A 57,671-nucleotide genomic window follows, 5' to 3' on the forward strand; every position below is an offset into this window, starting at 1 on the left:
TTGAATAAATACTTTAGTAAATCAATATTCCGAAACGGCTGAACATTAATAATATATGGGCATGCTCAACATTTCTTTTAGATTAGTTTATTTTACGAAAGCCCCTTCAACATCTATCTCTTCTTTATCTTGAATTTAAATACTGTGCAACTACTCTACTCATATACTTCATAGAATTTTTAGCTTCTTGAAGAGTATTAGTATCAGCTCCTACTTCCATTAAAATTGCATTATCACTTAAATCTTGGCTGTAGTAGCTAATTCCACTAGGATAGGTAAATATGCTTCTTTCCCTGATTAAACCTGGATAAGTGTCATTTCCTATGGATATAATGGAATTTAAAGCATTCATATGAGCATTATACCTTGGGTCTTGCTCTGTAGTTACAAACATGACCTTGGCTATAGAATCATTTTCCACAGTATCGGTTACATATTCCTTTTTAGGTCCTCCATCTCTATGAAGGTCTATTATAAGATCAAAATCTCCGTAAGTATTTAAATGATTGGTTAGAGTTACCCTAGACTTTTCATAGGATCTATTGTAGTCGGCATCATGAATAGTCTTATCATGAATAACTGTAAAACCTAAAGATTCTAGATTAGCAGTAAGCTCATCTCCAACAGCTGCTACTGTGGTCGATAATCCACTGTTTCCCTCTGCATAAGCTTCATTAGTATGTGTATGATATATTAATATTTTCTTCTTTGAATTATCCTCTGGATTTCCAATTACTTCAACGGATCGCTCCACCTTATTTACGTCCGTATCTGTTAATTCAAATGGATTTATTGCAATCTGCTTTACTACCTTAGCATGTTCCTTTACATTTTCTAGGGCAGTTTTATCCTTTAGGTTCTCTTCATCTAAAAAGCTTATTTCTTTTCTAACTATCTCTAAAGGATTCCATGTGAATTTACCTATAAACTTAGTATCATCCTTGTTTACTGCAGGCTTGAAAATACTTACACTTTCTCCAATAAGCTTCATAAAAAAATTAGTTTTATTAATACTTTCTAAGTTATTATCATCCAATGCTTGTGTAGACCTTGATAGAACTATAGATATTATCATAACTACTGCTATTATAATTAGCATAGCTCTAGAGTAATACTTTCCAGCATTTGTCGTCCTTTTGTTATTCACCTTATCCCCCCCTGTTTGCGTTATACATAGGTATAATTAGTTATTCTAATAATGTATATGAGATAAAAATAAATTTTATTACTTTTATAGGTTATACCCCTCAGGGTTAAATGAAATGAAATCAAATTTAATGTAGGTTGATAAATAATCTATTGAAAAGTAATCTTCTGCTATAAATAAAATGTTGAACTATCATTTTAATAATGTAAATGACGGTTCAACATTTATCTAATATATATTAACTTCTAAATCTTAGCTTATTTAATTTAAATATGTGTTTATATCATCCAAAGTTAGAGCTGGCTGAAGCGATATATTGATGCCATTGGCAATTATTTTAGATACACTATCTATGACCTTATCAATATCTTTAGGAGTTACTACCATGCCACCTAAATCTGGGTCTAAAACCTCTCTAATTAAGGCTTGCCTTTCATCTCTATCTACTTCTTTAAGCATATTGTAAAAAGCACTTCCCTTAGTGGAAGATTTAATTAAACTATCTAAAACTAAGTCTATAGTATCATTAGCTATAGTTCCTGCATCAACCACTGTAGGTACACCTATGGCTATCACAGGAACTCCCAGAGTTTCCTTACTAAGCTCTAATCTACTATTACCTACTCCTGCTCCTGGAGCTATGCCCGTATTACCTATCTGAATAGTTTTATTTACTCTCTTAGTTTTTCTAGAAGCAAGAGCATCTATACAGATTATAATACTTGGCTTCACCTTATCTACTATACCTTTTATAATCTCACTAGTTTCCATACCTGTAAGTCCTAAAACTCCTGGAGATATAGCACATACTGGTACTACACCTTCATCTATACTATCTGGCACATATTCCTTTAGATGCCTACTTACCATTATCTTTGATACTACCTTTGGTCCTACTGCATCAGCAGTGATATTCCAGTTTCCTAAGCCAACTACTAAGGCTATCATATCATCTTTTAAATCTATTAATTTTGATAATTCCTTGGCCATAACTTCACTTACATCGATTATTCTCTGACCATCATAATATACAAACTCTGGGAATTCTAAAGTTATGTATTTACCTATAGGTTTTCCTATGGTTTTAGCTCCATTTTCGTCTAATATTTTAACAGAAGTAACCCTAACATTATTATCTATGTATTCATCTGACTCTACTCCTGATAATTTTCCAGGGTTATTTTCACTATAAATTTCCTTAGCTTCTAAGGCTAAGTCTGTCCTAACACTATAAACTACTTCTTCTTTATCTTTTGTTTTTTTCTCTTTTACCATTATTGTTACACCTCACTTGTAGGATTTCCATATTGTTTATCTATATACTATTCTATATATTTAGTTTTTCCCAAAGTTTCTTTCATATACTAATAAGGTTAAAGGTAAATTCTACTTGAAGTACTTATAATTTAATGTTATAATAGCTTTTGTTATATGAAACTCGTAAGCAGACTTCCCCAAAGCTGCCGCTGAGAGATGATAAAACTACAAGGGGGTGAATTAATAATGGCAAACATTAAGTCAGCTAAAAAAAGAATCAAAGTTACTCAAGCTAAAACTATGAGAAACACTATGATAAAGTCTTCTTTAAAGACAACTATAAAGAAATTTGAAGCTGTTGTAGCTAGCAACGACGTTGCTGCTGCTCAAGAAAACTTTAAAAATGTAGTTAAAGCCCTTGACATGGCTGCTTCTAAAGGCATAATACATAAGAATAAAGCAGCTAAGAAAAAATCTAGATTAGCAGCTAAATTAAATGGATTATCTGCTTAATAAATAAACCGGTGTTTCCACCGGTTATTTGTTTTTTTGATATATAAGTTTTATTGAAGTTTCTACATTAAATTTTCTTATAATCCTGGATTGCACTAAGGAATATTAATAAATTTTATTTATTGGAATCTATCTATTATTCGACTTGTTTCTTATCTATTCATCATAGTTTTCACCATCAGCATTTCAATGGCATTTTTTTGATCTACAGATTTACTCTTAATTTCACTTTCTGTATTAATACATATTTCTATATTCTTCTTTAAAGCTTCCTCTGAGAACTTCTTGCTTTGAATTATCATCTTATCAGCAATATACGGATTTAAGCTATATTCCTTTACTATTTCCTCTTTTCTAGCTCCTTTTCCAACCTTTATCCTTAAAGCAAATAAAAGCTTAAACTGACGCTCTATCATAGATAAAATTTTAGGTGGTTTTTCGCCTCTATATATTAACTGATTTAAAGTATCTATAGCTGCCTTTATATTTCTTTCTGAAAGGTAGGATACTAGGTTAAATATATCATTCTCCTTTTCATAGGGCGACATCTTTATTATATCTTCTCTAGTAACGTCTCTTCCCTCAGTATATAAAATGAGCTTCTCTATTTCATTATTCACTATGCTCATATTATTTTCAATGATGGAACAAAAATATCCAAGCTCACTTTTTCCTATGGATTTTCCCTTTTCTTCAAATATGGATTTTACTTTACTTTGAAATCCCATACCTTTTAGCTTATCAATTTTTACAATCTCACATACATTTTGGAGCTTTTTCACCTTATTACTAAGCTTTTCTCTATCATCTTCAAATACATAATACATAATTAAAAAGGTGTAGGGAGGTATATCTTTTAGGTAGTTTCTAAGGTTCTCTATATCATTTGCCCTATCTTCACCCTTTCCATCTCTTAAAAAGTTAGCCCTAAAGATTTCCACCATTCTATAATCACTCATAAAGGGTATAGTTTCACAATTATTTATTAAATTATCTATATCAATCTTATCTCCAGAAATCTTATTATAGTTAAAATCAGCAAAATTTTTATCTATCTTTAAATTTCTTATTTTATTTATACTGATCTTTATAAGCTCTTCATCTGAACCACAAAATATATAGCAATTCTTTAGTTTATTTTCTTTTAAGTCTTTTTCAAACTGTTCCAAGGTTATCAAAGAAAATTCCTCCACTCTATAAATTCACTGTAATATCTATTCTAGTGAACATAATTATGATATATTTTCCCACCAATAAGTTTGTAACTTTCATAATAATGTCCTAGATTAATTTCTTCTCTTTTTCTATTAATCCTTATTATATCATAATTCGAGTTTCTTGATGAAGAGTTACTTTCATAACAGCACTGAACAGCCTCCTTTTCACAGTCCTTATCTATAATTATATTACTAATTTTCCCTTTATAACTTATATCTAAAGTCATTTTATTATCCTTATCCCCTATTTTTATACTACAATTCTTTGAAAGCTTTAAATTTATATCCTCTTCAAATTCATCATAAATTCTATCTAATTCCCCATGATTTTCATAGACATACTTTAGCTTTACCTTTTTGGGGCTAACCATTACTCTTTTAGTTCCATAATCTATTTCTACAATATCAGTATTTTTACCAGCTATAAAATTTATTTCAGGGTAAATTATGTATTGTTCCTTTATAGTCAAAAGAAACAATAGTATAGGTAAATACTTTAATGACTTTACCCCTTTTCTTATGAGGATATAACTAAGGTATAGTGCAAGCACCATGATACCCTCTATGTAAGTAAATTCTAGCGGTAGTGGTAAAATATTTGCTAATAACTCCTCCATAGTATTAATTATAAGTAGTACTGAATTCGTTATTAAGGATAAAAGGTTAAATATTATTGGAATTCTACTAAACACAAAAAGAAGATTCCCTAATACTAACAAAAACGTATAAAATGGAATCAATAATAGATTAGAAATGAAACCACCTAAGCTCACGCTATTAAATCTTAATATTATATAGGGAGTAGTAAATACCATGGAACTAAGAGTTAAGCTAAAAGATGATGATATGAAATCTGGTAACCTGTAAAGCTTTCTTTTAATCTTATTATTTAAAGTAAAAATCCCTAATACTGCTAAAAAACTAAGAACATAACCTATGTCTAGTATGTAGTAAGGCTTTATTAAAAGTAATATAAATGCTGCAAAAGCTAGAGCTGATACACCTTCGTAGGTCTTTTTTATCTTGGGACTTAACACTAATAAAAGTATCATTATAAAGGCTCTAAAAGTAGAGCTTTTTCCTCCAGTAAAAATCACATAAAATAAAAGTATTGCTAGAGCTAGCTTATATCCAACTATACCTTGAAGTACTTGATAAATCAAAGACACATGTAGTCCAGATACACTTATTATGTGGGATATACCCAAAACACCAAATTCTTCTCTTTTATCATAATCGATATAACTATCATCACCACCACTTACTGCTAGTAAAATTGCAGCTCCCTCTGGATCTATAGTAGTCAGTAGCTTATTATAAAGCTGACTTTTTATCATATATCCCTTATATATTAGATCTTCCCTTAAAGGCTTAGAATCAATTAAATTATAATCTCCTATAATTCCTCTACTATAGTCTACCTTTCTCTGAAATTCTCCTTTTAATATGTACTGTCTTCCTAGTTGAAGACTTCCCTCATTAGAAAAAATTCTAATTCTTCTATTTTGTAAACTACCAATATAATAATTTGTTCCTTTATCTACTATCCTACACTTAACATTTTCATCTATATTTATTCCATAAAAATATATAATGCAGTTTATGAAAAATAGAATAGAAAATCCCATGACTATAAAAGCTAATGTTTTCTTAAAACCCTTCTTTAATAAAATCATATAAATTATTATAAAACCTATAGTCGGGAAGATTCCCATATATCTATATAGAAAATATATAGTGCATCCGAAAACTGCTCCTATACATATCTGAACCATTGATTTATCCATAATATCACCCTGTAATATCATTGCCACCCTTAGATATTGTAATTCAAATTAATGGAATATTATTTAAAATATATAAACCTCAATAAATAAAATTCATTAATATTTATTAATGTAATATAGATTATAAGCAAATTTTATGTAGAAACTTTAATAAAACTTATATATTTTAAATTATTCTACTAAATTTATATATGAGATGTTTAAAACTTATATTACTTGTCTATAATTTAGGTAATCCTAAAATTTATAAGTTTTGTAAATGTGATTCTTAACTTTATATGGAGTTTTTCTCCATATAAAGATTAGAATTCGTTATCCAATACCTACTTGTCCTTATTCACTAAGTGCATTATAGCAAGTAGGCATGGGACAAATCTATGTGCTTATACGAAAGAAAGAGGAAGTGGCAAAGTGTCACTTCCTCTTTCTTTAATATTTATATCTCCAAATTAAAGTGATTGCACTTTTACTTTAATAGTTTAAGCTATATAATTTATTCCTATTTAATCCACAAGTTCATAACTATTCCACCTACTCTACGCATATATTATACTTAGTATATTAGGAGGAGTAAAATCATGAAAAAACTCATATTACTTTTAATTACTATCGCACTTTCTATTGGATTAATGGCTTGAAATTCATCTACTCAAGACTCTTTAGAAGATAGTAAGTCAGTAGTTGAAAATCACTTTATATATCAAAACGAGAAAAATAAAGATAAACTATTAACCACCTTAACAAATCATTATAAACAAGGTAATACTGACTGGGAATTGGATAACTTAGGCAGCATCAAAATTGTGAACATAAATGAAGAATTGAATGAGGGCATTAGAAATAATTATCTTAGAAATGGAAGAGGAAGCATTAATAACATAGCTTCTGAAAATCTTAAGGTTTATAAGGTAGACTATGAAGTAAAATATAACCGTGATGGTATAGGACCTCAGGATAGTGGAACATATGAATGGTGGTATTTTCTTATTAGAGAAAATGAAAACTCTCCTTGGCTAATAGATGATTTTGGTGTTTAAATAATTACTTATTCTTAGAAGTAGTTATAAATATATAACTATACAAAAAGTTAAATATTTATATATGGAGCATTTTAACATTTTAACTAGTTAAAATGTTAAAATGCTGGTTAATTCATATAGAGTTAAGTGAATGCCATTTATGATCTCAACTATGTTACTGGCAGGTACTTTGGAAGAAATTCGGGCAAATAATTTTACCAAAGCTTTTCCTTTTATTTTGCAAAATGTTGACTGTTTATGTACAAGCTTATAATTCTCATCTATCATATTAAAAAATTTACATTTATGAATAAGTGTATTAAGAACTACTGTTGCCAAAGCATCATGTCCAATGGCCAGTCCATTTCATTTTTCAATAAAACTAAAATACTACATATCCATTTCTGGATAATACGGTAATTTTAATAAAGTATTGATTATTATTAAGTCTTTATTTAAGAAGATTTCAAATTAACTGACTTTTTTTCTTAATATAGAATCATAATCACAAATTCAATTTTCCCACTCTTTGATATTCTTCCAAAAGAATTAACCTTTTTAAATCCTATTCGTTTATGTACTTTTATTGCATGTTGATTAAAAGTTACTACAGTCAAAGGAAACCCTTTTAATAATAACTATATATAGCTCTAATTTACCCAATAATAAGTCTTAAGCCCATATACAATTAATACTGTTATAAGTACCGATATAAGTCCATATATTGTTATATAGTAAAACCATGTTGAGAAAGCTTTTAAGAGTAGTATTAAGTTATTCATTGTTAACCTCCTACTTTAATTTTATAGTACATTTTTAATATCGGATACTTTACTTAAATTATTTAGTATATTTTAAAAAATTCTATTTATAAATATAGGAGATGTCTATAATTGTAAAATTTAGTCTATTAGAATTATTAGATTAAAAAGCCTAAGAAGATATAAGTTATCTCAAGAAACAAAAATTAACGACAATGCTTTAAAGAGATATGTAACAATGAAACTTCATATTTTCCCCTCCATTTATCATTACTTATGTCTTTGTTATATCTACATTCTAACATTCATATTACTACATTAAAACCTTCTAAACGATTCATAACAGAACTTAAGCCTACCTAATAACCTAATATATTTAGTGTTATTAGAAAAAGTTAAAGAGTGAATCTAATCACCAAAATAACTTTTGATAGTTAGATTCACTCTTCTTTATAAATGTTTTAGTTTCTCTTTATTTATTATTTCTCTTATCCTTTTAGCGGAAAGATAATACATTGTTGTTAAATCAGTAATAGAAGCACCCTCAATATATTTGTAAAAGATTTCTTCATTTCTTTTCTCAAAAATACTTCTTGTCCCATTCTTTTCTCCCCAAGATTTTTGATTTTCATTTTTTCTTGGAACATATATGCATTCACCATCTACATATTGTTGAATTAGCTTTATTATCTTCTCTGGCAAAATGCTTTCTGCACTAATATACCCCATATCTTTGCCCTCCTTACTAAAATGACTCTTTGAGCAAAGACTACTTATAAAGTAATTTAGTATGTTGACAACTTGGCTTCTTCATAGCAGCCTTTGCTATGAATTTAAGAACACTTTTAAAGAAGGATATTTCATAAAATCACTCCATTCGTATTGCTGTTATGCTTTTATAATTCAAAATTATGTAACCAACTCAATTTTATGGTATCAGCATTTTCATAAACGGTCAACTTTATTTTGCTATAGCTATCAATTGGAATACAGTCTACATATCAGTTTAACATTTCAAAAAATAAAAAAATGGCTTAAACAATTATCTTGAATAATTGCTTAAACCAAGTAAGTTCAATGTTGGCGGGAATATGTGAGAATCGAACTCACCCGTCGTGGTCTTAGCACGGCAACTCGGTTTTGAAGACCGGCAGGCACACCAGCACCTATCTACTCCCATATTATTTCCTACACTTGGTATTATAAGATGTAATAGATAAAAAATCAAGTATTAAAATGGCTAATACTTGATCTTTTTCTCTATTAATGCATTACTCTATCATTTTCTACACGTTTAGTGAATTTTATACTATCTAGATGCTCTAGAATAGCAATGGCATATTTTCTGTTACTTTCAAGGAGCTCTCTAGCTGTAGCTGCTGATATAGAGCTATTTTCAAGGATATAATTCCTTATCTTATCTTTAGCTTCTTTATAATCTTCATTTAAAAGAGTACAATCTTCATTTAATTTAATTAAAATTTCTTCATCTAATAGAAGTTCATATACCATCTTAAATCCAGTCTTATCTTTTTCTTCTTGTACTATATCTGCATACTTAGGTGGAGTGAATTTTAATTTTTTATATTCATTTATTATAAAGTTTTTCATTCTCTCCTGCTCTTTATTTAAAGTTACATTGAAATCATACAAAGCTATAAACTTCTCACTAACTTTTACTGTTTTCTGATCTATTAACATATTTAATAGATCATCATAATTCTTTTGTTTTAGCTTTTTAGTAAATACTTTGTTTTTAGCTTCTTCCTTAGACATTCCAAACTTCAATGGATTCTTTTTATGGAAATTCTCTAATAGAACTTTTAGTTCCTTAGTTTTATCCTTTAAGAAATCTTGGTGAATGAATATACTATTATCCTTTCCACCTAGTCTTATTAGCTTACCTCCAGTCTCTAAAGCTTCTAACTCATATTCTATATTATCCATATTTTTTCCTAGATTCTTTAATATAGCTAAAGTATCTGGATAAATATCACTTAAGTTTTTCACTGTATTTTCTAAAATATTAGTGGATTTACCACTTTCTTTTAATTTTAATTCTTCTAAGTACTCAGCTGTGATTTTCTTAGATTTTTTAGCATTAGGCTCTATTATTATTCCTCCCGCTATAGTATTCATAGGAGAATAAGTCCTAATAATGTACCTATCATTTCTTTGAGCTGTAATTGGTTTTTCTAATCTAAGTTGTACATAAGCCCACTCACCTGGCTTAATTTCCTCTTTATCTAAAGGTACAATTCTACAAATTATTTCTTCAGTCCCATGATATAATCTTACTCTTTGTCTGTTTACTATAGACTTTTCAGCATTTTTTATATGATACAATTTGCAATCAATAATCAAAGATGGTTCCATAATATCTTCTTTAGCTACTACATTACCTCTTTGTACATCTGATACCTTAATATTTGCAAGATTTATAGCACAACGCTGCCCTGCTTCTCCAATTTCTGAAGGTACATCATGGACTCTTATCCCTCGAACCTTTGCTTTAACCTTACCTGGATATATCTCAACTGTATCACCTAAGGATACCTTTCCACTTATTATAGTTCCAGTTACTACTGTACCAAATCCACTTATGCTAAAGGATCTATCTACTGGTAATCTAAAGTGCCCTTCTGTATCCTTTGCTTCTACTTCTTCAGTAATATCATCTATATCTTTAATTAATTCTTCAAATCCCATCTTAGTCTTAGATGATACTGCATGAATAGGTGCATCTTCTAAGAAAGTATCTTTACACTCTTCCTTTATGTCTTCTTTTATCATCTCTAACCAATCAGCTTCAACTAGATCTGCCTTTGTTAATACTACTATACCTTTTTTTATGTTCAAAAGTTTTAATATTTCAAAGTGCTCCCTAGTTTGTGGCATTATTCCTTCATCAGCAGCTATTACAAGTAACACCACATCTATACTACTTATCCCTGCTAACATATTTTTAATAAACTTTTCATGACCTGGTACATCAATTATTCCTGCTCTTCTTCCTGAAGGTAAGTCAAAGTAGGTAAATCCTAAGTTTATGGATATACCTCTATTTTTCTCTTCTTGTAAAGTATCTGTTTCCCTTCCTGTAAGAGCCTTAATTAATGTAGTTTTACCATGGTCTATATGCCCAGCAGTACCTATAATTATATGCTTCATCTATTTTACTTCATCCTTTCAAAGCGACTTTTATCCATACAAGGTTTATTTCAGCCTACTCAAAAGCCCTAAAACATTGCACTATTTCATCAAAATCTTCCTTAAATAAAGTTCTTCCATCTAAAACTAGTTCATTGCTATAAACCCTAGCTATTAATGGAGTAGCTCCTAATCTAAGCTTTCTTTCCATATCCTCAGGTGAGAATTTATCGCTGGTAACCTTAATTACATAGGTTTCAATTTTTTCCGTAGGCATTGACCCTCCACCTACCATAGATTCTCCTCTATCTATATAGAAATTAAAGGACTTGGTTTTATTCTGAAGTTTTCTCTTAAGAAGTATACATTTTTTCTTTACTTCTTCCTTAGGCATTAAAATCATATTTAAAGATGGAATATTATCCACTGCTTCTTTTTCATCTATATAATATTTTAAGGTACCTTCTAAGGCAGCTAAAGTCATTTTATCTACCCTTAGAGCCCTAGTTAATTGATTTTTCTTCATCATATCTATGTATTTCTTTTTACCAGCAATGATACCAGCCTGTGGACCACCTAACATTTTATCACCACTAAAGGTTATTACATCAATACCCTTTTTTATCCTTTCTTGAACTGTTGGTTCATAAGTAAATCCATACTTAGTAAAGTCTATTAGAACTCCACTACCTATGTCCTCTACTACTGGGATTTGGTGCTTCTCTCCTAGTTCTACAAGTTCCTCTAAGGATACTCCTTCTGTAAATCCAAGAACTTTAAAATTAGATGTATGTACCTTTAAAAATACTCCGGTATTTTCTGTTATATTATTTTCATAATCATATAGATGAGTTCTATTAGTAGTTCCTATTTCTACCAATCCAGCTCCACTAAATTTCATAACTTCTGGTATTCTAAAGGAACCTCCTATTTCTACTAATTCGCCTCTAGAAACTATAGCCTCTTTTCCTTTCGCTAATGTATCTAATACTAACATTATAGCCGCAGCATTATTATTTACTACCATAGCTGCTTCTGCTCCTGTAACTTTTTTTATAATTTCTTCTATATGAGAATACCTAGAACCTCTTTTTCCACTTTCTATGTCATATTCTAAATTATTATAGCTACCTGCTACTGTTAGAACATTTTCTATTGCCTTTCTACCTAAAAGAGAACGACCTAAATTAGTATGTATAACAGTTCCTGTGGCATTAATAACTCTTTCTAGATGCATTTTATTTTTGTTTTCTAGAGTATGAACTGCAAAATCTAGTACTTGCTCTGTATTTAGACTATCTACATTTCCTTTTAATATACCATTTCTATAAAATTCTATGGCTTCCCTTAAGGATTCCAATACTATAGTCCTTGAATTCTCTTCTATTAACATATTTACTGATTGAAATTTTAAAAGTTCATCTATCTTAGGTAGTTTTCTTAATAATTCCTTATTCATATAACTTCTCCTATACACTACTTTAATAAGATATAAGTAATTTTACTCTACAATTAGAGGTACTTCATCCTTGTCAATTACTTCTCCAATGATGGCAGATTTTATCTCTAGATCCATTAATCTTTCCATCATAGATTCAACTTGATCCTTAGGGGTAGATATTAATAAGCCACCTGAGGTTTGTGGATCAAATAAAATATCTTCTAACCATTCTGGAATATCTACTAATTTATATTTATTCTCTAAATATCCTTTATTGTTATAGGTTCCTGCAGGGACTAATCCCATCTCAGCATATTCTCTAGCACCTTTAATAACAGGAATCTTATCCTTAAATAGTTTTATTGTTATATCAGAGGCTGATGCCATCTCATATCCATGACCCATTATTCCAAAACCAGTAATATCTGTACATGCATTTATATTATAGTCTACAATAATTTCACCTGCGTATTTATTTAGGGTAGTCATAACCTTTACAGCTTCATTATAAACTTCCTTGGATGCAATTTCTGCTTTTATAGCTGTATTAATAATTCCTGTACCTATAGGCTTTGTTAATATAAGCACATCTCCCACCTTACATCCGTGATTTTTAAGGATTTTATCAGGATGTACTATTCCCATAACAGATAGTCCATACTTGGGTTCATCATCTTCAACAGTATGTCCACCGATCACTACAGCATCTGCTTCTATTACTTTATCAGCACCACCTTTTAAAATCTCTCCTAACATATCTATATCAAGGCAATTTGGAAAGCAAACTATATTCATAGCTACTGTAGGCTTCCCTCCCATGGCATAAACATCACTTAGTGAATTTGCAGCTGCTATTGCCCCAAATGTATAAGGATCATCTACCACTGGAGTAAAAAAGTCTAAGGTTTGAATAGCTGCTATGTCCTCGGTTAGCTTGTAAACCGCTGCATCATCAGAGGTTTCTATTCCTACCAATAGGTTTTTATCTGACATTTTAGGTAATTTATCTAATATTTTTGAAAGGGTCTCCGGCCCTATTTTCGCTGCTCATCCAGAGGTCTTTGAAAGTTCTGTTAACCTTTTTGACATGGTTTTACCTCCTTAATTTATAATTAAAATTAAACTTTATTTCTTGTTAAAACTAAACTTTATTTAGAATTAAAATTATACTAATTCTTTAATAATTCTATACTAATACTCATTTTATGTCTACCTTATCTCTCAATTTCTCTAGGGTTTTTGCTCCTATACCTGTTATATTCGTGAGCTCATCTACAGATTTAAACTTTCCATTTTCATTTCTATAATCTATTATACTTTGCGCCTTTACCTTACCTATTCCTGGTACGGTCATCAGCTCTTCAACCGTTGCTTTATTTATATTTATTTTACCTTTTAAATCCACAGTTTTTAAACCATTCTCCTGCTGCCCTTGAACTTCCATTTCTAATTCCTCCGCGTCTTCTCCAATTTTATATATTTTAATACATTGCTCATCCTCTAAAACTTTAGAAAAATATATTCTTTCTTTATCAGATTCTTCTGTAAGTCCACCTGCCATGTCAATTAAATCTCTTACTCTAGAGCCTTCTTTCAATTCATATTCTCTAGGGTTTTTAACTTCTCCCTTTATATCTACAACTATCTTGTCACCATCTTTATTCCCTTGGCTTTCACTATCATTATTCTCACTATTGTTGTTTTTTCCATCTTCACTGGAATTTAGTTTCTTTAAAGATTCTTCTTCGTTAATAAATACTTCCTCATAGGCTTCCTCTTTATTACGATTCATCATGTAACCTGCTACTAAAAATATAATGCTAAGTATTAATATGGATAATGTCCCTATTATTTTTTCTTTCATCTTCATCTTTATACACCTCTCCATTAAAATTTTATCCATTTTTTTCATAAATTATTATGGAACTTCCAATTATTTTTTGATATAATTATATATAAATATATATATATGTTGAATTGGACTGTGAATAAAATTAAATATGTGTATAGTAAGGAGATTTCTATGAAAAAACTATTATTTGTAATGTTATCATTTTTTACTATAACATCATTAAGTTGTAGTAATGCATATGCATACTCAACGGAACCACCTTCAGTTACTGGTGAAAGCGTTGTTGTTATGGATGCTAATACAGGAGCAATAGTTTATGGAAAAAATGAAAATACACCTTATCCGCCAGCGTCTACAACTAAACTTATGACTGTACTTTTAACTCTAGAAAATGCCAACTTAGATGAAGTTGTAACTGTAGGCGAAATTCCTCCTACTATTGAAGGTTCCAAAATCTATATAGATGTAGGAGAAAAAATGACTGTAGAGGAAATGTTATATTCAGTAATAATGGTTTCAGCTAATGATTGTGCTGCTGCCCTAGCAGAACATATTTCTGGTTCTATTGAAGAGTTTGCTAAACTAATGAATCAACGAGCAAATGAGCTTGGTTGTAAAAATACTAATTTTGTAAATCCTCATGGGCTTTACGATGATAAGCATAGAACTACAGCTTATGATTTAGCTCTTATAGAAAAGGAATTATTAAAACATGAAAAATATATTGAAGTATCTAGAACTAAATGTACTGATTTAGAACCTACAAATATATTTAAAGAAAAAAGACCTCTTTGGAATGATAATAAATTGCTTCATGATTCTTATGACTGCTATTATCCTGATGTAATTGCTGGTAAAACAGGTTATACCGATGAATCTCTCCATTCTTTTGTAGCTTCTTCTGGTAGAGGTGATGCTAAATTTATAATAGCCATACTATATGATAAAACTAAGGCTTATTATAGTGAAACTCCAAAGCTTTTTGATTGGGCCTTTGAAAACTTTTCTACTACAAAAGCTTTTTCTAAGGGTGAAGAAATAGGTACCTACAAGACTACTAATGGTTCAATTATTCCTCTAGTAGCCGATAAAGACATCTTCTATACTAAAGATAACACTTCTGAAGAAAATCCAGCTATAACAATTAATACGGATTCCCTTAATAATAAATTTTTTAATAAAGGCGACACAGTTACTACAGCTTCTGTTAATTACAACGGCCAAAGCTATAGTTCTGAAGTTTCAAGTGGTAGTAATTACTCACAAGAAGTACTTCCGGTGTTTGGTAACTTAGTAACTACACAAAATAACACCATAAACTATACTAGGCTGTTTATAATTATTGGCGCATCTATTTTAGGAATTGTCCTTATAATATTTATTATTATATATATAATTAAAAGAATAAAATTAGCTAAAAAGAGAAAAGCTCTTTTTTCTTCTTCAAGTTCGCACAAACCCAAATATTAGTATGATATATTATGGGGCTTTCGCAAAATATATTACTAATCTTATATAAAATATTGAAGATGCACTTTAATATTTTATATAAGATTAGCTTATTTTGCGAAAGCCCCATTCTGAAATATAATAGTTTTAAGTATTACTGCTTCTTTGGCTAAATTTATGCTTTTATTATTACAACTCGCTGAGTTTATTTATAAGTTTTTGCATATCTTCTGGAAGGTCACTCTTAAAATTTAAGATTTTTCCCGTGCGAGGATGTGGCAAAGATAGTACATAGGCATGAAGAGCTTGACGGGATATTAGTTCTTCATCATTAAAATCACTATATAGTTGTTCTCCATATATTGGGCATCCTACATGACTTAAATGTACCCTTATTTGATGGGTTCTTCCTGTTTCTAAAAGCAATTCTACTAAAGCTCCTTCTTTATAGCTTTCTATTACTTTATAATGCGTAATACTTCTTTGGCCATCTTCTAAAACTGCTCTTTTTATGGTCTCATTAGTAGGCCTTCCTATAGGTAGATCTATAGTTCCTTCATGATTTTCAAGTTCACCATGAATTATAGCTAGATAAGATTTTTTAATTAAACTTTTCTCCATGGATTTGGCTAAATTCATATGAGAAAATTGATTTTTAGCTATCATTATAAGTCCTGATGTATCTCTATCTAATCTACTAACTAATCTTACTATAGAGTTATCATTATTACTTCTAAAATGATGAATAACTCCATTAGCTAGAGTTCCAGTTTGATGGCTTTTAGTTGGGTGAACTACCATAAAAGGAGGCTTATCAACTATTAACAAGTCATCATCTTCATAGATAACCTTTATATTTAAATCTTCACCTTCTATATCTTGGCTTTCTTCTGCATTTACAGTAACTTCAATTACATCACCTTCATGAAGCCTATAGCTAAGCTTTACCTCTTTACTATTTACCCTTAACCTTTTATTCATAGCAGAGCCACGTATAAATCTACCTGACAAATTTAAATTGTCCTTCATATAATCTCTTATTTTTATCTCATTGCCATCTTCTCCTACTTTATATGTAATAACACTCATTTGGTCACCTCTATTTATAAATTATTTAAGCCTCCTTATACTTAGGAGGCTTAATTACATGCTTAATTATTCTGCTATTGCTATTACTTCTATTTCTATTAAAGCATCTTTTGGTAATTTACCTGGCTGAACACAAGATCTTGCAGGTGGATTTGCAGTAAAATATTTTGCATATACTTCATTCATAGCTGCAAAATCATTCATATCCTTTATGAATACTAAAGTTTTTACAACTTTATCTAAAGATGTTCCTGCTTCTTCAAGAATTGCTTTAACATTTTCTAAGCACACAGCTGTAGCCTTTTGTATATCATCATTTACAAGTTCTCCAGCTTCATTAATCGATAGTTGTCCTGAAGTGTATAGTAAGTTTCCTACCTTAACCGCCTGTGAATATGGTCCTAAAGCTGCAGGCGCTTTTTCGGTGTTGATTATAATCTTCTCCATTTTTTTGCCTCCCAAAATTAAATTATTATATATTATCTAGATAATTAGTTTCTAGTAATATTAGTTTCTTTTGTTAACTAATAAATAATTTCTAGCTTTAATGGTATCTATATGTATTATTGAGCCTCTAGATAATATATACATTATGGTATCTTCAAAGGATTTTAAAAGAGCTCTATCTAAATCTTCATAAGCTAAAACCCTTAGTTCCTCTACTCCTTTAAAGTTTCTTGAAGGCTCTATGCAGTCAGCAATATACACTATTTTTTCTAATATGGACATATTTTCTCGTCCTGTAGTATGATGCTTTATTGCATTTAAAATATCTTCATCTTCTACATGAAACATTTCCTTTGAAATATATGCTCCAATTAATCCATGTAAAAGTTGAGGAGACTTATAGTATATATCAGAAATAATCACTCCATTACTCCTGGCTTTATTAATTAAATCATTGGCAGAAAAATTTTTAGCACAATCATGACAAAGCCCAGCTATTCTTCCTTTATTAGGATTTATTCCATAATGCTTTGCAAGCTCTTCACTAGTTTTCATTACACCTAGACTATGGTTATATCTCTCCTTAGTAAGATGAATTTTTATATAATCTTTTATCCTATTTTCCTGCCACATATATTACACCTTATTTCTATATAAATTGTATTTGTTAATTACCTTATCCACGCCTTGAGGAAGAAGATAATTAACTATTTTATCTTCTGAAATCTTCTTCTTTATTTCTGTAGATGATATATCTAGAAGAGACATTTCTAATAAAACTATTTTCTTACCATACTCTTGCTCTAAATCCATTTTCATCTTTAATACATCATCCATAGTATATCCTGTTCTAGAAAATACAGCTAAAGTGCAGTTATCTAATATAATATTAATATTTTTCCATTGTCTTAATGTCATTAGACTATCTACTCCAACTAAAAAATACCACTGTGTATCTGGCTCTATGTGATTAAAATTCATTAGAGTATTATAGGTATAACTTAAACTGTCACTTTTTATCTCAAAATCACTTATGGAGAACTTTTCTTCCCCTTCTATAGCCTGAGAAACCATTTCATATCTAATCTTCTCTTCTGTTACTATCCTAGCTCTTTTATGAGGTGGACGCCCATTTGGCATAAATATAACTTCATCTAGATTTAGATTATACAGTGCTTCATATGCTATATGAATATGCCCTATGTGTATAGGATCAAATGTTCCTCCAAAAATTGCTTTTTTCATGCTATTACCTCTTTAAATCATAATACCATATATGAAGTATTTTACCAACTGAAAAAATGAATCACCTTTAAAAGTTACATATATTTAAAATTATTAAAAGTATATTAAATATATGTAATTTTTACTTAGGAAGCTCTATTTTAGGATTTTTCTTAGATTTACGATATATGACTAGTTTGTTTCCTATAGCTTGAATCCCTTCACATCCTAATTCCTCACATAGAATCTCTGAAGCTTCTCTTGCTGTAATTCCACTATTATTTAAAGTTTTTATCTTAATTATCTCTCTAGATTCTAAGGCTTGATCTATTTGCTTAATAAAATTTTCTTCTATGCCACCTTTTCCAACTTGGAATATAGGTACTAATTGATTTCCAAGAGATCTTAGATAGCTTCTTTGTTTTGTTGTTATCATTTTATATATTTCCCCCTACTTTTATAATAAGAATTCAAATTCAAAGTCATTTAATCTTACTAATTCACCATCTTGTATTCCCATTTCTTTTAACTCATCTATAATTCCTTTATTTCTTAGAACCTTATGGAAATATCTTAGTGAATCTGGGTCATTTATATTTACACTAGTTAATAGTCTATCTACGAAGGAACCTGTAATTTCAAATATCCCCTCTTCAATTTCATTTATTTCATAAGTAAATCTCTTCTCTTCAGGAATAAATCTATCTTTTTCTGAAATTTCTAGTTCTTTAACTGGAATTGTGCTAAGCATTTCAGCAGCAGCCTTTATAAGCTCATCTACACCTTCATTAGTAGCTGCAGATATCTTATATACTTTGTCATAACCCATAGCCTTCAATTCATTTTTGAAGTTTTCATAAATTTCTTCGTCATATAGCATATCAGATTTATTTGCTGCAATTATTTGAGGTCTATCCCATAGCTTTATACTATATTTCTTAAGCTCTTCATTAATTCTCTTAAAGTCTTCTATAGGATTTCTTCCTTCTACTCCTGAGATATCAACTACATGAATAAGCATTCTAGTTCTTTCTATATGTCTTAAGAACTCTAAACCTAAGCCTACACCTTCTGCAGCTCCTTCTATAATACCTGGAATATCTGCAATAACGAAAGGCTCTATTCCTTTTAACGCAACTACTCCAAGGTTTGGTTTTATAGTAGTGAAATGATAGTTAGCAATCTTTGGTCTAGCCTTAGATACCATAGATAAAAGAGTAGATTTTCCAACGTTAGGGAACCCTAAAAGTCCTACATCTGCTAGAAGCTTAAGCTCTAACTTTATCCATCTCTCTTCTCCTGGCATTCCTGGCTCTGCAAAGCTTGGTGCCTGTCTTGTTGGAGTGCAAAATTTTGCATTTCCTTTTCCGCCTTTTCCACCTTTACATACTACGAACTTATCGCCAGCATGAGCTAAGTCACACATAACTTTATCTGTTTCGAAATCTTTGACTATAGTTCCCATTGGAACTTTAATTATAGTATCTTCTCCTGCTTTTCCATAACATTTAGAACCTTCACCTTTGCCCCCATTAGGAGCTACGAATTTACGGTGATAGGAGAAATCTAATAGTGTAGTCATATTGCTATCTACAACTAGTATAACGCTTCCGCCATCTCCACCATCTCCACCATCTGGTCCACCTAATGGAGCAAATTTCTCTCTTCTAAAATGAATGGAACCATTACCACCATCTCCGGACTGTACAAAAATTTTGGCTGTATCTATAAACATTGTTATTTCACCTTCCTAACAAAATATCCTTTGATATTTTTATGAATTAAATCTAAGTATCCTAGTATTATTATTTACCAAAATAATAATTTTACCTATGTTTTATTTTAAAACTATATAACACCTAGGGATGTTTTTTTATAACATAGGAATCAAAATAAATATTTATCCCTATGCCATAAAAAAGCACCCTTACGGGTGCTTTATAAACTATTCGGCTATTGCAACTTCTACATCGATTGGATAAACACTAGCTTTTTTCTTGTCTTTACCCATTCTTTCAAATCTTACAACTCCATCAACCTTAGCGAAAAGAGTGTCGTCTCCACCGATACCAACGTTTGTACCTGGGTGAATTTTTGTTCCTCTTTGTCTTACAAGGATGTTTCCTGCAAGTACAAATTGTCCGTCTGCACGTTTAACCCCTAATCTCTTAGATTCACTGTCTCTACCGTTCTTAGAGCTACCTACTCCTTTTTTGTGAGCACATAACTGAAGGTTTATTAGTAACATATCACTGCACCTCCTCTACTACAACTTTGATATATTTTCCATAACTAATTTCTAAATTCTTTAAGCCTAATAACATCGTTTCTAGTAGGACTTGTGTACTTTCTATTTCCACATGAGATAACTTAGATATATCTAAAGCTATGTTTCCTTCCTCCGCGATATATGTAGGTTTTAGCTTTAACACTTCTAACACTCCTAAGATAGTTACCTGTGCTAAATTACTTACAGAACCACAAACAACATCATCATAAACTGTTGTATTTTCTTTAACATCAAAATACTCAGCATGACCATCCACTTGGAACGATACTAGCATGCTTTTTTTTCTTATGAAATTTACTTTAATCATAATTAAGCTTCAATCTTCTCTATTATAACTTTAGTAAATGGTTGTCTATGACCTTGTTTCTTTCTGTAGTCTTTCTTTGGCTTATATTTGAAAACTATAACTTTCTTAGCTTTTCCTTGTGCTACAACTTTAGCAACAACTTTAGCTCCTTCAACTACAGGCTTTCCAATTACTAAACCATCTTCTTTTCCAACTGCTAAAACTTGATCAAATTCTACAGTTGATTCAACCTCAGCTTCAAGTTTTTCAACGAATAAAACGTCTCCCTCTTGAACTTTGTATTGCTTTCCTCCAGTAAGTAAAACTGCGTACATTAAATACACCTCCTCAATCCAGTCTCGCCATCTCAGGTATAACTTACATGAAACTCTTTAAAAAGCTATGTAAGTCAGTTTAAAAAACCTTATGTGTGCGGTCTACAAATGACATTTTAACACATAGCACAATGATTGTAAAGCAACTTATACCATTTTTATGTTTTTTATTATTTTATGTATTAAATTTTGGCAGAAAATACTTGGAGTTCTTTAATAGCTTCCATTTGACTATGAAAAATTAAAGATTCTACCTTAAAATTCTCTAGATTTTCTTGAAATCTAATAAACACATTACAATCTAACGCATCTAACTTTTCTATAAAAGTAATTATGTCACTCTTTACCTCAGGTTCATAATTTTTATTTAATTCTATATAAATATTTTTAATACCTTGTTCTAGTTTTATTTTTCTTATCTTTCCTCTTAAAATACTTAATAAGTATTCTAATGATATCTTTTCTCCTGTACCTTTGCAGTGACTACAAGGATTAAATACATAATCACATACGGATTTACCATATTTCTTTCTAGTTATCTGGACTAAATTTAATTCTGTAAAAGGATATATTTTAGTATTATTTTTATCGTCTTTAAATTCTTCTTGTAACATCTTTAAAACTTCTGTTTTATCTCCATCCGATTTCATATCTACAAAATCTATTACTATTATTCCACCTAAGTTTCTAAGTCTTATTTGCTTTACAATTTCCTTAGCAGCTTCTTTATTAGTTACTAAAATATTATTCTCTTTTGAAGAAGTTTTTATGTTCTTAGCAGTATTTACATCAACTACATTCATAGCTTCAGTACGCTCTAGTATAATGTTACCTCCACTGCTTAAGTTAATTTTATTATGTCTCAAAGCCAAAATTTCTTTTTCTATGCCATAATTATCAAATATAGATAAGGGTCCTTGATAAAATCTAAGGTGAACATTTTCTAAGTGTTTCTCTTTAATGAGATTCTCATAATAATGATAGTCTTCCTGATTATCAACTATTATCTCCGCTCCACCCTCAGTATAATTCCTTAAAACTCTGCTAAGAATTCCATTATCCTTATAAAGAGGACCAACTTTAGATGAGTAAGTAAACTTATTACATATCTCTTCATATCTATGTATTAATTCATCTATCTCTTCCTTTAAAATGTTTATATCTATATTTTCAGCCTTAGTTCTAATTACTATTCCAATATCCTTTGGCTTTGATACAGCATCCTCTATTAGCTGTTTAAATTGAGGATTTTTAATTTTTTTAGAAATTTCTATGCTTTTATGCTCTTTAGTTAATACTGCATAGGCTCCTGGTAAAGAAATCTTTCTAGTTACCTTAGGTCCCTTTTTTTCTATTTCTTCCTTAGTTATTTCTACCATGACCTCATCCCCCTTTTTAAGGGAACTTCCATGATCAGCTCCTGTTAAAGAAAGATAACAATTTTTATCATAACCTATATCTATAAAAGCTCCATGAATAGATGGAACTATGTTCTTTACTACACCTCTGTAGATATCTCCTACTTTAGGACTATAGGTTTCTTCCTCTATGAAACATTCTTTAAGATTATCACCATATTTCACTGCAATCTTTAACAATGTATTTTGTCTTTCAATGAATATTTTTTTCATGAAATCAACTCCTAATACTTAGCGAAAAACTCTTGAAGTGAAAGTAGCTCTTTCCCTTTAAAGGCATACATCTCTACTCTTTTTATATCCACAAAGGCATCTTCTTTTATTCCATTCACATGAGTCTTTATAAACTCACTTAACAAGCTTGGAGATAGATTTTCTCTGCTTCCACAGCTAAGTAGTGTCTCTATAGTTAATATGTCATCCTTCATAGAGTATTTTATATCCTTAATTAAAGGCTTAATATCTGTCTCTTTTTCTCCTGATTTGGATTTCTTTAGAATTGTCCATTGGCTTAAATCCATTACGGAATCCATATCTACCTCATCTGCATTCTTTAATTTGAGTTTTATTACATATTTAGCTGCATCTATAGTTGCCATAGCTTGCTGGTTCTTTTGACCTTCTTTTCTAGCTACCTTAGTGGCAGATAAAAATTTAATGCCAGCTACAGTGTTTTCATTTAGAGCTTTTAAAATTTCCTTTTCTTCTACCTCTTCTGTAAATACAGTATCTAAATATTCTCCTGTAGAATATACTCCTACTGATAAAGGTTGCGCTATAGATATGCTCATATGAGGATTAAATCCCTTAGAGTACTCTATAGGTAGCTTTGCTCTTCTTATAACTCTTTGTATGGTTCTCATTAAATCCAGATGAGATAAAAATTTTATATCACTTTCTTTACTGTATTTTATTAAATAACGCACCATCAAAGCACTTCCTTTCCTTAAAGCTATTGTTTATTCCACATCCTGTACATCTCTCTCTACAGTCTGGTGTTAAAACCATCTCTTTAGCCTTCTCATTTTCGCTTATTAGATACTTTTTACTTACTCCTATATCTATGAAATCCCATGGTAAAATTTCATCATAGTTTCTTTCTCTATAAGCATAGAATTCTCCATTTACTCCGCACTCTTCAAAGGCTTCTTGCCATAATTCAGATTTGAAGTATTCATTCCACCCGTCAAATCTAGCACCATTTTCAAAGGCTTTTACTAGAACATCACAAAGCCTTCTATCTCCTCTTGCAAAAACTGCCTCTAAATAGCTCAATTGAGATTCATGCCAGTTATAGTTAATAGCCTTACTTTTTATAGCATCTCTAAGACTTGAAATTTTCTCTCTAACCTCAGGCACTTGATTCATTGGAGCCCATTGGAAAGGTGTAAATGGCTTTGGTACTAATATAGAAGTACTTACTGTAACTCTTAGCCCTCTCTTCCTTACGTTCTTAGGTACATGGAAATATTCCTCTACAACTTTTTCAGCTAAATGAGCAATTCCTTCCACATCTTCTACTGTTTCATAAGGAAGCCCTATAACAAAGTATAGTTTTATTGTAGACCAACCCGATTCAAAGGCATTTCTAGCTGATCTTAGTAAATCCTCTTCTGTTACACCCTTGTTTATTACATCTCTCATTCTTTGAGTTCCAGCCTCTGGAGCAAAGGTTAATCCTGTTTTTCTTACCTTTTGTATTTCTTTTATTAAATCTACAGAAAAAGCATCTATTCTAATAGATGGTATAGATACTCCAATTTTATCTTCTCCATATTTTTCAATTAAAGAAAAAATTAAGTTTTGAATGTTAGAGTAGTCACAGATACTTAGAGAACTTAAGGAAATTTCTTCATAACCAGTGTTCTTTACAAGAACATCGATTTCTTCCATAAGCTTTTCTGTAGTTTTTTCTCTAACTGGTCTATATATCATTCCAGCTTGGCAGAATCTACAACCTCTTGTGCAACCTCTAAAAGTTTCTATAACTATTCTATCATGAATAATTTCTGTATACGGAACTATAAACTTATCTGGAAAATTGTTAGCATTAAAATCTGCAACTATTCTCTTTTGCACAGTTTTAGGCACATCTTCATACTTTGGAACCATTTCCTTAATAGTTCCATCCTCGTTATAATTTACATCATAAAGAGATGGCACATATACTCCTTGAAGCTTTGAAATAGCTCTTAGGTATTCAGCCTTTGGTTTATCCTTCATTTCTTTATATAAATCTAAAACTTCATGGGTAACCTGTTCTCCTTCTCCTAATATAAAGACATCAGCTATATCATATAGTGGTTCTGGATTGTAAGCACAAGGGCCTCCCATCATGATGATAGGATATTCCTCTCCTCTTTTTGAAGCCCTAACTGGTATATTACACATATCTAACATATTTAAGATGTTAGTATAGCTCATTTCATACTGAAGAGTGAATCCTAAAATATCAAATTCACTAAGGGAATCCTTTGTCTCAAGGGTTCCTAGTGGAATGTTATTTTCTCTTAGAAGCTTTTCCATATCTGGCCAAGGAGCAAAGCATCTTTCGCAGAATGTATCCTCTCTCTCATTCATAAGATGATATAGTATTTTTGTTCCTAAGTGGGACATAGCCACTTCATAAACGTCTGGGAAGCAAAAGGCATATCTAATATTTACACTATTTTTATCTTTATTATATGAGTTTAATTCTCCACCTATATATCTAGCCGGCTTTTCAACTCTGCACAGAATATCATCTGAAATTTTATTCATTGTGTATCCTCCTTAAGTTAATTCAATTAATCATTTTATCATAAGCATGTAATATTTCAAGTAACTATACTATTTTTCATAGCTTTCTAGGAGTTCTTCAAGAGTTATATTCCCTAATTCTTTAATTCCATTTAATATATCCTCCTCATATAAAACTCCTATCATATTCATTTCGTCATCTAGCACAGTAAATACATTATACTTGTTTTTATCTATTAATTCTATTAGTTGCAATATATTTATTTTATAGTAAACAGAAATACTTTTATTTTCTAAGTATCCCCTACCTATGAGTTTTTCCTTTTTTTTGATAATATATCCCATTATTATATAAGCTATCCTCCTTTTTTCCCTATAGGAAATTATTAATATAAATACAGAAAAGAAGGCAAAATCTAAAACTAGCCACCCCATGCACAAACCCATTAAAAAGATTGCTCCAAATATATATCCTATTACTATACTTATATTTAGCGCAATCTTATTAGCTTTTTTAAATATGAATTTAATATTTAAAACGTCTCTTAATATACGACCTCCATCTAGTGGAAATGCCGGCACAAGATTAAATACGCCTATAACTAAATTATAGTTAGCAAATTCAATAAAACTAGAATTTGAAAAGTATCTTCCAAAAAAATAACTAGCTAAAGCAATTAAAAAATTTCCTAGAGGTCCACTTAAAGATATGATAATATCCTCCTTAGGACTTGCCTCCTCTAAATCCTTCAATTTTAATACAGTACCAATAGGTAATATGTCTATAGAAAAACCTGAATAACCTAATATTCTAGCCGTTATTAAATGTATTGTTTCATGAATAATTATGATTATAAAACCTAAAATGAGCTCACTTTTAAATCCTACAATCAATATTAAAATTATATAGGGTATTAAGTATTTGCTTATTCGTATCAATGATTTCCCCCTAATAATCTTGCTATAACATAGTTTCAAAATTGAAGCATTTCTCTGGGCTTAATATATTCCCCATATAAAATACTTCTATACCTAATGTGCTATCTTCATTTCCATTGATTTTGCCAAGGATTTCCCCTGTATCCACAGTATCTCCAATTTTAATTTCACTTTCACTTAAACCAAAATATTTTATTTCAACACCATCACCATAGTCTATTGTTAAAGTAACTTCTTTTCCTCCAGTAAAGTTTTTAACCTTTCCTGGAAAAGATGCCTTTATAACACTTTCACTGGTTAAATCTACTAAAAGCCTGTTATCTTTCACAGTAATTTGATTTTTATCTGTTATAGAAACTGGAGCTACATAATTTTCCTTTATATAAGTTTCTTTCTTTTCTTCAAAATTAACTATAGACTTCATTTCATTAAAGACCTCAGTTATATTTTCACTTTTAAATAGCTGTTCTATATTTTCCTTTCTAAATGCTTGGACTATATTTTCCTTAGTTATGTTTTTCTCATTTAATAAGCCATTATTTATTATTGCTATACCCTTGTCATATACCTTATTAACATATCCTCCTGGATAGGTTCTAGATACAAATAATCCAACTAAAAGAATAGCTACTACTATACATTGAATAGTAAATATATTGACAAAACCCTTGCCTATAACATTAAGATAAATAGGGAAGGTACTTCTTCTTTTACTGTTTACTTTATATTGACTAGAGTTAGTACTATTTCCACTATATTTTGTAGATTTATATTCGCTAATACCGGATTGCCTTTTCATATTAGAATAATACTTTTGATAATATTCATTATAAATTCCCATGCAATATCCTCCCATAATTTACTACGACTAATTTATATATATTAAAAATATTTAACTTTATGAGGGGTATTAGAATTTATTTTATAAAAAAATAAACTTCAGCGGATATAAAAATTTCCTCTGAAGCTTAGTTTAACTCAATAATTAATATAATTTACTATCTATTTTTTAAAGCCTTCATAAACACTTCTGCAGTCCCTAAATTAGTTGCAAGAGGTATGCAGTGTACATCTGAAAGTCTTATAAGAGCTGTTACATCTGGTTCATGTGGCTGTGCTGTAAGTGGATCCCTTAAAAAAATTATCATATCCATATTTCCTTCTGCCAGTCTTGCGCCTATTTGTTGGTCACCACCTAAGGGGCCTGATAAAAATCTATATATAGGAAGTCCAACTATTTCATTAATTAGCTTTCCAGTAGTCCCAGTAGCATAAAGCTCATGGTCCTTTAGTATATCCTTATATCTTTTAGCAAAATCAATGATGTCATCCTTCTTTTTATCATGTGCAACCAATGCAACTCTCACTTATAAATCACTCCTAAAAATTAATTTTATTTTTTCTCATACCTATATTTAAAGCTAATCCCAAAGATATAAAATAAGTTAACATAGAACTTCCACCATAACTGACAAAAGGTAATGTTATCCCTGATATAGGAAGTAATCCTATGGTCATTCCTATATTTTGTATTATTGAAAATAGTATAGATGCCACTACACCTGTCACTATAATACCTCCAGCTATATCTTTTGAGTCTTTTGCTATATTTATAAGTTTATATAACAATATACCATATAGTGTCATAAGTATTAGGGCTCCAACTAATCCCCACTCTTCACCAATTACAGCAAAGATAAAATCTGTATGATTTTCTGGTACAAGCTTATATTGCTTTCCCTTCATAAATCCCATACCAAATATTCCACCAGAACCTATAGCTATTTTAGATTGAATTAGCTGTAACCCCACTGTCTCTTTGAAATCTTCCGGGCGAAAAACAGCTGAAAACCTTGATTTCCAATAGAAGGGCATAATAGAAGAATTCCAAATTCCTACAACTGCCAATACCACTGCAGTAAGTCCTCCAACTATAACTTTCCAATTTAAGTTTGCCACAACTACAATACCCAACATTATAAAAAATGAAACCATAGTAAGTCCCATATCTGGCTGTATTACAATTAGTATCATTGGAATTGCAGCATAAAGAAGTACTTTAGAAAATGCTTTTATATTATTTATATCACCTTCAGCATCCTCTATAACCTTGGCTACCATAAGGATCATACCAATTTTTGCAAACTCTCCAGGTTGAATTGATCTAGAACCTAATTTAATCCAAGCATTTGCTCCATTTATCGCTTTTCCCGTTATATCATTTATAAGTAGAAGTATAACAGCTGCCCAATATATAACAGGTGCATAATTTAAAAGTTGTACATAATCTAATGTTAATATGAAGTATACTGTTACTAAGCCTACGATAAGCCAACAAAATTGAAGCTTGGCAGCACTGGGCCCAGCAGCAGAATAAATATTAACTATACCAAAAGCTACAATCAAAATTACTACAATTAAAATACTAAAATCAAGTTTTTTAATTAACTTACCATTTATCTTTAAATTCTCTATTAACTTATTCATTTGCATCTTCCTCCATATATGTTCCTATTATAACATAACAATGAAAAAAAGCTATGAAAAACATAGCTTTATTCTTTATCTTGTCTTAACTTTTTTAATAGGTATACTTGCAACTAGAGCTGGTGAACTCCCATCATATTCATCACTAGTTGTTATTCTTACTTCAATTTCTTCTCCACTATCAATTTCTGCATAATTAGATATAGTCTTAAGTAACTCCACTTTAATATTTTCTAAAAAATCTGGTGAAACAGTAGCTCTATCATGGACTAGAATAAGTTTTAATCTATCTGCAGCAATATCCTTTGAAGATACTTTGCTTGAAAAAATTTTAAACAAGTCCATACCTAATTTCTACCTCCTCCAAATAATTTTTTTATTGCACTTATAAATCCTTTTTGCCCATGTATTTCATTAAAATCTAGGAATGGAACTTCTTCTCCTAAAATTCTTTTCCCAATATTTTTAAAGGCTTGCCCAGCATAAGCAGAGCTGTCTAGTACTATAGGTTCTCCCTTATTAGTAGATATAGTAACCTTTCTATCATCTGGCACTACCCCTATAACCTTAATTGCTAAACATTCCTTTATATCTTCTATAGTTAGCATATCACCATTTTTAGCCATATCAAAGTTCATTCTATTAACTATGAGCTCCTGTCTTTCTATCCCCTTTGCATCTAGCTTCCCAATAACTCTATCTGCATCTCTAACAGATGTAATTTCAGGATTTACAACAACAATTGCCCAGTCCGCTCCTACAATAGCATTTTCAAAACCCTGTTCAATACCAGCAGGACAATCTAATATTACATAATCAAACTCTTGTTTCAGTTCTGTTACAATTCTTACCATCTCATTAATATCTACATCATTTTTGTCCCTAGTTTGCGCTGTAGGAAGAAGAAATAAATTATTAAATCTCTTATCTTTTATAAGTGCTTGCTTTAATCTACATTTTTCTTCAATAACGTCAAGCAGTGTAAATACTACTCTATTTTCAAGTCCCATTAAAACATCTAAATTTCTTAGTCCTGTATCTCCATCAATAACAACTACTTTCTTATCCATAGATGCTAAAGCTGTCCCTATATTTGCTGTAGTCGTAGTCTTTCCTACTCCACCTTTCCCAGATGTTATAACTATAGCCTCTCCCATTTACAATACCTCCGATTAAATATATTTATTTATTAAATACGGTTCTACAACAATGCTACCATTTTTGATTTTTGCTAATTCCGGATATCTAGGTTTATCCATGTCTTCTGGAGATCTGGTAATCACATCGGCAATTTGCATTATTTGTGGTGTTAATACAAATGCTGCAATTATAGCACTACTGTTACCATTAAATCCAGCATATACATTTCCTTTAACAGAACCTAGAACTATTATATTTCCTGCGGCATACACTTCTGCTCCAGAATTTATGTCACCTACAATAACTAGATTTCCTGAATATTCAAACCTTTGACCACTTCTTATAGTTTTTCTAACAAATTTAGTTTTTCCTTCATGTATGCCATTAAAGACCTTTTTACTACTATCATCTAAATCTATAAAAGAACAATCCTTTATCATAAATTCTGATGATAAAAAATCTCTTATCTCCCTTAAATCTCTAGCTTCTAATCGCCCCATATCCACAGTTATCTTAATGGAGGCACCCTTATAGAATCTTCTACCCTTTCGAAGCTTTACTCTCAGAGCTTCAATTAAGCTTTCTATAGAGTTAAAGAGTTTAATATTTACAACTAAGTTAAGTCCATCTTTCTCGCCTTTAAATTTTATACCATCATCTTGCATATGCAACCTCCACATATCGAGATATTTTTATTATTTCAACATCTGTAAGTGAAATTCCTTCTTTATATCAGTAAAAAATAAAGTTTTTTGTTGTGATGTTGATCCTATAACAATATTATTTCAAAAAAATAACAAATGGAAACCCCATTTGTTATTTTTATTATTTATATTTAAATTGATAATTAGGATTAATCTTTAATATTTCTTCCTTAAAATAAGCTTCAAACATTGCCTTGGCAATACTTCCATCACCGTGAGCAGCATCGAATATTATAGAACAAACTATAATTTCTGGATTATCGTAAGGTGCAAAACCTACATAGAGGGATGCAGCATCCCTTCCAATGGATTCTTGGATATTAACATTTACTATGTTTGAAGTACCAGTTTTACCCCCTGTAAGTATAGGAAAATCCTTAAATATAGATGAAGATGTACCATTCTCTCCTGTAGTAACGTTTCCCATACCCTCTTTAATGATTTCAATGTTTTTCTTGTCAAAATTAGATTTACTTGTAATCTTTGGATCTATATCTTCTATAACTTCTTTAGTCTCACTATCAATGATTTTATCAACTAGCTTTAACTCATATCTCTCCCCTCCATTTAAAAGAGTAGCAATATAGCTAGCTAATTGTAATGGGGTAAATTGATTCATCCCTTGACCTATAGACGCATCATAGGCATTAGCAGCAGAATTCATTACTGTGACACCATCATTTATACCGTTATACATTGCACGGACAATATTTTCTATATCTTCTTTGGAGTATCCTAATGCCTTTATCTGTTCATTAGTATTAATGATATCTTCAACTAAGGGTTTCAATAATTCCACAATATGATCAAGATTAGGATATTCCCCTTTTCTAATTTCTTCTCTAATGGTATTCACTAAAACCTTTTTCTTAGAATTAGTAAGCTCTATTTGCTCTGCCTCTTTCCCACTACCACTGACATCTTGTTGAGTAATATCAAAAGGCTTATAGTGAGCTGATGGATTTACTGAACTAATTCCTTTTTTTAAATAATCAGCCAGTTGCTCTATATATTCATTGGATTTAATCTTTTTGCTTGACTCATAATTATATACTTGACCAAAGTTCTCTTCGATTTCTATACCTGTTGTCAAATCTTCTAATTTACTGCCTGGAGGTAACCCTAAACCTAATTGCCAGCCATATTTTGCTATTAAATCTAAAGCCTGTGGATTTACGCCACCTTTAACATATAATCTATCTGCCACATCGTAGAAGAAATAGTTACAAGAAACCTCTAATGCTTCCTTAACATCAGTATCTCCATGAGAACCACCATACATATTATATCTCCAACAAGCTCCTTGGTAATCAGAATATCTCTTATTGTAATACCCATTATCATATACTGTGGTATCTTCAGTGATAACACCTTCCTCTAGTCCTGCAAGGGCAGTAACTGGTTTAAAGGTAGACCCTGGCGGAACTAGTGATAATGTTGCATAATTATAGAAAGGTTTAGGAAATATATCATATCTATCTACTCTTGTAGTACTCCCTGGTGTACTTTTATCTATAGGAAACATTCTATCTAGCACTAGTTGCTTTCTTTCCTCTAAACTTAAAGTTGCAAGTTCTTGCTCCGTTAAAATACCATCTTTTTTTGCGATATTTGCAAGTCCTCTTTTTTCAATATAAGCTTTTCCCATAGCCTCTAAATCTGGATTGAAATACTTCTGTGACAATTCTGGAGTTAGCTTTCCTGGCATTGTAAATATATTGGGGTCAAAGCCTGGCCTACTAGCAAGGGCCAATACTTCTCCTTGCATATTTATGGCTACTGCTGCACCTCTAGTGGCGTTAGTACTATCTCCTTGATAGGTTTTTCCAGCCTTTTGAAGATTATCCATTACATCATCTAATGCTTTTTCTGCAGCTCTTTGCACATCCATATCAATATTTAATTGTATGGTTTTTCCTGGATAAGCCTCTACCTGTCCTAAGCTTCTAACCCTACGACCCTGCTTATTAACTTCTATACTTTCTTGTCCCTTACTTCCTTTTAAATACTCTTCATAGGCTGCTTCTATTCCAGCTTTTCCTACGTCATCAGTACTTATATCATAACCCTTTTCTTTATATTTTTCTTGCTCCCAAGGGTTAATTTGAGACATATACCCTAAGAATGCTGAGCCTAAATCCCCATTAGGATAAGACCTTATAGGTTGTGTATCTACGATTATCCCTGGCATATCAGGTTGTAGTTGTTGAAATACAAATGCAGTTTCTTGATCTAATGTGTTAGCAATAACTACTGAACTATGCTCTGAAAAACGTTGCATGTTAATGGCATCCTTTACTAATAAAAATCTTCTTTCTTCTTGAAGGATTAGTTCATAGTATTTATCTACACCATAATCTTTTTCGAGAGTTCTATATACCTCTTCTGCGGAAAGTTCTAACAACAAATCATCTACATGCTTTTTTTGATCATCTGTTAGCTCAGAAATTTTCTTTCCTTCTCCATATTCTTTCGCTATTACTTTTTCTTCAAATCCCCTATCTTTTTTAAACCTAAGTTCAAGCCACTTTCTGCTCTCCTCATCGGTGGCTTTAAAGTTAAACTCTAATTTTCCTTCATTATTTATAATTATAGGAAATTCATCTACAATAGGAATCTGCTTTTCATCTAATATTTCAAAGACTTTAGACATAGTTTTAAAAAAGTATTTTTTACTTTCCTCTGTTTCACTAAACTGTAAAACATAATTTTGTACACTTTCAGCAAAAACATTGCCATTCCTATCTACAATATTACCTCTCGCTGCCGCTACAGATACATTTTTATATTTGTTATTGTTAGCCTTCGCTCTATTATCATCTACCTCCACTACCTGCAAATAAAGTAATCGCCCAGTAATACTAATAAAAATAACAGCCATGGCTATATAAAACAAATTATATCTTGAAAAATCTTTTTTATTTTTTTTACCTTTTACTATTTTTCTATTTTTTTTCATACTTCCTTTAGAATCTCCATTCCTTTTTTATAGTTTTGGTTTCACTAAACTTAAGTATAATCCTATATATTAATAAAGCTATTACCATCTCATAAATAGCTTTATATATGATTAAGTGCATAAAGTTATTACTAGATTTTATTAGTATCAATATTACAAAAATAGTAATACTCTTTAGTAAACTTAGTATGAATGTTGAAAAAATAGGTACAATGGCTTTCTCTTTAAAAATTCCTTTACCAATTCTAGCTGCTATTAAACAAATTAACATGTTAATTAACATGTTAATTCCTATAACTCCTGGAAAATAAATATCTTGAAGGGCTCCTGTTATAACACCAATAATTACGCCCTCATTATATCCATTAATAATTGAATAGCATACTATAAATACAAAAAGAACACTTGGATATATATTTTTTATAGCAAAAAAAGGGGCAATAGCATTATCAAAAATAAAAAGAGTAATGATTATTAAAAATAGATAGATTATTTTTTTTATCGTAGTATTACTATTTACCATCTCTTTTTTCCTTTTCCACTATAATTACAATTTGATCTACCTTATTAAAATCTACTGCTGGTTTTACAACTGCACTCTTTGTAACCTTTGCTCTATCCTCATAAACTTCCAGCACTTCTCCTATTTTAATACCCTTAGGATATATTCCTCCTAGTCCAGAAGTTAGTATAGTGTCCCCTTTTTTAATTTCTGATTCAAGGGAAAGGCCCGTAATTTCTACAAGGAACTTATCTTCATTTCCCTTATAGCCCTTTACAATACCATTACTTTCTTCAGTACTCGATACATATCCTGCTACAGCCATATTTTCATTGCAAATAGATTGTACTATACTCCAATCGCTACCAACGCTAGTTACTTGGCCGACTAATCTCTCTCCTTGTATAGCAATCATACCTTTTTCTATTCCGTCTTTCTCACCTTTGTTAACTACATATCCATCTAAAAAATTATTTCCAGCTAAACCTTGAATATCTGCACCTAAATATTCATATTGATTATTGGCATCAGTAAACTTTAACATATCCCTAAGTCTATCATTTTCTTTTGTTAAAATTTCATTTTGAGTAGCATTAAATTTTAGCTCTTCATTTTCTTTTTTTAAAGCTTCATTTTCACTTTTTATATTTCCTATATTAAGTATAAAACTAAAAGAATTTTTAATTTTACTACTTACTTTATAAACAACTCCCTGAACAGAGTTTATAGCACTTCCTACACCATTTTCCACCACAGACATCTTATCTTTTTGAACCGAATAACCAATTAACCCCAAAAAGCATACTGACAGTAGTATAACTATTACTGCCAGCTTTTTTTTGAACATCTTCATTTTTATCTTCTACTCATAATATCTACATTATCTAATGCTTTTCCAGCTCCTACAGCTACACAATCTAATGGTATTTCTGCTATATTTACTGGCATATGGGTTTCATTGGCTATTAGTTCGTCTAATCCTTTTAATAGGGCTCCTCCACCTGTAAGCATTATACCTTTATCCATAATATCCGCTGCAAGTTCTGGTGGTGTTTTTTCTAAAGTTGTTTTTATAGCATCTATGATAGAGCATACAGGCTCTTCCAATGCCTCTCTTACTTCTTCTTCTCTAATTTCTACTACTTTAGGAAGTCCACTTATAAGGTCTCTTCCTCTAATTTGCATATTTTCTCTTGTCTCTCCTAGGTCATAAGCAGAACCTAATTCTATTTTTATATTTTCTGCAGTTCTTTCACCTATCATAAGATTATACTGTTTCTTTATGTATGCTATAATTGCTTGATCTAATTCATCACCAGCAACTCTTAAAGACATACTAGTAACTATACCACCTAAAGATATAATTGCTACTTCTGTAGTACCGCCTCCAATATCTACAACCATGCTTCCTGTAGGCTCATTAACAGGTAATCCAGCTCCTATAGCTGCTGCCATAGGTTCTTCCATTAAATAAGCTTCCCTAGCTCCAGCACTCTTAGTTGCTTCATATATAGCTCTCTTTTCAACTTCAGTTACTCCTGAAGGGAAACAAACTACAATTCTTGGACTTTTAAATGAATTTTTAGCTCCTACTTTCTCAATGAAGTGTCTAAGCATTTTCTCAGTTACATCAAAATCTGCTATTACTCCATCTCTCATAGGTCTTATAGCTACAATATTTCCTGGTGTTCTACCTATCATATTTTTAGCTTCATTACCTACAGCTAAAACTTTTCCTGTATTTTTATTTATAGCAACAACGGAAGGTTCTCTAAGTACTATACCCTTTCCTTTAATATATACTAACGTGTTTGCAGTTCCTAAATCTATTCCCATATCTCTTGATTTTCCGAATAAACCCATAAAAAACTCTCCTCTCAATCTATATAATACCTTTTTCTTTTAAGCTTATATAAGCTTCGTTACCAATAATAACATGATCTAATACTTCTATGCCTAGTAATGTTCCACATTCCCTTAGTCTTTTAGTTATCAGTATATCTTCTTTACTAGGGGTTGGATCACCTGATGGATGATTATGACATAATATCACAGATGCACTACTAAGTTTTATAGCCTCTATAAAGACTTCCCGTGGATGAACAATGGAACTATTTAAATTTCCTATTGAAATATCCTTAACCGATATAATTATGTTTTTAGTATTCAACATAATTAGTTTGAAATATTCTTTCTTTAAATTTTTCATTTGTCCCATCATATAAATAGACACATCTTTGGGGCTATTTACTGCATACTCTGTGCCCGATTTAAAGGAATTAAATCTAGTGGCTAGCTCTGCAAGAGCTAAAATTTGAGTAGCTTTAGCCTCCCCTATTCCTTTTACTTGCTTTAAGCCACTAATACTGGAGCCTGAAATTCCATTTATACCTCCACAATGGGATAATAACCTATCACATAAATTCAAAACGCTCTCTTCCTTTGTTCCAGTCCTAAGTATAAGGGCCAAAAGTTCAGAATTAGATAGATATTCTGCTCCATATCTTAATATTTTTTCCCTAGGTCTTTCATTTTTAGGTAAATCTTTAATTTTTAATTTGTAGTTCATAAACTAACTCCTTTATAGATTTACCCCCATCTCCCTTAGTGATAAATATAGAGTATTTAAAGGCAAGCCCACTACATTATAATAGCACCCATTAATGCTCTCCACAAAAACAGCCGCATCATCTTGTATTCCATAGGCACCAGCCTTACCATTGCATTGTCCTGACTTTATATACCTAAGTATCATATCCTCAGATAGATTCATAAATTTAACTTCAGTACAAACACTTTTCCTGATTAGTTCATTATTTTCACTGTTTATTAAAACTAATCCTGAGTAAACTTTATGTACATTCCCACTGAGTGACTTTAGCATTTTAAATGCATCTTCATCATTTATTGGTTTCTCAAGAATTTCGCCATTTAAATATACTACAGTATCACACCCTATGACAACACTCTTTTTCTGCACTTTATTCAAAATTTTTCTAGCCTTACCTTCAGCTAAATCACATACATATTTGTCTATATCATCTTGAAACTTAATAGAATCTTCATCAAAGTTACTAACCTCTATTTGAAAATTATCTACTAAACGCTTTAACAACTCTTGTCTGCGTGGTGATGCAGAAGCTAATACTATATTCATAACTTCCTCCTAGAATTTTTTATATAATACGATTGCCAAAATTATACCTATGATAGCCATTAAATTTAATCCAAAGCCTAGTCCAAAGGTTAATTCTAAAACCTTTAAATCAATTACTAAAGGGTTTTTTAGCCCTATAAAATATGTTTTTCCTAAAAAATTTAAGGCTTCAAAAGTACTTCCTAAAAATTCTCCAATAAAGCTTCCAGAAATGGCACCTAAGAGAGTTATAAACACATACTCTTTAGTGCTTTTATACGGTTTTCCCATAAAAAATATCCCCCAGTATATTTAAAATGTTCAATATACTATTTACATTAGCGATTAATATTTTATATCTAATATAGTGTAACATTTAATATTTTTTTACACAAGACTATAATAAATTTTTTAAACTTTTTTTATAAATTAAGGCTATCTGTAAACTTTTGTTCACAGATAGCCTCATATCTACTTATTTATACTCATATCTAAATTATTTTTTAAATTTTACTAGTTGATCATAAATGTATTTCAAAACTTCTCCAGCTTTACTTTTATCGACCTCATCTGGAAGAGCTTTTATATATTCTTTCAAAGAATTAACTTCATTATGTTGTTTCATATTTTCATCTATTTTATCTAGCCCATCAACCCACTTTTTAAATTCACTAGTATTAATAGATTTTACACCACTTTCTAAAGTTTTATTTACTATTTGTAATAAGCTATCTACAATTTCACAAAGTTGAGTAGTAGAGTCATCTTCTATAGGTATATTAATAATCATCTTTGAACTGTCTATTCCCTTTTCTTTTAAAATCGCAACTCCACTCTCTATATTTTTATCAGAATATATTCCAAAGTATACCTTTGATAGCTCTCCTTCTTGTCCTATAAAAGGATTACCAAAGGCAGATAGCTTACTTAAAGTTTCATCAGCATTCTGCTTTACCTTAAATACACCACACTGTAATATATAAAAATTATATTCTGATATAACTTCTTGACCCTTTACTTCACTTAATTTTTCAGTTTCTTTTGCTTCACCTTTCCCTACTTCTTTACCATTACTTTGTTGCTGTTTATTATTAATCTCTCCACCCTTAAGAAATCCTATTTTCCCTGAGTCTTTAAGTATAAATTTAAATATAAATGTTCCTAAAAGTAGTGCCATAAGTAAGGTTATAGCTAAGTAAAATAGAAATCTATTATTTTTCTTTGGTTTAGATTTTATATTGTATCTTGTGTACTTCATTTTATACCCCCCATTTCTAATTAATATACATTAACTTTAAAATTTCAAATAATCTACCTTATTAATTTATATATATATTGGAGGATAAATATTACTATATAGTTTATTTTAAAAATAAAAAATCGACAGAGTCGATTTTTTATTAATTAATAGGTCTTTATTCTAATTCTTAATATTTAGCATATAAATTTTAAGAAAATTTCCATATTCAGCTTACTTAGAACCATAGATTACTCTAAGTAATATTAATAAACTTTATTTATTGAAACTTATATATGAGTAGTATGTTATTCTACTTATTTATCATAACGAATTGATAGCCTAATTACTCTTCGAATAAATTTTTTTGCTTTTTCATAAGGCATACCATTAACTTCTAGAAACTTAAATATACCTAGATTATTACTTTCTATGGATTTAACAATTTTTTCCGTCCTCATAAATTCATAATCATTTTCTTCATTCCATGAAATATCTTTAGTAGTGAAGTTACTTCCCTCTTCAAATCCTTTCAGTAATCTATTTCCGTTCTCCTGTACATATCTCTCTACATCATCTTCAAAGTCTTCATCTAAATAGCCCTCTCTAGGCGTATCTATATTATCATTGGTTTCTTTTAAATCTATAACCTCAGCCACTTCTCTTTGCATTGGATGTATAAAATTATTTCCTGGCATTATTCCCATCATACCACATGTAGATATAAAGTCTTTCATCTCATCAGGTAAAGAATTATGTGTCATAGGAGCTAAGGGTACAAATTCATATTCATTATCAAAAGCCATGAACATACCTCCATTTTTATATTACACTAAAAATGTATGCCTCTAACTTAAAATAAATTCCTAAAATTTTATATAATATCTATGTTATCGCCAGGATTATCTTTAAGCTTGTCTATAGAGTGAATATATCTATTAGTCGTTGCAATACTCCTATGAGCAGCGAATTCTCTAACCTTTTCTATGGTAGCTCCCTGCGTGATTGCCATAGTTATCGCTGTATGTCTAGTGGAGTGAACTTTGAGCTTTTTATCTATATTACATTGATTACATACATTTTTTAGCATATAGTTTAGAGTACTTGGATTTAATTTTTCTCCATTTCTATTATTCGAGGAGTGTCCTATGAATAAATAGTTGTTTTTATACTCTTCCTTGTTCCTATTTGTGGCTGAAATATATTCTTCAATTAGCTTTTTTACCTTTGGTTGAAGTTTTACCAAATCTTTTTTACTTCCTTTTCTAGTTACTTCTATAACATCATATTCTCCATATTTTTTTATATGTAATATTTTTATATTTATGATTTCTGATTTCCTTAAAGCCGTGGTAAGTGCTAAAGCTAATATGGTTTTGTTTCTAAGTCCCAGTACAGTACTAGTATCAATGCTACTAAGTAGAATTCTACTTTCTTCCTCAGTTAAAAATTCCGTAACCTTATTAGTTACAATAGGTTTTTCCTCCCTCACATTAGCAAAGGGATTGAATTTAATAATCCTTATATCACTATAATTATCTTCATACTTCATAAGCCATTTATAAAGAGCAGAGAGACATGATATTTTTCTATTTATAGTCGCAGAAGATAATTCTTTATTTTGTAAATCTAATATAAACTTCTGGACGTGAAATACATTTACCCCCCTTATATCTTCTATAGTTATACTTGTTACATCATCTGTATTAAAGAAATCTTTTATGTCTTTTTCATAGCTAATAGCTGTATATTTACTTCTTCCTCCCTTTATATCCAGGAAGCATTGAATAAAATGTTTACTTCTCTCTAAATAGATTTCTTTACTACTATTTATTATTATTTCATTCATAAAATCCTCCTATAGAACAAAAGAACCGCCTAAGCAGTTCTTCTATCTCAATTATAATACTTCTACAGTAGAAATAATTTCTTTAAGCGCAAGTTCTTCATCAGTTCCATTGGTTATAATTTTTACTGTGTAGCCCTTATTAACTCCTAAGGACAACACTCCAATAAGACTTTTAGCATTAGCTCCTTTACCATTACATTCTAAGGTAACTTCACACTTGAATGTAGTAGCTTTTTGTACTAGTAAAGTTGCTGGCCTTGCATGTAATCCCTGTGGATTATTAATTATCATTTCCTTTGTTAGCATATTATCACCTCATTTATGAGAATATTATTTTATGCCATTAACAAAGTCTTCTATTCTATTCAATCCTTTTTCTATGTTTTCCATAGATGTCGCATAAGATAATCTTATAAAATCATCTACTCCAAAAGCAATACCTGGTATTACTGCTACCTTCTCCTTCTCAAGAAGTAGGTCACTAAATGTAAGAGAATCTTTTATAAGCTTTCCGTCCACTTCCTTATTTAACACCTTTGATATATTAACCATAACGTAAAATGCACCTTCTGGTTTAACACAAGATAAATTATTTATAGAATTAATTCTATCTACCATGAAATCTCTTCTCTTTTTAAACTCCTGCTTCATTCTTTCAACTTCACTTTGATCTCCATTCAAAGCTTCAACAGATGCATATTGAGATATTGAGCATGGATTTGAAGTAGTATGACTTTGTATATTTGACATTAATGAAGTTATCTTCTCACTAGCTGCTGCATAACCAATTCTCCATCCAGTCATAGCATAAGCTTTTGAAACCCCATTTATTACTATTGTTCTGTTATAAGCATCTTCAGATAAACTTGCTATAGAAATATGACCACTTTCTCCATATAAAAGTTTTTCATATATTTCATCTGATATAATTATTATATCATGTTTTTGTGCAAAAGTTGCAATTTTTTCTAACTCTTCTTTCGTATAAGCTGTTCCTGTTGGATTATTAGGACTATTTAGTATCATAGCTTTAGTTTTATCATTAACTGCTTTTTCTAAAGCTTCTACAGTTAGTTTAAAGGAATTACTCTCTTGAGTTTCAACAAAAGTTGCAACCCCATCGGCCAATTGTACAAGTTCTGGATAACTAACCCAATATGGAGCACCTATTAAAACTTCATCTCCTGGATTTAATATAGCTTGAAAAACATTTGCTAGGCACTGCTTAGCTCCTGTAGAAATGATTATCTGAGAAGTTTTATATGTTAAGCTATTATCTCTTTTCAACTTATTTACAATTGCTTCTTTTAATTCAATTATTCCTGAAGCTGCTGTATATCTTGTTTGACCAGCTTCAATTGCTTTTATAGCTGCTTGTTGAATATTTTTTGGAGTATTAAAATCTGGCTCTCCTGCACCAAAGCCTATAACATCAATCCCCTCTGCTTTCATCTTTTTAGCTTTTGCTGTGATTGCTAATGTAAGTGATGGTGAAATTTCCATTGCCTTTTTTGACAGCATCATTGTAACTACCCCCATTAATACTTATTCTTTACAATATAAAATAATTAAAACTATCCTTAGATAATAAAATTTATCTTATTTAAACCTTTTCATGCACTTATCCCTGAACAAATAAGACAAACACTTGGATATTTACATATAATGAATTTTTCAATTCATTGCAATTTCATATGAAAGATATACTTCATACATGTATAATACCACTTATTAAATATAGTGTAAAGATTATATGGGAATTTTAACATACTATTATTATTCTCATTTTTCTATTTTTACATACCTATTTTTAGAGACTTTGCCCTTATTTTTAAACAAATATAAAGATATGAAATCAAAGCTCTTAACTTCATATCTTTATGTTCGTTTATTCACTTCTTAATTACTTATATTTGTAAATAAAATCTAAACCTTTACTCTTTAAGTACTTATTTAGCAATCAATATTAATCTATTTATTTAGACTGTACTATTAATTTAATGGCTGTTCTTTCTTCCCCATCAATTTCTACATCTGTAAATGCTGGTATACATACCAGATCAACTCCACTAGGTGCTACGAATCCCCTAGCTATCGCCACCGCCTTCACCGCTTGATTTATTGCACCTGCACCTATAGCTTGAATTTCTGCTCCATTGCTTTGTTTTAGCACACCAGCTAATGCTCCTGCAACAGAATTAGGATTAGATCTTGCTGAAACTTTTAATACCTCCATAATAAACCTCCTACTACGATTACTACTTATAGTTTAATTAATATTATTTAACCCCTATATACTATTTCTACACTTGATTGAAAATTCCTTTTATTGAGAATATAAATCTCTTCCATTGCAAAATATAATTAAACTCCAAATAATAAAAATAAAAGCCTCCTATTAAATAGGAGGCTTAACCTTTTCATTACTTAATTTTACTTTGCATATTCTACTGCTCTTGTTTCTCTGATAACATTAACTTTTATTTGACCTGGATATTCTAATTCTGATTCTATCTTCTTCACAATATCTCTAGCCACTTCAATCGCTCCTGCATCATCAACATCTTCTGGTTTAATCATAATTCTAATTTCTCTTCCGGCTTGAATTGCATATGACTTTTCTACACATTCATATGAATTTGCGATTTCTTCTAATTTCTCTAATCTTTTGATATATGCTTCTAGAGTTTCTCTTCTTGCACCCGGTCTAGCTGCAGATATAGCATCCGCTGCTTGAACTAGCACTGCTTCTAAAGATTGATACTCTACATCTCCATGATGAGCCGCAATTGCATTTACAACTATTGGAGATTCGTGACATTTTTTAGCTATTTCAGCACCAATTAGTGCATGTGGTCCTTCTACTTCATGGTCTACAGCTTTACCAATATCATGTAATAATCCTGCTCTCTTTGCGATAGTAGGATCTATTCCAAGCTCTGATGCCATAAGCCCTGCTAAGTATGAAACTTCTATAGAATGCTTTAATACATTTTGACCATAACTAGTTCTATATTTCAATCTTCCTAAAAGTCTGATTATTTCCACATGTAATCCATGGATACCAGTTTCAAAGGTGGCCTGCTCACCCTCTTCTCTTATGTCATTTTCAACATCTTTCTTCGCTTTTTCAACCATTTCCTCAATTCTTGCTGGATGTATTCTTCCATCAACTATTAGTTTTTCTAAGGCAATCTTAGCTACCTCTCTTCTAATAGGATCGAAAGCTGAAAGAATAACAGCTTCTGGAGTATCATCTATTATTAAATCAACTCCTGTTAAAGTTTCAAGGGCTCTTATATTTCTACCTTCACGCCCAATAATCCTTCCCTTCATTTCATCGTTAGGAAGTGATACAACATGTACTGTAGATTCAGCTACATGATCTGCTGCACATCTCTGTATAGCATATGTTATAATTTCTCTCGCCTTTTTATCAGCCTCTTCTTTAGCTTTAGATTCAACTTCTTTAATCATTATTGCCGTTTCATGTTTAATTTCTCTCTTAACTTCATCTAATAGTATTTGCTTTGCTTCTTCTGAGGTTAATCCTGCTACTCTTTGTAGCTCTTCTCTTACACTATTATATAACTCTTGTATTCCTGATTCTAATGTTTCAACCTCTTGTTGTTTTTTAGATAATCCTTCTTCTTTTTTCTCTATAGCTAGGGTTTTCTTATCCAAAGTCTCTTCTTTTTGAAGAACCCTTCTCTCTAATCGCTGAAGTTCATTTCTTCTTTCTCTTGATTCTTTATCAAAATCAGATCTTAATCTATGAACTTCTTCTTTAGCCTCAAGAATAGCTTCCTTCTTTTTAGATTCAGCATCTTTTTGAGCTTCATTTAAAATCTTTTTAGCTTCTTCTTCAGATTTAGATACATTTGCTAAAGATATATTCTTTCTTGTATAAATAAAAACAAAAATAGCAACTAAACAAACAACTAGCGCAATAGCTATTATAAAAATAATTTGACTTGCTTCATTCAATTTCCAACACCTCCTTTGCTTATTTTATGACATATATTAGCAGTAAAATGAAAGCTTGAAAAGGTGCATATTCTATTCAATTCCTATATTATATTAAACCAGTATTTGTATTCATTTTATATTACTTTAACATCATTGTCAAGTTTATTGATAAATACTACAATCTCCCGTAAAGTAGACTCCATGCGTGGTTTCGTCCTTTGAAATTTTTTTAAATTAGAATAACACCTTTAATTTTCTATCAAAATATCATACATTTAAATTATATATCTATTTTTATATTTCATACATAATCTGGTGAATTCTAAGCAAAAAATAAGTAAAACTTAAAGTCCTTATTTAAACTTAAAGTTTTACTTACGCCCTTATCATATATAAATGTATTTTTATATTATTTTAATAAAAACTCTAACCTTCTTCTACTTGATTCTTAACCTTTGGTGTACCACTATATAGTGGTAGAGAATACTTCTCTCTTATTTTATTCTCTATTTCATTAGCAATCTCTGGATTTTCTTTAAAGAAGTTTTTAGCATTTTCTCTTCCTTGACCTAGTCTTACATCTCCGTACGCAAACCAAGCACCACTTTTCTGTACTATCTCTTCTTTAACACCGATATCTAGTATATCTCCAACCTTAGATATTCCTTCACCATACATAATATCAAATTCTGCTTGCTTAAATGGTGGCGCAACTTTATTCTTAGTTATTTTAGCTCTAGTTCTATTTCCTAAGAAGGTTTCTCCTTGTTTAATAGTATCTATCTTTCTTACATCAATTCTTACAGATGCATAGAATTTAAGAGCTCTTCCTCCTGGAGTTGTCTCTGGATTTCCAAACATAACTCCAACTTTTTCTCTCAATTGATTTATAAATATAGTAGAACATTTTGATTTGTTTATAGAACCAGTAAGCTTTCTTAAAGCTTGAGACATAAGTCTAGCTTGAAGACCTACATGGGAATCTCCCATTTCACCTTCAATTTCAGCCTTTGGAACTAAGGCAGCAACAGAGTCTATAACTACTATATCTATTGCACCGGATCTAACTAAGGCTTCGGTAATTTCAAGAGCCTGCTCTCCTGTATCTGGTTGAGATACTATTAAGTTATCTATATCTACGCCTAATGCCTTTGCATAAACCGGATCAAGGGCATGCTCTGCATCTATGTAGGCTGCACATCCACCTTGTCTTTGTGCTTCTGCAACTACATGCAAGGCTACAGTAGTTTTACCTGAAGATTCTGGTCCAAATATCTCAATTATTCTTCCTCTTGGAACTCCACCAATTCCTAATGCAATATCTAGCCCTAAACATCCTGTAGATATACAGTCTATATTTAAAGCGCTTTCTTCTCCTAATTTCATTATTGAGCCCTTACCAAACTGCTTCTCTATTTGACCCATAGCTGCTTCTAATGCTTTTAATTTATCGTTATTCATAAATTCCCCTTTAGGGTTCACATCCTTCCATTGCGAACAGTAGTTCTTATATATTTATTATATAATATTTAATTTATCAGGTCAAGTTTTATAATAAAGAGTTCCTTCAAATCTCTTTCAAGGAACTCTTTACCATTTTAAACATAATTATAGAATTATAAACATTATTTATTGATATTTATAATTCCTTTTCCTTTAATAAAATAATCCACTCCAGATATTACAGTAATAATAGCAGCTAAGTATATAGTAACTTGCGTTACAACATTAATCCATGATGGATTATATACTAGAGATAATAAGCCCATTATAATGGCTATCATCTGAATTACAGTTTTTAGTTTTCCCCAATTGCTTGCAGCTATTACTACTCCCTGTGACGCAGCCAATGTCCTTAAGCCAGACACTATAAATTCCCTAGAAATTATTATAACTACTACCCAAGCTGCAATAATTCCTTTCTCAACTAAAAGTACTAAGGCACAGGTCACTAAAAGCTTGTCTGCTAGAGGGTCCATGAATTTTCCAAAGTTAGTTATTTGATTTCTACTTCTCGCTATATAGCCGTCTAATTTATCTGTTGCTGAAGCTATTATAAATATTACTAAAGCAATAACATTGGCTGTAGCTGTATTAATCATTGCACATATTAAGAATATAGGAACTAATATCATTCTTAGTACCGTAAGCTTATTTGCAAGATTCATCATTAACATCTCCTACTCCCGAAATTTACCAATTGTATAATCATTTTATACAAATAAAATTTACATCCTATTATAAAAATATCAAAGTAAAACCTTTTAATATGATAATTATAAATTATTTTATCTTATACAAATATTATACAATAAAATCTTAAAATTATTTAGTTTATTAATATTAATTTTATTTTAAAACTTTTTAGCCCTGCTTTTTAATTAATATTCTTATTATAACTCTAAAAAAACAAAATTTATTCAGTGATTTCACCTATTAAGTCATATTCTAGTGCATCTTTTATTTTAACCATAATAAAATCGCCTATTCTTGGCTTATTAGATTTCACATAAATTTCTCCATCAATTTCTGGAGCCATTTCATAATTTCTTCCACAATAGCTTCCTCTTTTTTTGCTTTCAATTAATACTTCATAAATTTTCCCTACTTTATTTTTATTTATTTCTGCTGATATGCTTTGCTGAGCCATCATTATAGAATGAAGCCTTCGTTCTTTAACTTCTTCTTCTATTTGACCTTCCATTTCTGCAGCTACAGTTCCTTCCTCTTGAGAGTATGTAAATACTCCAAGCTTATCGAATTTAGTTTCCTTTACAAACTCTAATAATTCTAAGAAGTTTTCTTTAGTTTCTCCTGGAAATCCTACTATAAGCGTAGTTCTTATAGCTATGTTCGGAACTGCTTCCCTAAGCTTTCTAATATTTTCAGTAATTACTTTCTTTCTACCTTTTCTTCTCATCGCCTTTAAAACATCATCACTGATATGTTGTATCGGAATATCTATATATTTACATACTTTATCATTTGTAGCTATTTCGTTTATAACTTCATCAGTTAACTCTTCTGCATAGCAGTAAAGAAGTCTTATCCACTTTATACTTTTAATTTTTCCTAACTCTCTTAAAAGTATATGTAGAGTTTTTTCTCCATATATATCTACTCCATAATTAGTAGTATCTTGAGCTACTATAATTAATTCCTTATATCCATTCAAAGCTAACTCCTTAGCTTCTTTAAGGATATCCTCCATATCTCTACTTCTATATCTTCCTCTTATTTTAGGAATTGCGCAGTAGGCACAAATATTGTTACACCCCTCCGATATTCTTATATAGGCAGTTGTTCCACCAGTGGTAACCTGTCTTTTACCAATATTTATATTAGTATCACTATAGGTTGTGATACAGCTCTTCTCTCCGGTTTCCATAGATTTTTTAATACATTCATGTAGCTTATCATAATCATTTACTCCTAAAATTATATCTAGCTCTGGCATAAGCTCCAAAAGATCACTACCATATCTTTGAGTTAGGCACCCTGTAGCTATCAGTACCTTACATTTACCTTTCTTGTACTTCGCCATTTCTAATATGGTATCTATAGATTCTTGCTTTGAAGTTTCTATAAATCCACAGGTGTTTACTAGCAGAATGTCCGCTTCTCTTTCATCTGTTACTGCTTCATATCTGCTTTTCAAACTGTTTATTATTATCTCTGCATCTATTCTATTTTTGTCACAACCTAAGTTTATTACTCCAAATTTTAATTTTTCCACTCTTATCCTCCTGTGTTATCTTTGTATTGTTTAAATTCAATTCTTTTGTAAGGTTAACTAAAATTAGTTAACAAGCTATTATCTCATCAGGTCGTCTCTTCCAAGAACCTGTCTTGGTTTGCTTCCATTACGACCAGATATAATTCCTTCTGCTTCCATCTCATCTATAATTCTAGCCGCTCTATTATACCCTATTTTTAGTCTCCTCTGCAATAAGGATGTTGATGCTTGCCCTGTTTCTAATACAATTTTAATGGCTTCATCTAATAGTTCATCACAGCCTCCCCCCCCCTTAGATTTAGACACACTATTTTCTATCTCATCCATAATTTCTTTTTTGTACTCTAACTCCTTTACTCCATTACGAATAAATTCTACCACCGTCTCTACTTCCTCTTCTGACACAAAAGCCCCTTGAATTCTTAGTGGCTTAGATTCTCCTACTGGATAATATAGCATATCTCCCTTACCTAAAAGCTTCTCTGCTCCTGAAGAATCTAGAATTGTTCTTGAGTCTATCTGGCTTGAAACAGCAAAAGAAATTCTAGATGGTATATTTGCTTTAATTACTCCTGTAATTACGTCTACAGAAGGCCTTTGAGTTGCTATTACTAGGTGCATTCCTGCTGCTCTAGCCATTTGAGCTAATCTACCGATATATTCTTCCACATCATTTGGACATACCATCATTAAATCAGCCAACTCATCTATTATAATTACTATCCATGGAAGCTTTTCTTCTATTATTCCCTTTTCTGCAAAATCATTATATCCCTCAATATTTCTTACATTATTGTCTGCAAAAAGCTTATATCTTCTAGTCATTTCATTAACTGCCCAGTTCAATGCACCTGCAGCCTTCTTAGGATCTGTAACTACCGGAATTAATAAGTGTGGTATTCCATTATATATATTAAGTTCTACCACTTTAGGATCTATTAAAAGAAGTTTAACTTCTTGCGGAGTATATTTATATAATAAACTTATTAAAAGAGTATTAATACATACACTTTTTCCTGAACCTGTAGCTCCTGCAATTAAAAGGTGAGGCATCTTAGTTAAATCTCCTACCACACAATTTCCTGCAATATCCTTTCCAAGAGCAAAGGCTAAGTTTTTCTTTGTAGCAGTAAACTCTTCACTTTCTATTACTTCTCTTAAAAATACTGCCGATAACTCCTTATTAGGTACTTCTATACCCACCGCTGCCTTTCCTGGAATTGGAGCTTCTATTCTAACTCCTGATGCCGCTAAATTTAAAGCTATATCATCAGCTAAGTTAACTATCTTACTAACCTTAACTCCTACATGGGGTTGTAATTCAAATCTAGTTACAGATGGTCCTTTCGTAACCTGTATTACCTTAGCTTCAACTCCAAAGCTTTCTAAGGTTTCTTGAAGTTTATTAGCACTGTTAAGAAGTTCTTTTTTATCACCATTTTTACCTATACTACTTAGATTTTTATGGAGTAATTCTGATGTAGGGTGTTCATAAGCATATACCCTGTTCCCTTCTCCAAAGGAAATGTCAATATCTATATCTTCTATATTGCTTTTATTACCTTTAGTTTGACGATATTCATCTACAACCGATTCCCTTTTACTTTCTAATTGATTATCTCCCTCATCCATCTTCATAAAATCTATGATTTTAATCTTTGATTCTTCATTACTTTTATTATTTATGGTATTACCATCTACTGGTACATATCCCATAGCTTCATCTATTACAATATTAGTCATAGTAGAGCCCTTATCCTTTTTCTTTTTTTCCACTTTCTCAAAGGTAAATAACTCTTTTATAGTAATGTTATTAATTAAAACTAAGGATATTATATAAAAGGCAAATAAAACTATGTATCCACCTACTTTTCCTAAAAGTAAGCTTAGTGGAACTGCAATTACTAAAGATATAATACCTCCATGAATGACAGATGTAGCTTTAAATTGATTTATAATAGCACTTGCCATGCTTCCTCTTACATAGTAGACCGGTAATATTATAAGCTCTATAAAAATCATTGTTGTAATTAGAAACATGAAAATTCCAACGGATCTTTTGGTAAATTTAAAGTATCTATCTGATTTTATATAACTTACTCCCATATATATAAGGATAAATGGCAATGTATAGGCACCTATACCAAATAATCCTATAAGAATTCTATTGAAAAATACTCCCATTGAGCCAGCCAGAGAGGTTGGATCTGAAAGCACTACTGATAGTAATGATAAAAATATTAACCCCCCTAAGGTTATAAGTATGATTCCATTAAAATCAAACAACTTTTCTCTTTTTATAGTTTTATCTTTTGTACTACTATTTTTAACAGTCTTCTTCTTATTACTGCTTTTCTTTTTTAAAGGCTCTTTTCCTCTAGCCATAGTATCTCCTCCAAAACTCGTCCTAAGATTCATGAAAATAATTTCCATTTTTCCATCTCAATATATTGTACATTGAAATCCACCTATATTTCAAATTTTTTTTATCTATTTAAGATTATTTACATTATTTATATTACTTAGGCTATAATTTTCAAAATTTTTACACATATAATAAATTTATTCTATATAAAAAGTTGCCAGCATGGTTTTGCTGACAACTTAATATTTAAAAGGATAATTTCTTATCCAACAAGAAACCTGTTTACCCTTCACTATTCTCTTCTGAAACTTCTTCCTTTTCTTCGTGTTCATTTATTAACTCTTCTAATTTATCTAAAGCTTCTCTAATTCCACCTACTTCATCAATAAGTCCACATTCTACAGCCTGCCCGCCTATCAATATAGTTCCTATATCATTTAACAACTCATCAGTTTGACTCATCAGACTTCTGAAATCATCTGAATTAATCTTCGAAGTTCTAACTACAAATTCAACTATTCTTTCCTGCATTTTTCTAAAATATTCAAAAGTTTGAGATACACCTATAACAAATCCATTCATTCTTACAGGATGAACTATCATTGTAGCTGAAGGAGTTATAAATGAATAATTTGATGCAGTAGCTAATGGAACTCCTATTGAATGCCCTCCACCTATTACTATAGAAACTGTAGGCTTACTAAGACTAGTTATCATCTCTGCAATAGCTAATCCGGCCTCTACATCTCCTCCTGCAGTATTCAATACTATAAGTATACCTTTTACATTCCTATCCCTTTCAATAGCAATAAGCTGTGGAATAATTAGCTCATATTTTGTAGCCTTAGTCTGATTTCCAGCCATATTATGGCCTTCAACTTGCCCTATTATAGGTATAACCTGAATTCTATCATCTGCTTTTGCAACAGTCATAACACCAACTTCTTTAAGGTTGGCAATCTCGTTACTTACCCCTCCAGAATTATTACCTTCATTTTGTTCATCATCATTATCTTCATTTATCATAACTTTACTTTTATTATTTTTGTTATATTTACTATCTTCGTCTTCCTTATGTTTTTTCTTTTTATCTTTATTTTCCATGGAAAAACACCTCCTAATGTTTTTTATTTTGTGCATTAAGAGGTCTTTATATACTATCCTAATTTAAATTCATTATGAAGTAAGTTTATAGCATCTTTGACTTTACTGCTTTCTACAAGGCACCAGATAGTTGTATGAGAATCAGCAGTTTGAAGAATATCTACATGTCCTTCTTCTAAGGCTTTTATGATTCTAGACATAACACCCGGAATTCCTCTCATCTTTGCACCTATTATAGATATTTTACTACAATCTTTTGTATACTCATAGGTAATCTTCAAGCTATCTGCTATATTTTTAAACTTTTCTAAATCTGATTCATTTATGGTAAATATTTTATCTTTAATAAATACACTGATTAAATCAATGCTTATACCTTCTTTAGCTAAAATGTGGAATATATTATTACAATGTTCATTCGATCTACCACTAATCCTTATCTGAATTCTATTGCTCATATGAGTTATCCCAATTACAACTCTACTATTATCTTCTCCATAGGAAGAAATTGTAGTTCCTGCACAATCACTAAGAGTATTTTTTATTACTAGTGGAATATTATATCTTCTAGATATCTCAACAGCTCTAGGATGTATTACCTTTGCACCTTGTTCTGCAAATTGAAATACTTCATCATAACTTATGCTTTCTATTAATGAAGCCTGAGAAACTATTCTTGGATCTGCTGTCATTATACCATCAACATCTGTATATATTTGAACTTCCTTTGCTTTTAGTGCCGCTCCTAAGATTGCTCCCGTAACGTCACTTCCACCTCTTCCTATGGTAGTAATACTTCCCTCTTCACTTATACCTTGAAAACCTGCTACCACTGGTATTTTGCCATCATCCAATACTTTTAGTATATTCTTTGGATCCACATTTAAAATAGATGCATTATTAAAATTATTATCAGTTTTTATTCCAGCTTCTCCACCCATAAGCGGAACTGCTTCTATACCTTCTTTTAGTAAATCATTGCACATTACCACTGTACTTAAAGTTTCTCCACAAGACAAAAGTAAATCCAGCGCTCTTGGATTACTCCCCTTAAATTCTTCATTAATTAAAGAAAGTAATGTATCTGTTGCATAAGGAGACCCTTTTCTTCCCATAGCTGATACTACAACTACAGGTTTATATCCACCTTTTATAGCACTTTTAATCTTTTTTATAACTAATTTTCTATTATCCTCACTAGATACTGATGTGCCACCAAATTTCTGAACAACTATATCCATATTTACCTCCATGTTATATGTGCGATTTTCTTAGTGTATCCCCATCAACATCAATAATTATAGTCTTAGAACCTATTTTTTTAACATAGTCCCAGGAAACTTCCAACATATCATTATTTCTAAAGAACATCTTACTAGACTTTCCATCTCCTAGTAATAACAGCTCAAGCTCCCCATTCTCATTTATAACTATATCATTATTGCCTAGGGTACCATATTTATCTCCATCATTTATATTTATAATTTCGTATCTTTCCATTTCACTTAAATATCTATATTTTTCTTCCATACATATCACCTCATACATAATTTTATAAATTACTATAATTAATATGTATTTTAGTTTAAATTTATGAATTAATATACGAAACTCAATACAATTATAATATAATTTATGAAATTGTACACTATATGTGCTTAAATTTTGTAGTAGATAAATCATATATATTAATAACTTATATGTACAAATAAAAAAATAAAAAGGCATTTTACCTTTTTATTTTAACTTCTTTTTACTCTTCTATTTTAGACTCTTCACTATCTTTTAGTGCATCTTTTCTTGAAAGATTTACTCTTCCCTGAGCATCAATTTCTGTTACTTTTACAAGTATTTCATCGCCGACAGATACTACATCTTCTACTTTATTTACTCTTTCGTTAGCTAATTTAGATATGTGTACTAAGCCTTCTTTACCTGGAAGCACTTCTACAAAAGCACCAAATGCCATAATCTTAGTAACTTTACCTAAGTATATTTCACCAACTTCTACTTCTTTAGTAATTTCTTTTATAATTCTTAACGCTTCATTAGCACTTTCACTATCAGTAGACATTATAACTATTTTACCATCATCATTAGTATCTATCTTAACACCAGTATCTGCTATTATTTTCTTAATAGTTTTTCCACCTGGTCCTATGATATCTCTAATTTTATCTGGTTTTACATTTATAGTGTACATTCTTGGAGCATATTTAGATAGCTCTTGTCTTGGCTCAGCTATACATTCATTTATTTTATCTAAGATAAATAGTCTTGCTACTCTAGCATCTTCTATAGCTTTTCTTATACAATACTTAGATAACCCCTTTATTTTTGTATCAACTTGAATTGAAGTTATTCCTTTTTCTGTACCAGCTACTTTAAAGTCCATATCTCCAAAGAAATCTTCTATTCCTTGAATATCTGTAATTACAGCTTCTTCGCTTAAATCTTCACTAGTTATAAGTCCCATGGCAATTCCTGCTGCCGGTCTCTTTATTGGAACTCCTGCGTCAAGTAATGCTAATGTACTTCCACACACACTTGCTTGAGATGTAGATCCATTAGAGCTTAAAACTTCTGAAACAAGTCTTATAGCATATGGGAACTCTTCTATAGAAGGAATTAATGGCTCTAAAGCTCTTTCAGCTAAAGCACCGTGTCCTATTTCTCTTCTTCCCGGTCCTCTAAGTGGTTTTACTTCTCCAACACTATATGCTGGGAAGTTATAGTGATGCATATATCTCTTGAAGTCTTCTTCTCCAATACCATCTATGATCTGAACATCCCCTAGAGCTCCTAAAGTAGCTACAGTCATTACCTGAGTTAATCCTCTTGTAAATAATCCTGTACCATGAGTTCTTGGAAGAATTTCAGTTTCACAAGATATAGATCTAATCTGATCAAACTCTCTACCATCAGGTCTTCTCTTATCTTTAAGTAACATATTCCTTACAATTTCCTTTTGGATACTGTACACAACTTCTCCTATGTCACTACCACTCTCTGGATATTTTTCAGAAAATTCTTCATTTATTTTAGCTTTAATTTCACTTACTTTAACATTTCTTTCATCTTTGTCAGTGATATACATAGCTTCTTTTAACATGTCGAAAGCAAAGTTTCTTACATTACTTTCAACTTCTCCATCTACTTTGTATAGTACTGGCTCAGGCTTAACCTTTCCAAACTTGGCTCTAGCTTCTTCTTGGAATGCTATAATAGATTGGCACTCATTAAATCCAAAATCTATAGCTTCAATCATAGTTTCTTCTGGAATTTCATCTCCACCAGCTTCTATCATCATAACTCTTTCTTTAGTAGCACATACAGTTAATTGCATTGAGCTTAATTCTCTTTCTTTAGATGTAGGGTTAACTACAAACTTTCCATCGATTAATCCAATTGATACTGTAGCTACAGCGTCAGTAAATGGTATGCTTGATAAAAGTAATGCTATTGAAGCAGCATTCATAGCTAATATTTCTGGAACATTGTCTTGATCTACAGACAACACTGTACAAACAACTTGAACATCATTTCTATATCCCTTTGGGAAAAGAGGTCTTATAGGTCTATCAATAGCTCTGCCATTAAGTATAGCTTTTTCTGATGGTCTTCCCTCTCTCTTTAAAAATCCTCCTGGAATTTTACCTACAGCATATAATCTCTCTTCATATTCTACGCTTAGTGGAAAAAAGTCTATTCCTTGTCTTGGCTCTTCTGATGCATTTACATTTACAAGGATTACAGTCTCTCCATAGCTAACAAACATAGCACAATCAGATAACATCCCAATCTTGCCAATTTCTATCTTCATTTCTCTTCCTGCTACAGAAGTAGTTAGTGTATTTGTCATTAATTTTCCTCCTTTCGGTTATTAAAATATATATTTAAACATATATTTATTATTATCTTTTTTTCATTATTTAATTAAAATAATAGAGCGGCTTTGCCGCTCTCAATTATTTTCTAATTCCTAATTTAGCAATTATAGCACGGTATCTTTCGATATCTTGCTTCTTTAAGTAGCTTAAAAGTCCTTTTCTTTGTCCAACCATCATTAAAAGACCTCTTCTTGAGTGGTGATCTTTTTTGTGAACTTTTAAGTGTTCAGTTAATTCCTTAATTCTCTCTGTTAATAATGCTATTTGCACTTCTGGAGAACCAGTATCTCCTTCTGTTCTTGCAAATTCTATCATTATTTCTTGTTTTCTTGCCTTTTCCATATTGTATGCACCTCCAATAGTTAAATCGCCATATGCCATGTATCCCGTTGGCATTCAGAACACCTAGCATAAGGTTCCTATGAAATTATATCAAACTAAATTTACTTTGTAAATAGAAAACTAATTAAATTATAAAAATTTGTAAAAATAAGTTATTTGGGTATTTTATCCATGTGCATGGAGTAATCTTTATGATTTATATAACTTTTATCTTTAGATAATTGATTTTTTAATTCCTCAAGATTAACAAATTTTTTTTCTTCCCTTATCTTCTCTATAAAATATAATTTAATTTCTTCTCCATATATATTCTTGTCAAAATTTAAAATATTAGTCTCTATACTTAATTTATTACCTTCTAGGGTAGGATTATATCCAATATTAGTTATACCTTTATAAAAGTTATTTTTATACTCTATAATGGTTCCATAAACTCCACCCTTAGGTACTATAAAACTTTTATCATAATTTAAATTCACAGTAGGAAATCCTATGGTTCTTCCTATTTGTTTCCCTTTAATTATATATCCCTTTAACATAAATGGCCTATCTAAAAATTTGTTAGCTTTTTCAATGTTTCCTTCTTGAAGATTATGTCTAATAGCAGAGCTACTTACCACTTCTCCATCTACAGTAACGGGATTCACTACAAAAAGCTGATAATCTAAAATTTCACTATACTTTTTAAGAATTTCTACATCACCTAAGTTTTTATATCCAAATCGATAATTAAAGCCAACTACTATACCTTTAACGTTATAGTAGTTCTTTAAATTCTTAATAAATTCATCAGGCGAAATAGACATAAACTCTTTATTAAATTCCATAAAGTTTACTATGTCTACCTTAAGTTTCTCAAATAAAATAGATTTTTCTTCATTACTCATTACTAGTTTGGGGCAAATTTCTTTATTAACAACAGATAAGGGATGATTTTTAAAAGTACATACCATAACTTCTATATCCTTTATATGTTGATCTTTTTTAATTTTATCTGCCAGCTTCCTAGCACTATTAATTAATGTTCTATGACCACTATGTATACCATCAAAACTGCCTAGTACAATTACACTAGGAGTTTCAAGGATTTTACTAAAATTATCTTCTATAACCTTCATAAATATATCCCCTAAACAAAAAGTTTTATTAGTTTAAATCCTGCATCACTTTCTAATCCAATTCCTATAAGCTTATCCGAATTGTTATATACTGCATACTTACAAAACTTTTCAATTTTATTTAAAAGAGTCCTATCATTTATAGTTACTCCGTTTAATATCAATCTTTCAAACTTTTCATTAACCACAAGTTTAGGAAATTTACTAAATACTTCATCTAAAGAAATAATATAATTATTTATATTTTCCTCTGTTAGTTCTTTTAAATCTATACTATTCTCTATGCTAAAAGGACCTGTAGCTGTTCTCTTTAAATCCCACATCATAGCTCCACAACCAAGTTCTTCTCCTATATCATAGCATAAGCTTCTTATATAAGTTCCCTTAGAACATCTAACTTTTATTTCAATTATTGGACTACTTATAGACAATATCTCAATACTATATATAGTAACTCTCCTTGGCTCTCTGTAGACCTCTTTTCCTTCTCTAGCTAATTCATATAGTTTTTTTCCATTTTGCTTAAGAGCAGAATACATAGGTGGTACTTGATTAATGATTCCTTCAAATTTAAATATGGCATTAGCAATTTCTTCTTCTGTAAAACTAACATTGCTTTCACGAAGTACCTTTCCTTCTCTATCATAAGTGTCAGTAACTACGCCTAATTTAACTTTTGCTATATACTCTTTCTCACCTTCCATGATAAAATCTATAGCTTTAGTAGCTCTTCCGATACATACTGGAAGTACACCACTAGCTTCTGGATCTAG

General features: G+C 30.7%; 56 protein-coding genes, 1 tRNA gene and 1 pseudogene (1 of these 58 running past the window's edge). 3 read left to right on the forward strand and 55 right to left on the reverse strand.

Annotated features, from left to right (window positions below; genetic code table 11):
* Positions 1-124 precede the first annotated feature (124 nt).
* Both B3W71_RS01415 and gpr read right to left on the reverse strand, forming a co-directional pair.
* On the reverse strand, positions 125-1,147 hold the full coding sequence (locus tag B3W71_RS01415) for a stage II sporulation protein P (RefSeq protein WP_346887153.1): 1,023 nt from the start codon (positions 1,145-1,147) through the stop codon (positions 125-127).
* Positions 1,148-1,408: 261 nt separating this feature from the next.
* Positions 1,409-2,422, reverse strand: coding sequence for a GPR endopeptidase (gene gpr, locus B3W71_RS01420; protein WP_346887154.1), 1,014 nt, complete (start codon positions 2,420-2,422; stop codon positions 1,409-1,411).
* A gap of 228 nt (positions 2,423-2,650) precedes the next feature.
* On the opposite strand from gpr, the gene rpsT reads away from it, so the two are divergent.
* Positions 2,651-2,917 carry a 30S ribosomal protein S20 gene (gene rpsT / locus B3W71_RS01425; protein WP_346887155.1) on the forward strand — a complete coding sequence of 89 codons (267 nt, stop codon included), beginning with the start codon at positions 2,651-2,653 and terminating at the stop codon, positions 2,915-2,917.
* A 152-nt stretch (positions 2,918-3,069) separates the two neighbouring features.
* On the opposite strand, the gene holA is transcribed toward rpsT, so the two are convergent.
* Positions 3,070-4,095, reverse strand: a complete 1,026-nt coding sequence (holA, locus tag B3W71_RS01430; RefSeq protein WP_346887156.1) for a DNA polymerase III subunit delta — start codon at positions 4,093-4,095, stop codon at positions 3,070-3,072.
* Positions 4,096-4,136: 41 nt separating this feature from the next.
* The gene (locus tag B3W71_RS01435; protein ID WP_346887157.1) at positions 4,137-5,921 is read right to left on the reverse strand and encodes a ComEC/Rec2 family competence protein; all 1,785 of its coding nucleotides are present in this window, start codon (positions 5,919-5,921) and stop codon (positions 4,137-4,139) included.
* Between the two features lie 683 nt (positions 5,922-6,604).
* On the opposite strand from B3W71_RS01435, the pseudogene B3W71_RS01440 reads away from it, so the two are divergent.
* Positions 6,605-6,958 (forward strand): annotated as a pseudogene (locus B3W71_RS01440) (DUF4829 domain-containing protein); the annotation flags it as partial.
* A gap of 632 nt (positions 6,959-7,590) precedes the next feature.
* On the opposite strand, the gene B3W71_RS01445 reads toward B3W71_RS01440, so the two are convergent.
* The 7 genes from B3W71_RS01445 to B3W71_RS01475 all read right to left on the reverse strand — a co-directional run bounded on the left by B3W71_RS01445 (position 7,591) and on the right by B3W71_RS01475 (position 14,162).
* Positions 7,591-7,722, reverse strand: coding sequence for a hypothetical protein (locus B3W71_RS01445; protein WP_346887158.1), 132 nt, complete (start codon positions 7,720-7,722; stop codon positions 7,591-7,593).
* A gap of 429 nt (positions 7,723-8,151) precedes the next feature.
* Positions 8,152-8,430, reverse strand: a complete 279-nt coding sequence (locus B3W71_RS01450; RefSeq protein ID WP_346887159.1) for a CD3324 family protein — start codon at positions 8,428-8,430, stop codon at positions 8,152-8,154.
* 352 nt (positions 8,431-8,782) lie between these two features.
* Positions 8,783-8,879: transfer RNA gene (locus B3W71_RS01455), tRNA-Sec, on the reverse strand.
* Between the two features lie 85 nt (positions 8,880-8,964).
* Positions 8,965-10,872, reverse strand: a complete 1,908-nt coding sequence (selB, locus tag B3W71_RS01460; protein WP_346887160.1) for a selenocysteine-specific translation elongation factor — start codon at positions 10,870-10,872, stop codon at positions 8,965-8,967.
* A gap of 55 nt (positions 10,873-10,927) precedes the next feature.
* Positions 10,928-12,310, reverse strand: a complete 1,383-nt coding sequence (gene selA / locus B3W71_RS01465) for an L-seryl-tRNA(Sec) selenium transferase (protein WP_346887161.1) — start codon at positions 12,308-12,310, stop codon at positions 10,928-10,930.
* Between the two features lie 42 nt (positions 12,311-12,352).
* A complete protein-coding gene (selD, locus tag B3W71_RS01470) occupies positions 12,353-13,381 on the reverse strand; it encodes a selenide, water dikinase SelD (RefSeq protein WP_346887162.1) in 1,029 nt (342 codons plus the stop codon).
* Between the two features lie 109 nt (positions 13,382-13,490).
* Positions 13,491-14,162 carry a helix-hairpin-helix domain-containing protein gene (locus tag B3W71_RS01475; protein ID WP_346887163.1) on the reverse strand — a complete coding sequence of 224 codons (672 nt, stop codon included), beginning with the start codon at positions 14,160-14,162 and terminating at the stop codon, positions 13,491-13,493.
* A gap of 153 nt (positions 14,163-14,315) precedes the next feature.
* Between B3W71_RS01475 and B3W71_RS01480 the strand changes: the two genes are divergently transcribed.
* On the forward strand, positions 14,316-15,614 hold the full coding sequence (locus B3W71_RS01480; protein ID WP_346887164.1) for a D-alanyl-D-alanine carboxypeptidase family protein: 1,299 nt from the start codon (positions 14,316-14,318) through the stop codon (positions 15,612-15,614).
* A gap of 168 nt (positions 15,615-15,782) precedes the next feature.
* On the opposite strand, the gene B3W71_RS01485 is transcribed toward B3W71_RS01480, so the two are convergent.
* The 44 genes from B3W71_RS01485 to truB form a co-directional block, all read right to left on the reverse strand.
* Positions 15,783-16,682 (reverse strand): RluA family pseudouridine synthase, encoded by a 900-nt coding sequence (locus tag B3W71_RS01485; RefSeq protein ID WP_346887165.1) that lies wholly within the window; start codon positions 16,680-16,682, stop codon positions 15,783-15,785.
* Positions 16,683-16,748: 66 nt separating this feature from the next.
* Entirely contained in the window at positions 16,749-17,129 is a 381-nt protein-coding gene (locus B3W71_RS01490; protein WP_346887166.1) for a RidA family protein, read from the reverse strand.
* A 60-nt stretch (positions 17,130-17,189) separates the two neighbouring features.
* Positions 17,190-17,762: a bis(5'-nucleosyl)-tetraphosphatase (symmetrical) YqeK gene (yqeK, locus tag B3W71_RS01495; protein WP_346887167.1), complete on the reverse strand. Its 573-nt coding sequence runs from the start codon at positions 17,760-17,762 to the stop codon at positions 17,190-17,192.
* Positions 17,763-17,765: 3 nt separating this feature from the next.
* Positions 17,766-18,374 carry a nicotinate-nucleotide adenylyltransferase gene (nadD, locus tag B3W71_RS01500; protein WP_346887168.1) on the reverse strand — a complete coding sequence of 203 codons (609 nt, stop codon included), beginning with the start codon at positions 18,372-18,374 and terminating at the stop codon, positions 17,766-17,768.
* 121 nt (positions 18,375-18,495) lie between these two features.
* Positions 18,496-18,789: a ribosome assembly RNA-binding protein YhbY gene (gene yhbY / locus B3W71_RS01505; protein ID WP_346887169.1), complete on the reverse strand. Its 294-nt coding sequence runs from the start codon at positions 18,787-18,789 to the stop codon at positions 18,496-18,498.
* Between the two features lie 21 nt (positions 18,790-18,810).
* Positions 18,811-20,088 carry a GTPase ObgE gene (obgE, locus tag B3W71_RS01510; RefSeq protein ID WP_346887170.1) on the reverse strand — a complete coding sequence of 426 codons (1,278 nt, stop codon included), beginning with the start codon at positions 20,086-20,088 and terminating at the stop codon, positions 18,811-18,813.
* 210 nt (positions 20,089-20,298) lie between these two features.
* Positions 20,299-20,601 carry a 50S ribosomal protein L27 gene (gene rpmA / locus B3W71_RS01515; RefSeq protein ID WP_147519594.1) on the reverse strand — a complete coding sequence of 101 codons (303 nt, stop codon included), beginning with the start codon at positions 20,599-20,601 and terminating at the stop codon, positions 20,299-20,301.
* A gap of 1 nt (position 20,602) precedes the next feature.
* Positions 20,603-20,950, reverse strand: a complete 348-nt coding sequence (locus B3W71_RS01520; protein ID WP_346887171.1) for a ribosomal-processing cysteine protease Prp — start codon at positions 20,948-20,950, stop codon at positions 20,603-20,605.
* 2 nt (positions 20,951-20,952) lie between these two features.
* Complete coding sequence (rplU, locus tag B3W71_RS01525; RefSeq protein WP_346887172.1) at positions 20,953-21,264, reverse strand: 50S ribosomal protein L21; 312 nt, start codon at positions 21,262-21,264, stop codon at positions 20,953-20,955.
* Between the two features lie 182 nt (positions 21,265-21,446).
* Entirely contained in the window at positions 21,447-22,895 is a 1,449-nt protein-coding gene (locus B3W71_RS01530) for an Rne/Rng family ribonuclease (protein WP_346887173.1), read from the reverse strand.
* An 11-nt stretch (positions 22,896-22,906) separates the two neighbouring features.
* Complete coding sequence (locus B3W71_RS01535) at positions 22,907-23,611, reverse strand: TIGR03936 family radical SAM-associated protein (RefSeq protein WP_346887174.1); 705 nt, start codon at positions 23,609-23,611, stop codon at positions 22,907-22,909.
* Positions 23,583-25,442, reverse strand: a complete 1,860-nt coding sequence (locus tag B3W71_RS01540; RefSeq protein ID WP_346887175.1) for a TIGR03960 family B12-binding radical SAM protein — start codon at positions 25,440-25,442, stop codon at positions 23,583-23,585. The genes B3W71_RS01535 and B3W71_RS01540 overlap by 29 nt, the downstream gene beginning before the upstream one ends.
* 69 nt (positions 25,443-25,511) lie before the next feature.
* Positions 25,512-26,360, reverse strand: a complete 849-nt coding sequence (locus B3W71_RS01545) for a site-2 protease family protein (protein ID WP_346887176.1) — start codon at positions 26,358-26,360, stop codon at positions 25,512-25,514.
* 22 nt (positions 26,361-26,382) lie between these two features.
* Positions 26,383-27,201, reverse strand: coding sequence for a M23 family metallopeptidase (locus B3W71_RS01550; protein WP_346887177.1), 819 nt, complete (start codon positions 27,199-27,201; stop codon positions 26,383-26,385).
* A 157-nt stretch (positions 27,202-27,358) separates the two neighbouring features.
* The gene (gene mgsA, locus B3W71_RS01555) at positions 27,359-27,727 is read right to left on the reverse strand and encodes a methylglyoxal synthase (RefSeq protein ID WP_346887178.1); all 369 of its coding nucleotides are present in this window, start codon (positions 27,725-27,727) and stop codon (positions 27,359-27,361) included.
* 13 nt (positions 27,728-27,740) lie between these two features.
* On the reverse strand, positions 27,741-28,847 hold the full coding sequence (gene rodA, locus B3W71_RS01560) for a rod shape-determining protein RodA (protein WP_346887179.1): 1,107 nt from the start codon (positions 28,845-28,847) through the stop codon (positions 27,741-27,743).
* A gap of 75 nt (positions 28,848-28,922) precedes the next feature.
* Positions 28,923-29,192: a cell division topological specificity factor MinE gene (minE, locus tag B3W71_RS01565; protein WP_346887180.1), complete on the reverse strand. Its 270-nt coding sequence runs from the start codon at positions 29,190-29,192 to the stop codon at positions 28,923-28,925.
* Positions 29,193-29,194: 2 nt separating this feature from the next.
* Positions 29,195-30,004 carry a septum site-determining protein MinD gene (gene minD / locus B3W71_RS01570; RefSeq protein WP_346887181.1) on the reverse strand — a complete coding sequence of 270 codons (810 nt, stop codon included), beginning with the start codon at positions 30,002-30,004 and terminating at the stop codon, positions 29,195-29,197.
* A 15-nt stretch (positions 30,005-30,019) separates the two neighbouring features.
* On the reverse strand, positions 30,020-30,652 hold the full coding sequence (minC, locus tag B3W71_RS01575; protein WP_346887182.1) for a septum site-determining protein MinC: 633 nt from the start codon (positions 30,650-30,652) through the stop codon (positions 30,020-30,022).
* 160 nt (positions 30,653-30,812) lie between these two features.
* Positions 30,813-33,650, reverse strand: coding sequence for a penicillin-binding transpeptidase domain-containing protein (locus tag B3W71_RS01580; protein WP_346887183.1), 2,838 nt, complete (start codon positions 33,648-33,650; stop codon positions 30,813-30,815).
* Between the two features lie 7 nt (positions 33,651-33,657).
* Positions 33,658-34,173 (reverse strand): rod shape-determining protein MreD, encoded by a 516-nt coding sequence (gene mreD / locus B3W71_RS01585; protein ID WP_346887184.1) that lies wholly within the window; start codon positions 34,171-34,173, stop codon positions 33,658-33,660.
* Positions 34,163-35,005 carry a rod shape-determining protein MreC gene (mreC, locus tag B3W71_RS01590; RefSeq protein ID WP_346887185.1) on the reverse strand — a complete coding sequence of 281 codons (843 nt, stop codon included), beginning with the start codon at positions 35,003-35,005 and terminating at the stop codon, positions 34,163-34,165. The genes mreD and mreC overlap by 11 nt, the downstream gene beginning before the upstream one ends.
* Positions 35,006-35,007: 2 nt before the next feature.
* The gene (locus tag B3W71_RS01595; protein ID WP_346887186.1) at positions 35,008-36,015 is read right to left on the reverse strand and encodes a rod shape-determining protein; all 1,008 of its coding nucleotides are present in this window, start codon (positions 36,013-36,015) and stop codon (positions 35,008-35,010) included.
* Between the two features lie 19 nt (positions 36,016-36,034).
* Entirely contained in the window at positions 36,035-36,721 is a 687-nt protein-coding gene (gene radC, locus B3W71_RS01600; RefSeq protein WP_346887187.1) for a RadC family protein, read from the reverse strand.
* Positions 36,722-36,733: 12 nt separating this feature from the next.
* On the reverse strand, positions 36,734-37,309 hold the full coding sequence (locus B3W71_RS01605) for a Maf-like protein (protein ID WP_346887188.1): 576 nt from the start codon (positions 37,307-37,309) through the stop codon (positions 36,734-36,736).
* A 9-nt stretch (positions 37,310-37,318) separates the two neighbouring features.
* A complete protein-coding gene (locus B3W71_RS01610) occupies positions 37,319-37,579 on the reverse strand; it encodes a DUF4321 domain-containing protein (RefSeq protein ID WP_346887189.1) in 261 nt (86 codons plus the stop codon).
* A 205-nt stretch (positions 37,580-37,784) separates the two neighbouring features.
* Positions 37,785-38,546, reverse strand: coding sequence for an SPOR domain-containing protein (locus B3W71_RS01615; protein ID WP_346887190.1), 762 nt, complete (start codon positions 38,544-38,546; stop codon positions 37,785-37,787).
* A gap of 296 nt (positions 38,547-38,842) precedes the next feature.
* Complete coding sequence (locus B3W71_RS01620; protein WP_346887191.1) at positions 38,843-39,331, reverse strand: hypothetical protein; 489 nt, start codon at positions 39,329-39,331, stop codon at positions 38,843-38,845.
* 68 nt (positions 39,332-39,399) lie between these two features.
* A complete protein-coding gene (locus B3W71_RS01625) occupies positions 39,400-40,374 on the reverse strand; it encodes a tyrosine-type recombinase/integrase (protein ID WP_346887192.1) in 975 nt (324 codons plus the stop codon).
* Positions 40,375-40,425: 51 nt separating this feature from the next.
* Complete coding sequence (locus B3W71_RS01630) at positions 40,426-40,680, reverse strand: HPr family phosphocarrier protein (protein WP_346887193.1); 255 nt, start codon at positions 40,678-40,680, stop codon at positions 40,426-40,428.
* Positions 40,681-40,704: 24 nt separating this feature from the next.
* Positions 40,705-41,898 carry a pyridoxal phosphate-dependent aminotransferase gene (locus B3W71_RS01635; RefSeq protein WP_346887194.1) on the reverse strand — a complete coding sequence of 398 codons (1,194 nt, stop codon included), beginning with the start codon at positions 41,896-41,898 and terminating at the stop codon, positions 40,705-40,707.
* A 451-nt stretch (positions 41,899-42,349) separates the two neighbouring features.
* Complete coding sequence (locus B3W71_RS01640) at positions 42,350-42,610, reverse strand: stage V sporulation protein S (protein ID WP_343823961.1); 261 nt, start codon at positions 42,608-42,610, stop codon at positions 42,350-42,352.
* Between the two features lie 197 nt (positions 42,611-42,807).
* The gene (gene rny, locus B3W71_RS01645) at positions 42,808-44,343 is read right to left on the reverse strand and encodes a ribonuclease Y (protein ID WP_346887353.1); all 1,536 of its coding nucleotides are present in this window, start codon (positions 44,341-44,343) and stop codon (positions 42,808-42,810) included.
* A gap of 426 nt (positions 44,344-44,769) precedes the next feature.
* Positions 44,770-45,804, reverse strand: a complete 1,035-nt coding sequence (gene recA, locus B3W71_RS01650; protein WP_346887195.1) for a recombinase RecA — start codon at positions 45,802-45,804, stop codon at positions 44,770-44,772.
* 164 nt (positions 45,805-45,968) lie between these two features.
* Positions 45,969-46,511: a CDP-diacylglycerol--glycerol-3-phosphate 3-phosphatidyltransferase gene (gene pgsA / locus B3W71_RS01655; RefSeq protein ID WP_346887196.1), complete on the reverse strand. Its 543-nt coding sequence runs from the start codon at positions 46,509-46,511 to the stop codon at positions 45,969-45,971.
* Between the two features lie 248 nt (positions 46,512-46,759).
* Positions 46,760-48,079, reverse strand: a complete 1,320-nt coding sequence (rimO, locus tag B3W71_RS01660) for a 30S ribosomal protein S12 methylthiotransferase RimO (protein ID WP_346887197.1) — start codon at positions 48,077-48,079, stop codon at positions 46,760-46,762.
* Between the two features lie 78 nt (positions 48,080-48,157).
* Complete coding sequence (locus tag B3W71_RS01665) at positions 48,158-50,464, reverse strand: FtsK/SpoIIIE family DNA translocase (protein ID WP_346887198.1); 2,307 nt, start codon at positions 50,462-50,464, stop codon at positions 48,158-48,160.
* Positions 50,465-50,726: 262 nt separating this feature from the next.
* Positions 50,727-51,470: a ClpP family protease gene (locus tag B3W71_RS01670; protein WP_346887354.1), complete on the reverse strand. Its 744-nt coding sequence runs from the start codon at positions 51,468-51,470 to the stop codon at positions 50,727-50,729.
* A 131-nt stretch (positions 51,471-51,601) separates the two neighbouring features.
* Entirely contained in the window at positions 51,602-52,789 is a 1,188-nt protein-coding gene (gene dapG, locus B3W71_RS01675) for an aspartate kinase (RefSeq protein WP_346887199.1), read from the reverse strand.
* A 13-nt stretch (positions 52,790-52,802) separates the two neighbouring features.
* Complete coding sequence (locus tag B3W71_RS01680; protein WP_346887200.1) at positions 52,803-53,078, reverse strand: YlmC/YmxH family sporulation protein; 276 nt, start codon at positions 53,076-53,078, stop codon at positions 52,803-52,805.
* Between the two features lie 223 nt (positions 53,079-53,301).
* A complete protein-coding gene (locus B3W71_RS01685) occupies positions 53,302-55,410 on the reverse strand; it encodes a polyribonucleotide nucleotidyltransferase (RefSeq protein ID WP_346887201.1) in 2,109 nt (702 codons plus the stop codon).
* A gap of 106 nt (positions 55,411-55,516) precedes the next feature.
* Positions 55,517-55,780, reverse strand: a complete 264-nt coding sequence (rpsO, locus tag B3W71_RS01690) for a 30S ribosomal protein S15 (RefSeq protein ID WP_346887355.1) — start codon at positions 55,778-55,780, stop codon at positions 55,517-55,519.
* Positions 55,781-55,932: 152 nt separating this feature from the next.
* Complete coding sequence (locus B3W71_RS01695; RefSeq protein ID WP_346887202.1) at positions 55,933-56,898, reverse strand: bifunctional riboflavin kinase/FAD synthetase; 966 nt, start codon at positions 56,896-56,898, stop codon at positions 55,933-55,935.
* 11 nt (positions 56,899-56,909) lie between these two features.
* Positions 56,910-57,671 carry the 3' portion of a tRNA pseudouridine(55) synthase TruB gene (truB, locus tag B3W71_RS01700; RefSeq protein ID WP_346887203.1) on the reverse strand. The gene runs 126 nt beyond the window's last position, so the window shows 762 of its 888 coding nt (coding positions 127-888); the start codon falls outside the window, past its right edge; it ends in the stop codon at positions 56,910-56,912.

This window comes from Clostridium sp. UBA1056 (assembly GCA_002316385.1).
Taxonomy (GTDB): domain Bacteria; phylum Bacillota; class Clostridia; order Clostridiales; family Clostridiaceae; genus Clostridium_J.

Bases quoted from the DNA above. Each gene is read 5' to 3' on its own strand.
- gpr (WP_346887154.1), bottom strand. From the start codon at position 2,422: ATGGTAAAAGAGAAAAAAACAAAAGATAAAGAAGAAGTAGTTTATAGT.
- rpsT (WP_346887155.1), top strand. From the start codon at position 2,651: ATGGCAAACATTAAGTCAGCTAAAAAAAGAATCAAAGTTACTCAAGCT.
- B3W71_RS01435 (WP_346887157.1), bottom strand. From the start codon at position 5,921: ATGGATAAATCAATGGTTCAGATATGTATAGGAGCAGTTTTCGGATGC.
- B3W71_RS01445 (WP_346887158.1), bottom strand. From the start codon at position 7,722: ATGAATAACTTAATACTACTCTTAAAAGCTTTCTCAACATGGTTTTAC.
- B3W71_RS01450 (WP_346887159.1), bottom strand. From the start codon at position 8,430: ATGGGGTATATTAGTGCAGAAAGCATTTTGCCAGAGAAGATAATAAAG.
- selB (WP_346887160.1), bottom strand. From the start codon at position 10,872: ATGAAGCATATAATTATAGGTACTGCTGGGCATATAGACCATGGTAAA.
- selA (WP_346887161.1), bottom strand. From the start codon at position 12,310: ATGAATAAGGAATTATTAAGAAAACTACCTAAGATAGATGAACTTTTA.
- B3W71_RS01475 (WP_346887163.1), bottom strand. From the start codon at position 14,162: ATGAAGATGAAAGAAAAAATAATAGGGACATTATCCATATTAATACTT.
- B3W71_RS01480 (WP_346887164.1), top strand. From the start codon at position 14,316: ATGAAAAAACTATTATTTGTAATGTTATCATTTTTTACTATAACATCA.
- B3W71_RS01485 (WP_346887165.1), bottom strand. From the start codon at position 16,682: ATGAGTGTTATTACATATAAAGTAGGAGAAGATGGCAATGAGATAAAA.
- B3W71_RS01490 (WP_346887166.1), bottom strand. From the start codon at position 17,129: ATGGAGAAGATTATAATCAACACCGAAAAAGCGCCTGCAGCTTTAGGA.
- yqeK (WP_346887167.1), bottom strand. From the start codon at position 17,762: ATGTGGCAGGAAAATAGGATAAAAGATTATATAAAAATTCATCTTACT.
- nadD (WP_346887168.1), bottom strand. From the start codon at position 18,374: ATGAAAAAAGCAATTTTTGGAGGAACATTTGATCCTATACACATAGGG.
- yhbY (WP_346887169.1), bottom strand. From the start codon at position 18,789: ATGATAACAACAAAACAAAGAAGCTATCTAAGATCTCTTGGAAATCAA.
- obgE (WP_346887170.1), bottom strand. From the start codon at position 20,088: ATGTTTATAGATACAGCCAAAATTTTTGTACAGTCCGGAGATGGTGGT.
- rpmA (WP_147519594.1), bottom strand. From the start codon at position 20,601: ATGTTACTAATAAACCTTCAGTTATGTGCTCACAAAAAAGGAGTAGGT.
- B3W71_RS01520 (WP_346887171.1), bottom strand. From the start codon at position 20,950: ATGATTAAAGTAAATTTCATAAGAAAAAAAAGCATGCTAGTATCGTTC.
- rplU (WP_346887172.1), bottom strand. From the start codon at position 21,264: ATGTACGCAGTTTTACTTACTGGAGGAAAGCAATACAAAGTTCAAGAG.
- B3W71_RS01530 (WP_346887173.1), bottom strand. From the start codon at position 22,895: ATGAAAAAAATATTCATTGAAAGACAAAATACATTGTTAAAGATTGCA.
- B3W71_RS01535 (WP_346887174.1), bottom strand. From the start codon at position 23,611: ATGGTGCGTTATTTAATAAAATACAGTAAAGAAAGTGATATAAAATTT.
- B3W71_RS01540 (WP_346887175.1), bottom strand. From the start codon at position 25,442: ATGAATAAAATTTCAGATGATATTCTGTGCAGAGTTGAAAAGCCGGCT.
- B3W71_RS01550 (WP_346887177.1), bottom strand. From the start codon at position 27,201: ATGGGAATTTATAATGAATATTATCAAAAGTATTATTCTAATATGAAA.
- rodA (WP_346887179.1), bottom strand. From the start codon at position 28,847: ATGAATAAGTTAATAGAGAATTTAAAGATAAATGGTAAGTTAATTAAA.
- minE (WP_346887180.1), bottom strand. From the start codon at position 29,192: ATGGACTTGTTTAAAATTTTTTCAAGCAAAGTATCTTCAAAGGATATT.
- minD (WP_346887181.1), bottom strand. From the start codon at position 30,004: ATGGGAGAGGCTATAGTTATAACATCTGGGAAAGGTGGAGTAGGAAAG.
- minC (WP_346887182.1), bottom strand. From the start codon at position 30,652: ATGCAAGATGATGGTATAAAATTTAAAGGCGAGAAAGATGGACTTAAC.
- B3W71_RS01580 (WP_346887183.1), bottom strand. From the start codon at position 33,650: ATGAAAAAAAATAGAAAAATAGTAAAAGGTAAAAAAAATAAAAAAGAT.
- mreD (WP_346887184.1), bottom strand. From the start codon at position 34,173: ATGGTAAATAGTAATACTACGATAAAAAAAATAATCTATCTATTTTTA.
- mreC (WP_346887185.1), bottom strand. From the start codon at position 35,005: ATGAAGATGTTCAAAAAAAAGCTGGCAGTAATAGTTATACTACTGTCA.
- B3W71_RS01595 (WP_346887186.1), bottom strand. From the start codon at position 36,015: ATGGGTTTATTCGGAAAATCAAGAGATATGGGAATAGATTTAGGAACT.
- radC (WP_346887187.1), bottom strand. From the start codon at position 36,721: ATGAACTACAAATTAAAAATTAAAGATTTACCTAAAAATGAAAGACCT.
- B3W71_RS01605 (WP_346887188.1), bottom strand. From the start codon at position 37,309: ATGAATATAGTATTAGCTTCTGCATCACCACGCAGACAAGAGTTGTTA.
- B3W71_RS01610 (WP_346887189.1), bottom strand. From the start codon at position 37,579: ATGGGAAAACCGTATAAAAGCACTAAAGAGTATGTGTTTATAACTCTC.
- B3W71_RS01615 (WP_346887190.1), bottom strand. From the start codon at position 38,546: ATGAAGTACACAAGATACAATATAAAATCTAAACCAAAGAAAAATAAT.
- B3W71_RS01620 (WP_346887191.1), bottom strand. From the start codon at position 39,331: ATGGCTTTTGATAATGAATATGAATTTGTACCCTTAGCTCCTATGACA.
- B3W71_RS01625 (WP_346887192.1), bottom strand. From the start codon at position 40,374: ATGAATGAAATAATAATAAATAGTAGTAAAGAAATCTATTTAGAGAGA.
- B3W71_RS01630 (WP_346887193.1), bottom strand. From the start codon at position 40,680: ATGCTAACAAAGGAAATGATAATTAATAATCCACAGGGATTACATGCA.
- B3W71_RS01635 (WP_346887194.1), bottom strand. From the start codon at position 41,898: ATGATGCTGTCAAAAAAGGCAATGGAAATTTCACCATCACTTACATTA.
- B3W71_RS01640 (WP_343823961.1), bottom strand. From the start codon at position 42,610: ATGGAGGTATTAAAAGTTTCAGCAAGATCTAATCCTAATTCTGTTGCA.
- recA (WP_346887195.1), bottom strand. From the start codon at position 45,804: ATGAATAACGATAAATTAAAAGCATTAGAAGCAGCTATGGGTCAAATA.
- pgsA (WP_346887196.1), bottom strand. From the start codon at position 46,511: ATGAATCTTGCAAATAAGCTTACGGTACTAAGAATGATATTAGTTCCT.
- B3W71_RS01665 (WP_346887198.1), bottom strand. From the start codon at position 50,464: ATGGCTAGAGGAAAAGAGCCTTTAAAAAAGAAAAGCAGTAATAAGAAG.
- B3W71_RS01670 (WP_346887354.1), bottom strand. From the start codon at position 51,470: ATGATAAATGAAGATAATGATGATGAACAAAATGAAGGTAATAATTCT.
- dapG (WP_346887199.1), bottom strand. From the start codon at position 52,789: ATGGATATAGTTGTTCAGAAATTTGGTGGCACATCAGTATCTAGTGAG.
- B3W71_RS01680 (WP_346887200.1), bottom strand. From the start codon at position 53,078: ATGGAAGAAAAATATAGATATTTAAGTGAAATGGAAAGATACGAAATT.
- B3W71_RS01685 (WP_346887201.1), bottom strand. From the start codon at position 55,410: ATGACAAATACACTAACTACTTCTGTAGCAGGAAGAGAAATGAAGATA.
- rpsO (WP_346887355.1), bottom strand. From the start codon at position 55,780: ATGGAAAAGGCAAGAAAACAAGAAATAATGATAGAATTTGCAAGAACA.
- B3W71_RS01695 (WP_346887202.1), bottom strand. From the start codon at position 56,898: ATGAAGGTTATAGAAGATAATTTTAGTAAAATCCTTGAAACTCCTAGT.